Below are 57671 nucleotides of genomic sequence, written 5' to 3' on the forward strand. Positions count from 1 at the left end.
TCGCCGGCAAGCCGGCTCCTACGGGGGTATTTGCAATTTTTGTAGGAGCTGGCTTGCCAGCGATGGCGTCAGCCGATTCAGCGCAGAGACAACCCTTGCCTATACTTGTTTTTCCATAACAAAAAACATGACCAGAGGGCTGCGCCATGGACCACCTCGTACTCACAGTTTTCGCTCCGGACAAGCCCGGGCAAGTCGAGCGCATTGCCCAATGCATTGCCGAGCACGGCGGCAACTGGCTGGAAAGCCGCATGTCGCGCATGGCGGGACAATTCGCCGGCATTCTGCGGGTGGGTGTGCCGGCCGAGGCCTACGACGAATTGGTCGATGCCCTGCAGGGCTTGTCCGCCCAGGGCATTCGCGTGTTGGTCGCCGAAAGCAGCATCGAACAATCCTGCACCTGGAAGCCGATCGCCATGGAACTGGTGGGTAATGATCGTCCGGGGATCGTGCGTGACATCACACGCTTGTTGAGCGAGCAGGGGGTGAGTCTGGAACGGCTGGTCACCGAAGTGCGCCCGGCACCGATGAGCAGCGAGCCGTTGTTCCATGCCGAAGCGATTCTTGCCGTCCCGCTGACGTTGTCGCTGGACGTGCTGCAATCGCGCCTGGAAACCCTGGCCGACGATCTGATGGTCGAGTTGGTGCTGCGCAGTGATCCCTGATCAGGTTATCCAAGTTAAACGTGCACCGGCCTGTGGATAACCTGTAGAGACACCCCGCCAGGCCACGCCGACCGGGGTTCTTCAGGACTTGATCAAAAAACCAGCAGTTTCAGCCACTTGCGCACAATCGACGGGGATCACGCTGTGGATAACCTTGGGAAGGAATGATGCAGGCCACGGGAGACGTGGCCTGTAGAGGTTTGTGTGTTTTTTGATCAGCTGCGGCGGCGCAAACTTATCCACGCATCGACGCTATAAACCGCCAGACCGGCCCAGATAAACATGAACGCTACCAGGGTGCTGGACGACAGGTGCTCGCCAAACAGCAGCACCGCTTGCAGCAGCACCAATGTCGGCGCCAGGTACTGGAGAAACCCCAGCGTCGTGTAAGGCAAATGCCGTGCGGCGGCGTTGAAGCACACCAGCGGCACCAGGGTTACAGGCCCGGCCGCGACCAGCCACCAGGCTTCGGACGTGGTCCAGAATTCGGCCTGGGCGCTGCTGGCGGTCGGGTTGAGCAGCAACCAGCCAAGGGCAATCGGCACCAGCATCCAGGTTTCCACCACGAGCCCCGGCAGTGCCTTGACCGGTGCCTGCTTGCGAATCAGGCCATAGAAGCCGAAGGTCAGGGCCAGCACCAACGACACCCATGGCAGGCTGCCGACTTGCCAGACCTGTTGCGCCACCCCTACAGCCGCCAGACCGACGGCAATCCATTGCATGCGCCGCAGCCGTTCGCCGAGGATCAGCATGCCCAGCAACACGTTCACCAATGGGTTGATGTAGTAGCCGAGACTGGCCTCCAGCATGCGACCGTTGTTCACCGACCAGACGTAGGTCAGCCAGTTGGCCGCGATCAGCGCACCGCTCAGGGCCAGGATCGCCAGCCGTCGTGGGTTTTCCCGCAGCTCGCGCCACCAGCCGGGATGCTTCCAGACCAGCAGCAACAAGGCGCCGAACAGCGCCGACCACAGCACCCTGTGGATGATGATTTCCACGGCGGGCACGCTGGCGATGGCTTTGAAATAGAGGGGAAAAAGCCCCCAGATGATATAGGCACTCAGGCCTAGAATGTACCCGCGACGCGGGTTGGCAGCTTGCATGCAGAATCCTTGCTTAGGCAGCTAACAAAGAGGGGGATTGTAAGGAGATTTGTCTCAATGTGCTGATCCGCTTTTCTGTAGGCGCCGGCTCGCTGGCGAAGAACGATGACGCGGTCTGTCTGCCGCACTGCGTCATCGTTCTTCGCTGGCAAGCCAGCTCCTACAGGTACGTGGGGGATCAGAAGAGCTTCAATGGCTCTTCATTGAGCGCCGCCAGTTGTTCGCGCAAGGCCAGCACCTGATCACCCCAATAACGCTCGGTGCCGAACCACGGAAAACTGCGGGGAAATGCAGGATCGTCCCAGCGACGGGCGAGCCAGGCGCTGTAATGCATCAGGCGCAAGGCGCGCAAGGGTTCGATCAAGGCCAGTTCACGCGGGTCGAAGTCGTGGAATTCGTTGTAGCCATCCATCAGTTCCGACAACTGGCTCAGGCAATCCTGGCGATCGCCAGCGAGCATCATCCAGATGTCCTGCACCGCCGGACCCATGCGGCAGTCGTCGAGGTCGACGATATGGAACATCTCGTCGCGGCACATCATGTTGCCGGGGTGGCAGTCACCGTGCATGCGGATGTTCTGGTGCGGCGTGTTGCTGTAGGCATCTTCCACACGTTTGAGCAGATCGCGGGCCACCGACTCGTAGGCCGGCAGCAGGCTGCGGGGGATGAAGTTGCCCTCGAGCAAGGTATTGAGTGAGTCATGGCCGAAATTTTTCACCGCCAGCGCTTCACGGTGCTCGAATGGCCTGGTCGAGCCGACCGCATGCAGGCGGCCGAGCAACTGGCCAAGGCGATACAGCTGATCGAGGTTGCCCGGCTCCGGCGCACGACCGCCACGGCGGGGGAACAGGGTGAAACGGAATCCGTTGTGTTCGTGCAGGGTTTCACCGTTGTGGATCAACGGCGCCACGACCGGCACCTCGCAGTCGGCGAGTTCGGCGGTGAACTGGTGCTCTTCCAGAATCGCTTCGTTGCTCCAGCGTTGCGGCCGGTAGAACTTGGCGATCAGTGGCTCGGCGTCTTCGATACCGACCTGATAGACGCGGTTCTCGTAGCTGTTGAGCGCCAGGATACGTGCGTCGCTGAGAAAGCCGATGCTTTCGACGGCATCGAGCACGAGGTCTGGCGTAAGGGTTTCAAACGGGTGGGCCATGCTGACTCCTGCGCGCAGCAGGCTGCTGCGTCCGGCCAGGCATGGTAGCGCAGACGGCGCGGCTTTAGGGGGTGGGCTTGAGATGTGTGGTGTTCGGGCTGACGCCATCGCGGGCAAGCCCGCTCCCACAGTATTTGCGCAGACTTGAACCTTGCGCACGATCCTGTGGGAGCGAGCTTGCTCGCGATGGCAATTTATCAGGCGCCGACGATCCCGCCGTCTTCCCGGGTAATCGCCATCACCGATGAGCGCGGCTTGCCGTTGGGCAGATGCTCGGGGAAGGTCGAGCCGCCATTTTCGCCCGGGTGCTGGATCCCGACGAACAGGGTTTTCTGGTCCGGCGAGAAGCTGATCCCGGTCACCTCGCAGCCCACCGGTCCGACCATGAAACGGCGAATCTCGCCGGTCGCCGGATCAGCACAGAGCATCTGGTTATTGCCCATTCCGGCAAAGTCACCGGCGTTGCTCACATCACCGTCAGTCAGGATCCACAAGCGTCCGGCCTTGTCGAAGCCCAGGCCGTCCGGGCTGTTAAACATGTTCTGCGGCGTGATGTTCGACGAGCCGGCCTTTGGTGTACCGGTATGCGCGCCCGGGTTGCCGGCCACCACAAACAGGTCCCAGGCAAAGGTGTGCGAGGCGTGATCGTCGCGCTCGGTGCGCCAGCGGAGGATCTGGCCGTAGACGTTCTTCTCGCGCGGGTTTGGCCCGCCCACCGGTTGCCCGTCTTCGCCACGCTTGGCGTTGTTGGTCAGCGTGCAATAAACCTGGCCATCCTTGGGGCTGACCACGATCCATTCCGGGCGGTCCATGCGCGTGGCTTTCACCACGCTGGCGGCGAGACGGGCGTGGATCAACACTTCGGCCTGATCGGCAAAACCGCTGCTGGCGTCGATACCGTTTTTGCCGTGGGTCAGTTCGATCCATTCACCTTGGCCTTTCGGGTGATCGGCGTTGCCGTCCCCCGCATCGAAACGCGCCACGTACAGGGTGCCGTGATCGAGAATGTCGCGGTTGGCCTTGGGGTTCTTGTGGTCGATTTTGTCGCGGCTGACGAATTTGTAGATGAACTCACCACGCTCATCGTCGCCCATGTACACAACAGCATGACCGTCGCCGGTTTCGGCGAGGGCGGCGTTTTCGTGTTTGAAGCGGCCCAGGGCCGTGCGCTTGACGGGCGTCGACTTTGGATCGAACGGATCGATCTCCACCACCCAGCCGTGACGGTTGAGTTCGTTGGGGTTCTTGGCCAGGTCGAAGCGCTCGTCGTGCTGGTGCCAATTAATCTCTTTGCTGGTCGCCACCGCGCCGTAGCGTTTTTGCGCCGGGTCGAATTTCTGCTCGGTGTTGCTGCTGCCGAAACAGTCGGTGAAGTTCTCTTCACAGGTCAGATAGGTGCCCCACGGCGTCTTGCCATTGGCGCAATTCTGGAAGGTGCCGAGCACGTTCTTGCCGTGGGGATCGGCACTGGTTTTCAACAGGGCATGGCCGGCGGCCGGGCCGCTCATGCTGATCGGGGCGTTGCCGTGAATGCGGCGGTTGTAGCGCGAGCCCTGGACGAATTGCCATTGGCCGTTCTTGCGCTGCACTTCAATCACCGACACACCTTCACAGGCCAGCGCCTTGCGCACTTCTTCCGCCGATTGCGGCATGCCGCCGTGGGCGTAGAGGTAGCGGTAGTTGGTGTATTCGTTGTTGATCGCCATCAGCGCCCGGTCTTTTTCGCCCGGGAATTCGAACAGGCTCATGCCGTCGTTGTTGTCGCCGAACTGGGCTTCCTGATGTTCGGCGCTGCCGTTGCCGCTCGGGTCGAACGCCGGGCCATCCTTGTGCAGAGGCTGGCCCCAGCTGATCAGCACCGAGGACTTGTAGCCCGGTGGCAGGGTGATTGCGTCGCTGGTGGCGGCGGGAATGCTGTCGAAGCCCAGCAACTGGCTATTACCGGCGCTGACGCTGGCAGCCATCACACTGCGGCTCAGCAGGTTGCCGCCGAGGAACATCGCGGCGCCGCACAGGGCACCTGCGCTGATGAAGCCGCGACGACTGAGGCCGACCATGGTTTCGAGGTCGGTGGACTGGTTTTCTTCTAATAGGCTCATTTCAGGCTCCCTGCGGTTTTGCAGACACCTTAATGATGAGTAATGAACCTTTTGTTGCAGTTCTGTTTAAAGCGGTGTGCCCAGCAGCACCCTGGACGGCGAAAACTCCACGCGCACCGGCTTGCCGCACGTCAGCCCCAATGCCTGCAAATGACTCGGTTCGTCCAGGGCGCACAATGTCAGGCCGTTGGGCAGGGTAATGCGTACTTCGCTGGGGCCATCGTCGGCCTCGAGAATCTTCTCGATGGTGCCTTTCAGGCAATTGTTTCCAAGGGTTTCAGCGGAATCGATTTCTAGTACATCGAGCCAGCCGGCCTTGATCAACGCCACGACTTCAGTGCCGATTTGCAGTTCCAGACGCTCGGTACTGTCGTGGGTGATTTGCGCGTCGACGATCACGCCTTCGGCGACTTCGAGGCGAATCAGGTCGTTGCGTCCCTGAGGTTCGATCGCCACCACCTTGCCGTGCAACTGATTACGCGCGCTGGTGCGCAGCATTAATCGCCCGAGCAGGTCGAGGTCGCTCGCGTCTTCGGCGGCTTCCAGCACTTGAGCCTGCAAGGCTTGCAGCTTCTGGTACAGCCGCAGCACTCGCTCGCCTTCGTTGGACAGGCGGGCACCGCCGCCGCCCTTGCCTCCGACAATCCGCTCCACCAGCGGCTTCTGCGCCAGGTTGTTCAGCTCATCGATCGCATCCCAGGCGGCCTTGTAGCTCAGGCCCGCGCTTTTGGCCGCACGGGTGATCGAGCCTTGTTCGGCGATGTGCTGCAGCAGGGCGATGCGCTGCGGACGGCGGACAATGTGCTGGGACAACAAGGTGGGCAAAGACATGGCGAATCGCTTTGGGTGGTGACGATGATGAGGACGTTGGCCGCTTGGGCTGCGCGAGTCAAGTCAGGGTGTCTCGCCGGGTTTGGGCGTGCGGGCCAGGCAATAGACATCGACCCTCTCCGCACCGGCGTCCATCAGCAGGCGAGCCAGGGCCTGGGCCGTGGCACCGGTGGTCAGTACGTCGTCGATCAGGGCCAGGTGCTGGCCTTTGACGACGGCGCCGGGTGCCAGGGCGAAAGCGTTGCGCAGGTTCTTTCGGCGGGCTTCGGCCTTCAAGGCTTGTTGCGCGTCGGTGTCCTGGGTTCGTAGCAGCAACCGTTCGTCGCAAGGGATATCAAGACTGGCACTCAACCACTGGGCCAACATCGCCGCCTGATTGAACCCGCGCTGACGCAGGCGTCGGCTGGCGAGTGGCACCGGGATCAGCGCATGGGGCCGCTGCAGATCATCTTCGAAACGATGTTGCAGGCATTGAACGAGAAGTTCGGCGAGCAGGCGACCAAACGGCCACTTGGCGTTGTGTTTGAAGCGGGTGATCAGGCTGTCTACCGGAAAGCTGTAGGTCCAGGGCGCAATCACTTGTTCGAAGGCCGGCGGCTGCTTCAAGCAATGGCCACAGGTCAGGCCCGCAGCCGGGAGCGGCAGGGCGCAGGTCTGGCAGTGATCGCCGAGCCAGGGCAGCTCGGTTTCACAGGCCATGCAGACAGGGAGGGTGCCGTCGGCGATTTCATCGCAGAGCAAACAGTGTTGTTTGTTTTTTAACCAGATGTAAACCGGTCCTTTGTATCGTGGTTGACAGCGCATCGCTCTTCCTTAAATATGCCGAACATCCGTGTCGCGCCTGTGGGTATTCCATTCCCCCGGTCGCCAGCCAAGCATAAATCAAGGAATCGCCCATGAGCGCCAGCACCACTGCAACCCTGCGTCATGACTGGTCTTTGGCCGAAGTCAAAGCACTCTTCGTTCAGCCATTCAACGACCTGTTGTTCCAGGCGCAGACCGTGCACCGCGCGCATTTCGACGCCAACCGCGTCCAGGTGTCGACCCTGTTGTCGATCAAGACCGGCGCCTGCCCGGAAGATTGCAAATATTGTCCGCAGTCCGGTCACTACAACACCGGCCTGGAAAAAGAAAAACTGATGGAAGTGCAGAAGGTCCTCGAAGAGGCCGCTCGCGCCAAGGCCATCGGTTCGACCCGTTTCTGCATGGGCGCGGCATGGAAGCACCCGTCGGCCAAGGACATGCCTTATGTGCTGAAGATGGTCGAAGGCGTGAAAGCCCTGGGCCTGGAAACCTGCATGACCCTCGGTCGCCTGGATCAGGAGCAGACCGAAGCGCTGGCCAAGGCCGGCCTGGATTACTACAACCACAACCTCGATACCTCGCCGGAGTTCTACGGCAGCATCATCACCACCCGCACCTACAGCGAGCGCCTGCAAACCCTGGCGTATGTGCGTGACTCGGGGATGAAGATCTGCTCCGGCGGCATTCTGGGCATGGGTGAGTCGCTGGACGACCGCGCCAACCTATTGATCCAGCTGGCCAACCTGCCGGAGCACCCGGAGTCGGTGCCGATCAACATGCTGGTGAAGGTTGCCGGTACGCCGCTGGAAAATGCCGACGACGTCGACCCGTTCGACTTCATCCGCATGCTCGCGGTTGCCCGGATCCTGATGCCAAAATCCCACGTGCGCCTGTCCGCCGGCCGCGAAGCCATGAACGAACAGATGCAGGCCCTGGCGTTCTTTGCCGGTGCCAACTCGATTTTCTACGGTGAAAAACTGCTGACCACCGCCAATCCGCAGGCCGACAAGGACATGCAACTGTTCTCGCGTCTGGGCATCCTGCCGGAAGCCCGCGAAGAGCACGCCGATGAAGTGCATCAGGCGGCTATCGAGCAGGCGCTGGTGGAGCAGAAGAGCAGCGCGCAGTTCTATAACGCGGCTGTTTGAAGTCTGCATCGACTTTTTTGATGCAACGCAAATCCCTGTGGGAGCGGGCTTGCTCCGGGCGGCGATCCGACGATGACGTCCTCACATTCAACACAGATGTTGACTGACCGACTGCTATCGCGGGCAAGCCCGCTCCCACAGGGATCGTGTTTACTTCGTTTTTTATGATCTGACCCGAGGCCTGCATGTCTTTCGATCTCGCCGCACGCCTTGCTGCCCGTCGTGCCGAAAATCTCTACCGCCAGCGCCCGCTGCTCGAAAGCCCGCAGGGACCGCAAGTGGTGGTCGATGGTCAGCCGTTGCTGGCGTTCTGCAACAACGACTACCTGGGCCTGGCCAATCATCCGCAAGTGATCGAAGCCTGGCGCGCAGGCGCTTCGAAGTGGGGGGTGGGCGGAGGGGCGTCACATTTGGTCATCGGCCATAGCGCCCCACATCATGCCTTGGAAGAAGCGCTGGCCGACCTGACCGGTCGCCCGCGCGCGTTGCTGTTCACCACCGGCTACATGGCCAACCTCGGCGCGGTCACGGCGCTGGTGGGGCAGGGTGATACGGTGCTCGAAGACCGGCTCAATCATGCATCGCTGCTCGATGCCGGGCTATTGTCCGGCGCGCGATTCAATCGTTATCTGCACAACGACTCGGTGAGCCTGGCCAAACGCCTGGAAAAAGCCACCGGCAATACCCTGGTGGTCACCGACGGCGTGTTCAGCATGGACGGTGATATCGCCGACTTGCCAGCGCTGGCCCGAGAGGCCAAGGCCAAAGGCGCCTGGTTGATGGTCGACGATGCCCATGGTTTTGGACCGCTGGGTGCCAACGGTGGCGGTATCGTCGAACATTTCGGTTTGAGCCAGGATGACGTTCCGGTGCTGGTCGGTACCCTCGGCAAAGCGTTCGGTACGGCGGGTGCCTTTGTGGCTGGCAGTGAAGAACTGATCGAGAGTCTTATCCAGTTCGCCCGTCCCTACATCTACACCACCAGCCAGCCACCTGCGCTGGCCTGCGCCACGTTGAAAAGCCTGGAACTGCTGCGCAGCGAACACTGGCGTCGCGAGCATTTGCAGACGCTGATCCGCCAGTTCCGCGCCGGTGCCGAACAGATTGGCCTGGAACTCATGGACAGCTTCACGCCGATCCAGCCGATCATGATCGGTGACGCGGGACGCGCGGTGCGCCTGTCGCAAATGCTGCGCGAGCGCGGGTTGATGGTGACCGCGATTCGCCCGCCGACCGTACCCGCCGGCAGCGCCCGACTGCGGGTCACGCTGACGGCTGCCCACAGTGAGGCCCAGGTACAGCTATTGTTAAATGGATTGGCCGATTGTTTTCAGCAACTGAAGCCGGAGCCAAGCCATGCGTGATCGTCTGATTCTGCTGCCCGGCTGGGGCCTTGGCGTTTCACCGCTGGAGCCTTTGGCGGCGGCCTTGCGCGGCCTGGATGAGCACCTGCATGTCGAAATCGAGCCGTTGCCGGAGCTGGAGTCGAGCGATCTTCAAGAGTGGCTCGATGAGCTTGATTCGACATTGCCGCAAGACGCCTGGCTTGGCGGTTGGTCATTGGGTGGCATGCTCGCGTCTGAGTTGGCGGCTCGGCGCGGGGATCGTTGCTGCGGGTTGCTGACGCTGGCAAGCAATCCCAGTTTCGTGGCATGGGCAGGTTGGACCAATGCCATGCACGAAGAAACGTTCAATGCCTTCCTCAACGGCTGCCGTCTTGATTCAGGCGCGACCTTGAAACGCTTCAGCCTGCTTTGCTCACAAGGCTCTGCCGACCCACGGTCCCTGGCGCGGCTCTTGTTGGCAGGTGCCCCTAAAACTTCGGACTCAGTGCTGCTCAGTGGCCTGGAGCTGTTGGGCGGGTTGAGCACGCGCGAGGCCTTGCTGGGTTTTCAGGGGCCACAGTTGCATCTGTTTGCCGGCCATGACGGCCTGGTTCCGGCCGAAGCTGCCGGCGAACTTCTGGCATTGTTGCCTGACATTGAAATCGGTCTGATTGAACAGGCCAGCCACGCATTTCTTCTGGAAGACCCTCACGGTGTGGCGGGGGCAATCAATGCCTTTTTGCATGAGTCCGGTGATGACTGATTTATCTCTTCCCAAGGCGCCTGGCGGTTTGCCCGACAAGCGCCAGGTAGCGGCTTCTTTTTCTCGTGCGGCGGCGAGCTACGATAGCGTGGCCGAGTTGCAGCGTGATGTCGGCAGCCAATTGTTGAGCCGCTTGCCGGGCGACTGGGTGCCAGCGCGTTGGCTCGACCTTGGCTGCGGCACGGGACACTTCAGCCGTGCGCTGGGTGAGCGATTCCCCGCCGGTCACGGAGTGGCGCTGGACATCGCCGAAGGCATGCTCAATCACGCCCGGCCACTGGGCGGCGCGACGCATTTCATCGCCGGCGATGCCGAGCGTCTGCCAATGCAGGATTCGACCTGCGACCTGATTTTTTCCAGCCTCGCGGTGCAGTGGTGCGCGGACTTCGAATCGGTACTGAGTGAAGCCCATCGAGTGCTGAAACCGGGTGGCATTTTCGCGTTTGCTAGTCTGTGTGCAGGGACGTTGTTTGAATTGCGTGACAGCTGGCGGCAGGTCGATGGCATGGTGCACGTCAACCGTTTCCGGGAGTTTGGTGTTTATCAGCAGTTGTGTGCGGTCAGCGGCTTGAGGATGGTCAGTCTGCAAAACCTTGCGCACGTGCTGCATTACCCGGATGTGCGCAGCCTGACCCATGAACTCAAGGCGCTGGGCGCGCATAACCTCAATCCCGGCCGGCCGGGTGGCTTGACCGGTCGGGCGCGGATTTTGGGTCTGATTGAGGCTTACGAGCAGTTTCGTCAGGCCCAGGGCCTGCCGGCGACTTATCAAGTGGTGTACGCCGTTTTGGAGAAACCCTTATGAGCGCAGCCTATTTCATCACCGGCACGGATACGGATGTCGGTAAAACCACGGTCGCTGCGGGGTTGCTGCATGCGGCGCGTTCGGCAGGCTTGAGCACGGCGGCGGGCAAGCCGGTCGCTTCCGGTTGCGATGTGACACCCAAAGGCTTGCGCAATGCCGATGCGTTGGCCTTGCTGGCGGAGTGTTCGCTGCCGCTGACCTATGCACAGGTCAATCCGGTGGCCTTCGAACCGGCCATTGCCCCGCACCTGGCGGCGCGAGAGGCGGGCGTAGCGCTGACGGTGCAGTCGTTGCTGGCGCCGATGCGACAGATTCTGGCCATGCAGGCCGATTTCACTTTGATCGAAGGCGCTGGAGGCTGGCGCGTGCCGCTGGCCGATCAGGACAATCTGTCGGACTTGGCGATGGCGCTGGATCTGCCAGTGATTCTGGTGGTCGGCGTTCGCTTGGGATGTATCAGCCATGCATTGCTGACGGCCGAAGCGATTGCCCGGGACGGTCTGCAATTGGCCGGGTGGGTGGCCAACATCATCGACCCGAAGACCTCGCGACTTGAAGAAAACCTTGCCACCCTCGCCGAGCGCCTGCCAGCGCCGTGCCTGGGGCGTGTGCCCAAACTCAAGGCCGTCACGGCCGAAGCGGTGGCCGAGCACTTGCAACTGGACCTGTTGGACTGATGTTTTTGCAATGCGGGCTTTGCCTATGACAAGGCACTGTGCCATTAGTGTTTTTGTCGGGCGTTTTGCCGACCACTCTGCTTCAATGTCCGCTGTTGATCCTTTGCAAGGACGGGTTCTCCCATGGAAATCTCGGGAAGCAGCGCTTTTTATGCCGGTCTGAGCACTATTCAGACAGGGCAGAACCGTGTCGATCAAGCCGCCGGGCAGATCGCCAACACCACCATTGAACGCTCAGTCACCAGCCAGTCCTCCGAGGCGCAGGTTGATCGCTTGCGTTCAGTCGATCGTAGTCAGCAATCGGACTTGGCCAGCAACGTGGTCGAAATGTCCCAGGGCAAATTTCAGGTGGAATTGGGCGTGAAAGTCGCCAAGGCGGCCGATGAAGTGCTTGGAACCTTGATCGATACCTTCGCTTGATTTTTTACAGAATCCGCACCTCCCAGCGCCGCGCCTGTTCGCGGCGTTTTTCTGCGTAAGTCTTTCTTGCTCAACTAATCTTTCCTGTGGGGCGAGCTGCTTCGAGCACGCGGCGGCGTTGCCGTGTGCCTGTGTGTCCAAACCGGCGATGACGAACGGCAAAAGATCGACGCTTGACAAGATTTCGGCGTAAACGTATGTTTCAAACAACTGTTTGACCGCCACAGCAAATCAATGCGGTCGTTCATTCCCGGTTACATCAGCAGAGGTTTATCGCTATGCCTGACTACAAGGCCCCCTTGCGTGATATTCGCTTCGTACGTGACGAACTGCTCGGCTACGAAGCGCACTATCAGAGCCTGCCGGCTTGTGCGGACGCAACTCCGGACATGGTTGACGCCATTCTCGAAGAGGGCGCCAAGTTTTGTGAGCAGGTACTGGCTCCGCTGAACCGCGTGGGCGACCTCGAAGGCTGCACCTGGAGCGAGTCCGGCGTTAAGACCCCGACTGGCTTCAAGGAAGCCTACAAGCAGTTCGTCGAAGGCGGCTGGCCAAGCCTGGCCCACGACGTAGAGCACGGCGGCCAAGGCCTGCCGGAATCCTTAGGGCTGGCCATCAGTGAAATGGTCGGCGAGTCCAACTGGTCGTGGGGCATGTACCCAGGCCTGTCGCACGGTGCGATGAACACCATCTCCGAGCACGGCACTCCTGAGCAGCAAGAGGCTTACCTGACCAAGCTGGTTTCCGGCGAGTGGACCGGCACCATGTGCCTGACCGAGCCGCACTGCGGCACCGACCTGGGCATGCTGCGCACCAAGGCCGAGCCTCAGGCCGACGGTTCCTACAAGGTTTCCGGCACCAAGATCTTCATCTCGGCCGGTGAACACGACATGGCCGACAACATCGTCCACATCGTACTGGCCCGCCTGCCGGATGCACCGGCTGGCACCAAAGGCATCTCCCTGTTCATCGTGCCGAAGTTCCTGCCGAACGCCGATGGCTCGGTTGGCACACGTAACGCCGTGTCTTGCGGTTCCCTGGAACACAAGATGGGCATCCACGGCAACGCCACCTGCGTGATGAACTTCGATGGCGCTACCGGTTACCTGATCGGCCCGGCGAACAAAGGCCTGAACTGCATGTTCACCTTCATGAACACCGCACGTCTGGGTACCGCTCTGCAAGGTCTGGCCCACGCCGAAGTCGGTTTCCAGGGCGGCCTGAAATACGCTCGCGACCGTTTGCAAATGCGCTCGCTGACTGGCCCGAAAGCGCCGGACAAAGCCGCTGACCCGATCATCGTGCACCCTGACGTACGCCGCATGCTGTTGACCATGAAGGCCTTCGCCGAAGGCAACCGTGCGATGGTTTACTTCACCGCCAAACAAGTCGACATCGTCAAGTACGGTGTGGACGAAGAAGAGAAGAAGAAAGCCGATGCATTGCTGGCTTTCATGACGCCAATCGCCAAGGCATTCATGACCGAAGTCGGTTTCGAATCGGCCAACCACGGTGTGCAGATTTATGGCGGCCACGGTTTCATCGCCGAGTGGGGCATGGAGCAGAACGTTCGCGACAGCCGCATTTCGATGCTGTACGAAGGCACCACCGGTATCCAGGCGCTCGACCTGCTGGGCCGTAAAGTGCTGATGACCCAGGGCGAGGCTCTGAAAGGCTTCACCAAGATCGTCCACAAGTTCTGCCAGACCAACGAAGGCAACGAAGCGGTTCAAGAGTTCGTCGCTCCGCTGGCTGCACTGAACAAGGAATGGGGTGAGCTGACCATGAAGGTCGGTATGGCCGCCATGAAAGATCGCGAAGAAGTCGGCGCGGCCTCCGTGGACTACCTGATGTACTCCGGTTACGCCTGCCTGGCCTACTTCTGGGCTGACATGGCGCGCCTGGCTGCCGAGAAACTGGCTGCCGGCACTACCGAAGAGGCGTTCTACACCGCCAAGCTGCAGACTGCGCGCTTCTACTTCCAGCGTATCCTGCCGCGTACCCGCACTCACGTTGCAACCATGCTGTCGGGCGCCAACAACCTGATGGACATGAAAGAAGAGAACTTCGACCTGGGCTACTAAGCCTTAACGTCAAAAGAACCGCCGCTTCCTCCGGGAGCGGCGGTTTTTTTTGCGCTGTGCTCAGGCCTTGATCACCATGGTGTCGGGTCCAGGGGGCCAACACCTGTCGGAGTGCCTACGCCTTCTCCGTTGCGAATGAACGGCAGGTGCCAGAAGTCGTTCGGCACCACCGGATCGCCAGGCTTGACGCCTTCCGGAAAGATGAACTCGAACACCGGCGCCACATACTGTCCGGCAATCAGTCCATTGGCGACGGTCAGCGTGCCCGCATTCTGGATGCAACCGTCCACACCGGCCTGGGACAAGCTTTGCTGTGGAACGCAAAGTGACCGGGCAACGACGCGCAAGGTACGTGTCGGCTGGCTAAGTAGTCCAGTGGGCGCTTTGGTTGCGCGTAGTCTGGCACGTTGTGGCTGAGGTCCCGTGTTCTGTGTGGTAATACCACCCGAGGCCCCCAGGCAACTGGTCGGCAGGGTCTGGGCAGGATTGCATTCACCTGTCATCTCGTACGGTGTGACCCAGCGATTGGTTTGCACGCCCGTCGATGGATTGACATCTATCAGATAAATGTCGACCGGGGTCTTGATGTCGGTGGTCGACGCCTCAAGGAAAATCCGGTCCTGCGTCTCCTGGGCTACTCCGTTGATGGCCGTTGCGGCCGGGTCGGCCGTACCGATGCCAAATTCCCCGATAGCCAGGTAGCTGGGCTGCGAACCAGGCTGAGTGTAGATCCCGACGTTAGCCTCGATCGTGTGCGCAGAGATGAAGTCCGGGGCCCCCGTTGTCGCGGACTTGAACAGGGTGCCGGACCAGCTGATGAAGTCGCCGACTTCAAAGGGTGCCTGTTGTGTCGGGTCGGGGTCCGTCGCCGTGCGTGTAGCATCGCTGAATCTCTTCATGACGTACTGGCTGCAATAGACCTGCCCCACCGCTGGACCCGAGAGCTCTCCACTGGCTGGAGGCGTGACGCCGGCCTGGCTGAAATTGCGGCAGTTGTTGGTCGTGGTCGGGGTGACCACTTTTGGCCGGTTTTTCTGTGGGCAGAGCGCATCGTCACCGGAGAGCGTACGTGGCACGCACATCGGGTAGCCGGTGGCGGCATGGATGGTCGGATTGGCATCATCGACGGAGAAGCGTGGGTCGGGGCTTTGGGCGCGACCAAAACGGCCATTCGGATCGTTGATCTGAATGATCGTGGGTTGCGTCGGGTTTCCGCTGTCAACTTCGAGGTTGCCGTTGGTGTAGTCGATCCGGGTGATGACACCGCTGCCCGCGTTGACGGATTGCTGGGAGACAAAGATCAGCCCGGCAATCTGCTTGTTGGAGACGGTATTGCCTACCACATGGATCTCGAACGAGGGATAGGCCGCCGGTGATTTTCCGAGCGCCAGGGTTCCACCCCTGACGAAGTCGGCCCAGGTCAAAGTGTTGGCCGGCATCTGCATAACGGTGTTGCAAGGAACGATAATCGTGACGCCGTTCAACTGGACGGTACCCCCAAAGCGGCCCGGGTCACTGGTATTGGGGCAATTCGCATTGGTGGTGTCCAGGGTCATGTTCTGGATAAAGCCGGTAACGTCGAAGCCATGTATCGCATTCGGGTTGGTGAATACCGGGTCGGGTAATGTGGGAGTCGTGAACGGCGAGGGTGCACCCTTGGGAGGTTTGGCCGTTCCACCTTGGGCAAATGCATAACCGCCGGCAACGGCCAGCGCAACGGCGACGACACTGGCAAGCAGTGTATGGCGACCGAATTTGCCGGGGAGCGGTGGTATGCCGAGCGATCTTTCGTGTACTGCAGATGAAGTCATGGTTCTCTCCAATCGTTTCAGGACCAGTTACCGGTCAATCGACTTGCAGACCCGTTAGTGCGCTGAATCCCGCGCAAGAGAAGCGCAGAGGTGAGCGCGTCGAATGGGAGGCTCGATCCAGAGAGAGGTGAGGTGGTAGATCATCGACACCCACCCTCGGATGCTTTCAACCATGCGTTGCATGGGCCGGTTCCGGATGCAATCGCGAGAGACATTTCCTTGAGCCCGAGGGGTACATAGCAGTAGTCGTGCCTGATTGGCACAAACGCTTGTCAGCCAGCAAACATGCGGGCTGCACTGATGTTGGTGATATACACGAAGTTATAGTTGTGTGATTGGCGCCAAAGTAGGTGGGGATATATGCCCAAGTTTGGAGTGCTGTAAAAAGTTTTAGCAGGTGTGTCTCCGGTAGTGGTGGTTGAGAAGTGTTGTCTTTTAAATACTACTAAAGTCTGAGGGGCAAGAGGGAATATTGAAGAGGGTGGTGAGGAAATAACCTTGAATGGGAGGTATAAATAAAAAGGCAATAGCTAGCGCAGTGCAGCTTGCGCACGAATGGATTTTATATGTCTGATGGATGTTTCTAATGACTGGTGATGTGGATTTGCGGTTGTTTTTTTAAGTGCAACTTACAGCGCGGTGTTTGAATTAGCAAATACTCTGCCAGCCTCAAGAAAACGTAGTCTGGTGACGTGATGTCCTTTAAATGCTGGCTTCGAGAGGCCGTTGGTGATCGCCTGGTGCGGACTGTCTGGGGAATGGCACCCAATAATGGGGTGAAGTTTAACCAGAACTGAGGAATAGTGCGCAGTTTCTGTTATTAGTAGGGTTTCTTGATTTTGCTTAAATGAAAAATATTGAAAATTTCATGTTGAAATATTTTGTTGCAGCTAGAGTTGCATCAAGCGCTACTCAGTGGCGCGAAATATCATTTTTAAAAAATGCCTGAGCCACGAGAGTGCTTTGCCAGTTAGGTCTCGCATTGCCCATGCAACTTCAAGTTGATGCGGTTACTCGAGCGAGCAGCAAGATTCATGGCGATGAGCTCATCTCGCAACAGGGCAACCGCGGAGCCTGACTACTCCGTACTGAATCGGGAACGTCGTCATGTTTAAGTATTTGAGCATCTTTCGAATCACCTGCTTGCCCCGTGTGATGGTGATGACACTGTTCGCCATTGGCCTGCCCGTCATGAACGTTTGGGCCGCAGACCCCGTCGGGGTCGTTCCGGCCGTACCGGATGTGCCCAGCCTGCAGTCTCTGCGCGGCCTGACACCACCCGACCCTTCCGGAACCGAAGGCGGGCGCAAAGTCGACCTGATGACCGACTACGTGCTCAATCGCTCGGCGGCAGTACTCCTGGGCAAGGCACTGTTCTGGGACATGGAGATCGGCAGTGATGGTTCCACCGCTTGCGCTTCCTGCCACTTCCACGCGGGTGCCGATCACCGCACCACCAACCAGATCAACCCTGGACAGGCGAACACCAACGCAAACGTCTCGTCGATCTTCAATAAACCGTTCACCGCCACCGACATCCCGGGCGACGTGCCGGCCTACACCACCAGATCCGGTGGCAAGGGCGGTCCGAACTATCTGTTGAAGAAAGGCGATTTCCCGACCCATGTGCTGGCTGATCCGCTGGATCGCAACTCGGCGATTCTCTACTCGACTGACGATGTGATCGGCTCGCAAGGCGTGTTCGACGCCAACTTCGTCAAGCCTCATCAGTCGCGGTTCGACAAGTGCATTCAGCAACCGGACGGCATCTTCCAGGTGGGCGGCATCAATGTCCGCCGCAGCACCGGACGCAACGCACCCACGGTGATCAACGCCGCGTTCAACGTGCGCAACTTCTGGGATGGCCGGGCCAATAACGTCTTCAATGGCTTCTCGCCGTTCGGCAATCGCGACCCTGACGCCGGGATTTTCGTGACCAGCGATCGCAGTGGTGTGGCGACCAAAGTCAGGCTGGCGCTCAACGATGCTTCCGCCGCCTCGCAAGCGGTAGGGCCTCCCGGCAGCCCGGTGGAAATGTCCTGCGGCGGGCGTACCTTCGCCGACATCGGCCGGCGCATGCTCGACACCTTGATGCTCAAGCAGCAACGGATCTCGTCCACCGATTCGGTACTTGGGCCGGTATCCAGTGGTCATCGGCCGACCTACCGTGAACTGATCAAGAACGCGTTCCAGCCGCGCCTGTGGAACGCCACGCAGCAGGTCTCGCTGGGCGGCGCGCCATATACCCAGATGGAGGCGAACTTCCCGCTGTTCTTCGGGCTGGCGATTCAGATGTATGAGTCCACGCTGATCTCGGACCAGGCGCCGCTGGATGCCTATCTGCAGGGTGATCACACAGCCATGAACAACCAGCAGGTCCAGGGCATGAACCTGTTCCTGGGCAAGGGCAAGTGCGTCAATTGCCATGGTGGTGCGGAGCTGACCAACGCCGGCAGCCGGTTGCTGTTCCATCCTCGGGAACGTATCGAGCGCATGGTCATGGCCGACAACCTGACCACACTGTATGACAGCGGTTTCTACAACACCGGGGTGCGTCCAACGTCGGAAGACCTTGCGCTCGGTGGCTCGGATGCCTGGGGCAATCCGTTGTCCTTCACTCGCCAGTACAACACCCTGCTCCAGGGCGGCCAGATCCCTGACCCGCTGGAAGTTGATGTGTGCACCTTCGAAGCGCCTTTGAGCCCGGCCATCCCTTGTGATGCGACGCTCAAGCCCAATGTCGGTTTCCGCGACGCGGTCGATGGCGCCTTCAAGACGCCGACCTTGCGCAATATCGCGTTGACCGGGCCGTATTTCCACAACGGCAGTCGCGCAACGCTGCAACAGGTCATGGAGTTCTACAACCGCGGCGGCGACCGGCGTGGCGAGGATGCCAGCAACACCAGCGGCTTCGAGCACCCGGCGGTCAACCAGCACAACGGCTCGAACCTCGATCCGGACATGACCCGGCTGAACCTGACCCCGGATGAAGTGGACGCCTTGGTCAAATTCATGGAAGTCGGCCTGACCGATCCTCGGGTTGCGTGGGAACGGGCGCCGTTTGACCATCCGTCGCTGGTACTGCCCCAGGGCGAAAAGGGGGATGAAAACTCGGTCGGACAAAAACCGGCCAGTCCGAAGATCACTACCCGGCAGGCGCAGGACGCCGACATGGAGCTCAAAGCGGTCGGTGCCGAAGGTCGCACTGTTCTGGAAGGGCCACTGAAGCCATTCAACAGCGACCTGTAACAGGTTTTGCCCTTGCGTCACTGGTGACCGATGGACGCCAGTGACGCCTTTTTACGAATACCACAGTATTTCACTCAGCAAATCGGGGTTTCTGCCGTTACAGTGGTTGGCACATTGCCATCAATTGATTTGGCCGGTCGGAGCTTTACCCTTGCCGCGTTCTTCCGCTGTGCGATTCAGTCACTTCCTGCCGTCATTACTGCTGTTACTGGCGGGGCTTGCGGCTGCATACATCAAGGATCTGAGCGTCTTCTTCACTTCGCTGTTCAACGTGCTGCCCACCCTGGTGTTGTTGCTCGGTGGCGCCTATTGCGCGGTATACCGACGTCAGCGCGAGCTGTTTCTGATGGTCACGGTGTACATCGCCTACTATCTGCTCGACACCCAGACTGACTATTACCGCGACAACGGCAAGGTGCGCGACGATGCCGCCGTGGTCTTTCATTTGTGTTGTCTGCTGCTGCCGTTGCTGTTTGGCATCTTCGCGGCGTGGCAGGAGCGCACCCATCTGTTCCAGGACATGGTGGCGCGTTTCGCCGTATTGCTGGCGGTCGGCAGCGTGGCGCTGGGGCTTGAGCAAAGCTATCCGCACGCGCTGCTGATCTGGTTGTCGGAGATTCGCTGGCCCGCCTTGCATGGCGCCTGGATGAGCCTGATCCAGTTGTCCTATCCGGTGTTCCTTGCCGCGTTTGTGCTGCTGGCCTGGCAATACTGGCGTACCCCGCGACCGCTGCATGCCGCGCAATGGGTGGGGCTGCTCGGGTTGTTCTGGATGTTGCCGAAAACCTTCATCCTGCCGTTCACGCTGAACATCATGTGCAGCCAGGTGATGCTGATGATCGCCGCCGCCGTTGCCCATGAAGCCTATCAAATGGCCTTCCGCGACGAACTGACCGGGCTGCCGGGCCGTCGAGCGCTGAATGAACGCATGCAACGGTTGGGGCGCAACTACGTGTTGGCGATGAGTGACGTCGACCACTTCAAGAAATTCAACGACACCCACGGCCACGATGTCGGCGACCAGGTGCTGCGGCTGGTGGCCAGCAAGCTGGCGAAAATCGGCGGTGGCGGTAAGGCGTATCGCTATGGCGGCGAGGAGTTTGCCCTGGTGTTTGCAGGCAAGACCCTCGAAGAGTGCATGCCGCACCTGGAAGCCATCCGCGAGTCCATCGCCACTTACAACATTCAGCTACGTAATCAGGAAAACCGCCCGCAGGACGATAATCAGGGGCGCCAGCGGCGTGCCGGTTCCGGTGCGTCGAGTGTATCGGTGACGGTCAGTATCGGTGTTGCCGAACGGATCGATCAACGCACCCCGGAAGAGGTGCTCAAGTCCGCTGACCAGGCGCTCTACAGCGCCAAGGGCGCCGGGCGCAACTGCGTGATGGCGTTCGGGCAGAACCGCCGTGGCGCCGTGCGCATGGACGCGGCTACGGTTGAGTGATGATGACGCATTCAGCGTCTGGACTGTGATTGTGAGGCGTGGTCGGCGGCAGTAGGTTGGAGAAATCTGCCGACGGAGAATGACCATGCCCGAGTACAAAGCTCCCTTGCGCGACATGCGCTTTCTGATCGACCACGTCTTCGACTTCCACAGTAACTACGCTGCGCTGGGGGCCACCGATGTGAGCCCGGACATGGTCAATGCGATCCTCGAAGAAGGCGCGAAATTCTGCGAAAACGTGCTGTCGCCGCTCAACCGCAGTGGCGATGAAGAAGGCTGCCATTTCGACAATGGCGTGGTGACAACGCCTGCAGGCTTCAAGCAGGCTTTCGCACAGTATGTGGAAGGTGGCTGGCATGGCCTGGCGGCTGATCCAGCGTACGGCGGCCAGGGTTTGCCCAGCTCTCTGGGGCTGGTCATCAGCGAAATGGTGGCTTCCAGCAACACTTCGTGGGGTATGTACCCCGGCCTGACCCACGGTGCGATGTCGGCGATCCACGCCCATGGTACCGAAGAGCAGAAGCAGATCTATTTGAAGAAGCTCACCGCTGGCCAATGGACGGGCACCATGTGCCTGACCGAAGCCCATTGCGGCACCGACCTTGGCATCATCAAGACCCGCGCCGTACCTCAGGCCGATGGCAGTTACGCGATCTCCGGCAGCAAGATCTTCATCTCTGCCGGTGAGCACGACATGAGCGACAACATCATTCACCTGGTATTGGCCAAGTTGCCGGACGCACCGGCTGGGACCAAGGGCATTTCGTTGTTCATCGTGCCCAAGTTCCTGCCTGATGCGATGGGTGAAGCGGGCGAGCGCAACGGTGTGTCCTGCGGCTCCATCGAACACAAGATGGGCATCAAGGCCTCGGCCACCTGCGTATTGAATTTTGACGGGGCCAAGGGTTTCCTGATCGGTGAAGCGAACAAGGGCCTGAACTGCATGTTCACCATGATGAACCACGCGCGGCTGGGCACCGGCATGCAAGGGCTGTGTCTGGGCGAGGCAAGTTTCCAGGGCGCGATCAAATACGCCAACGAGCGTTTGCAGATGCGCGCGCTGACCGGCCCGAAAGCGCCGGAAAAAGTCGCCGACCCGATCATCGTGCACCCTGATGTGCGGCGGATGTTGCTGACGATGAAAGCCTTCAACGAAGGCAATCGCGCGCTGACCTACTTCACGGCGCAGTTGCTCGACATTGCGCACCTGAGCCCGGATGAAACGGCGCGTCAGGATGCCGAAGACCTGCTGGCGTTCCTCACGCCAATCTGCAAAGCCTTCATGACTGACACCGGGCTGGAGGTGACCAACCACGGCATGCAGGTGTTTGGCGGCCACGGGTTCATTCGCGAATGGGGTATGGAGCAGTTGGTGCGCGACTGCCGGATCGCGCCGATCTATGAGGGTACCAACGGTATTCAGGCACTGGACTTGCTGGGGCGCAAGGTACTCGGCAGCCAGGGCAAGCTACTGCGCGGGTTCACCAAAATCGTCCATAAATTCTGTGTGGCGAATGCCGGGCATCCACAACTGGCCGGGTATGTGGCGCAACTCAATCAACTGAACCAGCAGTGGGGCGAGTTGACGACCAGGGTCGGCATGGCGGCGATGAAAAATCCTGACGAAGTCGGTGCGGCGTCGGTGGATTACCTGATGTACAGCGGCTATATCATCCTCGGCTACCTGTGGTTGCGCATGGCGCTGGTGGCTCAGGCGCAACTCGATGCTGGTAGCGGCGATGGCGATTTCTGCCGGGGAAAACTGGCGACCAGCGAGTTTTACTTCAAGCGCCTGTTGCCACGCACAGCCGCTCATCGGGCGGCCATCGAAGCGGGTAGCGATTGCCTGATGCAACTGCCGGCGGAGCTATTTGCGCTCTGACGCCTCTCTCTGTAGGAGCGAGCTTGCTCGCGATGGTCGTGAACGATAACGCGTAAAACCAGATGCCGATGGCGTCTTCAGGTTTTTCGCGAGCAAGCTCGCTCCTACACATGCAAAATGCGATGACTAAAAATAACAAAATGGTCATGAGCTGACCCTATGTGTCACAAAAGTTGTTGAGGTACACTCCGACCCAACGAAAACACTCTTCCTGTGAATCACCTGTATAGATCTTGCGAGGTTTGCCATGGCTGACTACAAAGCGCCCCTGCGCGATATGCGCTTCGTCCTCAATGAAGTTTTCGAGGTCGCCAAACTCTGGGCCGAGTTGCCTGCACTGGCCGAGACCGTCGATGCGGAAACGGTCGAAGCCATCCTGGAAGAAGCCGGCAAAGTCACCAGCAAAAGCATCGCACCGTTGAGCCGTGCCGCTGACGAAGAAGGTTGCCATTGGGCGGACGGTGCCGTCACCACGCCGGCAGGTTTCCCGCAGGCCTATCAGACCTACGCAGAAGGTGGCTGGGTCGGTGTCGGTGGCGATCCGTCCTACGGTGGCATGGGCATGCCCAAAGCCGTTTCGGCCCAGGTCGAAGAAATGGTCAACTCCGCCAGCCTGTCCTTCGGTCTGTACCCGATGCTGACCGCCGGCGCGTGCCTGTCGATCAACGCCCACGCCAGCGAAGAGCTGAAAGCCGCGTACCTGCCGAACATGTATGCCGGCATCTGGGCCGGTTCCATGTGCCTGACCGAGCCGCACGCCGGTACCGACCTGGGGATCATTCGCACCAAGGCCGAGCCTCAGGCCGACGGTTCCTACAAGGTCAGCGGCACCAAGATCTTCATCACCGGTGGCGAACACGACCTGACCGAGAACATCATCCACCTGGTACTGGCCAAGTTGCCGGATGCACCGGCGGGTCCGAAAGGCATTTCGCTGTTCCTGGTGCCGAAGTTCATGGTCAATGCCGATGGCAGCCTGGGCGCGCGCAACCCGGCGAATTGCGGTTCGATCGAACACAAGATGGGCATCCAGGCGTCCGCGACCTGCGTGATGAACTTCGACGAGGCCGTGGGTTACCTGGTAGGTGAGCCGAACAAAGGCCTGGCGGCGATGTTCACCATGATGAACTACGAGCGACTGGGCGTGGGTATCCAGGGCCTGGCCACTGGCGAGCGCTCGTACCAGAACGCCGTGGAATACGCCCGTGACCGTCTGCAAAGTCGTGCGCCAACCGGCGCACAGAACAAGGACAAAGTGGCTGACCCGATCATCGTCCACCCGGACGTGCGGCGCATGTTGCTGACCATGAAAGCCTCGAACGAAGGTGGCCGCGCGTTCTCCACTTACGTGGCGATGCAACTGGACACCGCCAAGTTCAGCGAAGATGCCGCCACCCGCAAGCGTGCGGAAGACCTGGTGGCGTTGCTGACCCCGGTGGCCAAGGCGTTCCTGACCGACCTCGGTCTGGAAACCACCGTACACGGCCAACAGGTCTTCGGCGGCCACGGTTACATCCGTGAGTGGGGCCAGGAGCAACTGGTGCGTGACGTGCGCATCACCCAGATCTACGAAGGCACCAACGGCATCCAGGCACTGGACCTGGTCGGGCGCAAGATCGTCGGCAGCGGCGGGGCGTTCTACAAGCTGTTCGCCGACGAGATTCGTCACTTCACGGCGACCGCCAGCGCGGACCTCGCCGAGTTCACCAAGCCGCTGAACGACGCCGTGACCACCCTCGATGAACTGACCGCGTGGTTGCTGGACCGGGTAAAAACCAACCCGAACGAAATCGGCGCGGCGTCGGTCGAGTATCTGCAGGTGTTCGGCTACGTGGCCTACGCCTACATGTGGGCCCTGATGGCCAAGGCGGCTTTCGGCAAGGAAGCGCAAGACGATTTCTACGCCAGCAAACTGGGCACGGCGCGGTTCTATTTTGCCCGCCTGTTGCCGCGCATTCACTCGTTGAGCGCGTCGGTGAAGGCCGGCAGTGAGTCGCTGTTCCTGCTGGATGCAGGACAATTCTGATGAAGTAGCGTTATGTAAGCATTCTCTTACATAACGTGCTGCTGTTCTCCCATAGATGCAAATTGGATCCACAGCTAATCTACTTTACATGGACGTAGCGCAGGAAGCGCAAAGCAACAACAGGGACACGTAGGATTCTGCCAGGACGGCGGAGTGAAATGGATGTCAGGGAAACAGTCTGCAAAGCCCCGCTTCGGCGGGGTTTTCTTTTGCCCAAAGAAAAGTTTCTAGCTCAGCCCATCCAGGGCCTGCGCGCTGTTCATGCGCACATCCGGGCCATTTATCACCTCTTCCAGCAATGTCCGCAGCAATGCCAGCGAGGTCTGCTGCCGTTGCACATCCCGACACACCAAACCGACTTTCAGCGGCACTCGCGGTTCACTCAGGGGTTTCCACAGCAGCTCGTGGTTGCCATGGGTCTTTTGCGAACGCCCGGGCAGTACCGTCGCCAGGCGCGTGTGCGGCAGGCTGTCGAGGATGCCGGCCATGTTGTTCAGTTCGGCTTGCACCTGTGGGCGGCGTCCGAGGCTGGCCAGTTGTGCCTGCCAGATCTGCCTTATTTGAAATTCCTCGCCCAGCAGCAACATCGGCAGCTCGGCGGCCTGACTCATGGACACTTTCTTGAATTCACGCAGCGGATGCTCTGCCGGGATGACCAGGGTCAGTTCGTCTTCGTACAGCATCACGCCATGCAAACCAGGCTGGCGGGGTGGCAGGTAGCTGATGCCGATGTCCAGAGAACCGTTGAGCAGTCGCCGCTCGATTTCCAGGCCGGTCAGTTCATAGATCTGCACCACCAGATGCGGCTGCGCCTTGCGCACCCGCTCGAGCATCTGTGGAACGAGGCTGGTGTGCACGGTCTGCAATACACCGATGGCCAGGGTGCGCAGCGCCTGACCCTTGAAGTTACCGAGCGCTTCCCGTGCCCGTTGCAGGCCATCGAGCAAAGGCAGGGCGTGGTTGTACAGCGTGTGGGCTGCGAGCGTCGGCAACAGGCGTTTGCTACTGCGCTCGAACAGGCTCACATCGAGGTTTTGTTCCAAGTGGCGGATTTGTTGGGACAGCGCCGGCTGGGAGATGGACAGGCGCTCGGCGGCCCGGCCCACGTGGCCTTCTTCATAGACCGCGACGAAATAACGCAGTTGCTTGAAATCCATAAGTATTACTTATTGAAAATGCTGAAAAATCGAAATGGCTGAACACCTCGTCTGCGCCTAGTCTAACCGCATTCACAGGGCTTACAGGGCCACAGAGCGCGATGAATACCGTTTGTTTCGATGGTGTTTACATAGGTAAGGCAAAAAACCTCAAAAGAGGTTTTTTCAGATGAATCTGTTCAGTCTGCGTCGCAGTCCTCCCAGTCTTGATGATCTGGTCATGGACGCCTCCCTGCCATCCCAAGGCGATAACCTTTCCAGCGAGTACTTGATGCCCAGTGTCGAGCGGCCGAAACAGGTGTTTGTGCGTGGCCAGGGCTCATGGTTGTGGGACAGCGATGACCGTGCGTATCTGGATTTTTCCCAGGGTGGCGGGGCCAATAGCCTTGGTCACAGCCCATCGGTACTGGTCAATGCAATCACTGCCCAGGCTCAGTCGCTGATCAATCCGGGGTTCGGCCTGCATAACCGCGGCATGCTCAGCCTCGCTGAACATCTGTGTGCCAGCACCGGCAGTGATCAGGCCTACCTGCTCAATACCGGCAGCGAAGCCTGTGAGGCAGCGATCAAACTGGCGCGCAAATGGGGCCAGCAGCATCGCGGCGGTGCGTCGCGAATCATTGTGGCCAACAACGGTTGCCATGGCCGGAGCCTGGCAACGATTTCGGCGTCGGACAGTTCGACATTGATCAACCGGTTCGAGCCGCAACTGCCGGGTTTCAGCCATGTCCCGTTCAATGACCTTCCGGCCTTGCATGCGGCTGTGGATGAGCGGACCGTAGCGATCATGCTCGAGCCGATCCAGAGCGAAGCCGGCGTGATTCCGGCCACCGCACACTACCTCAAGGGTGTCGAACGCCTATGCCGTGAGCTCGGCATTTTGCTGATCTTCGACGAAGTGCAAACCGGCATTGGTCGTTGTGGCACCTTGCTCGCGGAACAGTCCTATGGCGTAACGGCGGATATCGTCGTGCTCGGCAAAGGGTTGGGTGGCGGCGTGCCAATGGCCGCGTTGCTGGCGCGGGGCAAGGCTTGCTGTTTCGACATTGGCGAAGTGACCGGTACCCATCACGGCAATGCGTTGATGACCGCCGCAGGACTTTCGGTACTCGCTACGGTGCAGGACAAGGCTTTCCTCACGCACGTCGCAGAAACCGGTCAACACCTGCGTGAGGGGTTGGGGCGTCTGGCCCATCGTTACGGTCACGGCGAGTTGCGCGGACAAGGACTGCTATGGGGGCTGACGCTGTCGGACGACTCCGCTGACGCGGTGGTCAAGGCCGCGCTGTACGAAGGCTTGCTGCTCAATGCCCCGCAACCCGATTGCCTGCGCTTTACCCCGGCGCTGAATGTCAGCAACGCCAACATCGATGAAATGCTCCTGCGCCTGGCACGCGCCTTCTCCCGAGTACGCACCGCGCAATTGCAGTGCCGCAAGGGGATTGCCGTCTGATCCGACGCGCCTTGCACAATTTCCAGAACCGTCTCGCGGTAAAACGCACGCCTCACGCCTGATTCTTTTGGCGTGGGGCGTTTTTTTGTCTGCGAAATTCAATGAAGGGGCGTAGTTCGGGAGTAGAGGGACTGAACCCTGACAAACGGCACAGGTCGATTAGCTGTAGGGTTCGAACAAGCCCACCCCAATCAGGAGCTGCCCCCATGGACTTTATTCGCATCATCATCGCCATCCTGTTGCCGCCACTCGGTGTGTTTCTGCAAGTAGGATTCGGCGGAGCGTTCTGGCTGAATATTCTGCTGACGTTGTGCGGGTACATTCCGGGGATCGTGCATGCGGTTTACATCATCGCCAAGCGCTGAGTTTTTGTGGCAATAGATAGATCGCTTTCGCTGGCAAGCCAGCTCCTACAGGAGATCACCATTGTGTAGGAGCTGGCTTGCCAGCGATTGGAGCACCGCCGATTTCAGCTGGCGTGCTCCATCACCCTTCGATAAAAAAGCCATTCCTGCTCCAGCGCATGGGCCTGATTACCGGCCTTGCGAAAGCCGTGGCGTTCGTCGGCGTAGTAATGCGCTTCGACCAGGATGCCGTTGTCCTGCAGTGCCGAGACCATGTCGCGGGTCTGTTGCGGGACGACCACGGCATCCAGTTCTCCTTGAAAGAAGATCATCGGCACGCGGATGTTGCTGGCATGCAGCAGCGGCGTGCGGGCCGCGTAGCGTTCGGCATCCAGCTGCGGATCGCCGATCAGCCAATCCAGATAGTCGCTTTCGAATTTGTGGGTCGCGCGCCCCAGCGCCACCGGGTCGCTGACCCCATACAGACTGGCGCCGGCGCGGAACACGTTGTGAAAGGCCAAGGCACAAAGGGTGGTGTAGCCACCGGCGCTGCCGCCGCGGATGAAGGTCTTGTCGGCGTCGATCAAGCCGCGTTCGTTGAGATAACCGACCACGGCGCAGGCGTCTTGCACATCCACATCGCCCCAACTCAGGTGCAGTGCCTGGCGATAGGTCCGGCCATAACCGCTGCTGCCGCGATAGTTGAGGTCGGCTACGGCGAAGCCCCGCTGGGCCCAAAACTGGATACGCGGATCGAGCATCGGGTAGCACGCCGACGTCGGTCCGCCATGGATGAACACCACCAATGGTGGTTTCGCCTCGCCGGTCATCGCCGGGTAGAAGAAACCGTGCGCTTCGCCTGAGCCACTTGGGTAGCGCAAGGTTTGCGGGCGGCTGATCTGTTCGGGAGGAAGTGGTGCGATGCCGCCGGCCAATACCTTCACTTGCCGGCTCTGACGGTCGATGGCGATGACAGCGGTTGAACTGACGGGTGACGCGGCGATGCAATAGATGAGCTGCTCATCCACGGCGAGATGGCGGAAGCGGCTGTAGCCGCCGGTGAAATCGACGCTGTAGTCGCCGCCTATGCCCAATCGACCAAACCCGCATTCGGTCCAGCTGGCCAGATAGCTTTCTTCGCTCAGCGGCAACCAGGTGCAGCCGCCGAGTTGCCACGGTGCGGGGCCATGATCGGCGGTGACACATGGTAATGGGCTAAGGCCGTTTCCGGACTCCCTCCAAGGCTGCCAGTAACCCGCGCGATCCGTCAGGCAATACAAGCGACCGCCGGCATCAAACCGTGGTTGTTGCACAGACTCTTGAGCGCCGTCGCCCGCCACACAACGCGCCTCGGCAAATCCGCCATTGGCATGGCGCTCGGCAACCATCAAGCGGGTTGCAGTCCACGGCTGATCCGGGTGATTCCATTCGATCCAGGCCAGGCGCCGGTCATCCGGGCTCAGCGTCGGCGCGGCGTAGAAGTCAGCACCTTCGGCCAGCAGATGACGTGCGCCATCCTTCAGATCGATCGCCACCAGTCGGTGTTGATCGCGAAGCTCCTCGACCGCCAGCACCTGCCCTTCGGCACATTGCAGATCGCCGTAACGGCACACCCCGGACGTCAGCCTTTCGGGCGCTTCGCCTTGCAGTGTTTGCCGATATAATTGCTGGTCGGCCTCGTTGACGAAAACGATACCGTCGTCCGTCAGACAAAACGCTCCACCGCCATATTCGTACACACGACTACGCACGCTGAAGCCCGGTGGCGTCAGGCATTTCGCTGCGCCGTCATGCCAATGCCAGATCCGGCACGCCGCGTCTTCGGGGCGGTACTCGTTCCAGAACAGGCCCTGTCGACCGACCTGCAGTTCGGCAAAGTCGATACCGGCCGCGACGGCTTTGGCAGCGCTGAGAGGTTCAGCTTTTGGCGATGAGGCGTGAGTTTCGTTCATTGCGAAAGGCCAGTTGGTCAATGGTCTGGGTCGCGTGTTCGGCTTCTTCGCGAGCCTTGAGGATCACGCCGTGTTGTGGCGACTTGCTGCACACCGGGTCGGCGTTGCTGGCATCGCCGGTGAGCATGAACGCCTGGCAGCGGCAGCCGCCGAAGTCTTTTTCTTTCTCGTCACAGGAGCGGCACGGTTCGGGCATCCAGTCATAACCACGAAAGCGGTTGAAGCCGAACGAGTCGTACCAGATGTGTTGCATGCTGTGGTCGCGCACGTTGGGAAACTGTACCGGCAGCTGTCGGGCGCCGTGACAGGGCAGGGCGGTTCCGTCTGGCGTGACCGTCAGAAAAATACTGCCCCAGCCATTCATGCAGGCTTTCGGGCGCTCTTCGTAATAGTCCGGGGTGACGAAAATCAGCTTGCACGGGTGCCCTTCGGCTTCCAGTCTGGCGCGGTATTCATTGGTGATGCGCTCTGCACGGACAAGCTGTTCCTTGGTCGGCAACAGCCCGACGCGATTGAGCTGCGCCCAGCCGTAGAACTGGCAAGTGGCGAGCTCGACAAAGTCCGCTTCCAGCGCGATGCACAGCTCGATGATGCGGTCGATCTGGTCGATGTTGTGCCGATGGGTGACGAAGTTCAGCACCATCGGATAACCGTGGGCCTTCACCGCCCGGGCCATTTCCAGTTTCTGCGCAAAGGCCTTTTTCGAACCGGCCAGCAGATTGTTCACCTGCTCGTCGCTGGCCTGGAAACTGATCTGGATGTGATCGAGGCCGGCCTGCTTGAAGTCGCTGATTTTCTGCTCGGTCAGGCCGATTCCGGAGGTGATCAGGTTGGTGTAGAAACCCAGTTTGCGGGCTTCGGCAATCAGCTCGGCGAGGTCCTGGCGCACCAGCGGTTCGCCACCGGAAAAGCCCAGTTGCGCCGCGCCCATTTCCCGCGCTTCGCGGAACACCTTGATCCACTGTGCGGTGCTCAGCTCCTGGCCTTGCTCGGCGAAATCCAGCGGATTGGAGCAGTAGGGGCATTGCAGCGGACAGCGATAGGTCAGCTCGGCCAGCAGCCACAGCGGCAGGCCGACTTCAGGAGTGGGCGGTACTTGCACCGATGCATCAGGCAAGTTCGATCCAGTGCTGCGCACGGGCCACCTCCATGAATTGCTCGATGTCGTCACCGAGTTCGGGCACGCCGGGGAACTGTTGGTCGAGCTCATTGATGATCGCCGCGACATCCCGTTGTCCGTCAATCAGACCACCGATCAGCGCGGCACTTTCGTTGAGCTTGATCATGCCTTCCGGGTACAGCAGCACGTGGCCTTTTTGCGCCGGCTCGTACTGGAAGCGGTAGCCGGGGCGCCAGGTCGGGGTCTTGCTGCGATCGAAACTCATAAGGTGATTCCTTTGTGCCAGACCCGTTCCGCGGTCACGCTGTGATACGGCGGGCGTTTCAGTTCGTAGGCCATGCTCATGGCATCGAGCATGCTCCAAAGAATGTCCAGTTTGAACTGGAGAATTTCCAGCATGCGCTCCTGGCCTTCGCGGGTGGTGTAGTGCTGCAGGGTGATCGCCAGACCGTGCTCGACATCACGCCGTGCCTGGCCCAGGCGCGTGCGGAAATATTCGTAGCCGGCCGGATCGATCCACGGATAGTGCTGTGGCCAGCTGTCCAGGCGCGATTGGTGGATTTGCGGGGCGAACAGTTCGGTCAGCGAGCTGCTGGCGGCTTCCTGCCAGCGGGCGCGGCGCGCGAAGTTGACGTAGGCGTCCACGGCGAAGCGCACGCCGGGCAGCACCAGCTCCTGGGAACGCAGTTGGTCCGGGTCGAGACCCACGGCCTGGCCCAGGCGCAGCCAGGCTTCGATGCCGCCGTCTTCACCGGGCGCACCGTCGTGGTCGAGCAGGCGCTGAATCCACTCACGGCGAATTTCGCGGTCCGGGCAATTAGCCAGAATGGCCGCGTCCTTCAGGGGGATGTTCACCTGATAGTAGAAACGGTTGGCGACCCAGCCCTGGATCTGCTCACGGCTCGCCCGGCCTTCGTACATCGCCACGTGAAAGGGGTGATGGATGTGGTAATAGGCGCCCTTGGCGCGCAGGGCCGCTTCGAATTCGGCGGGGGACATTGGGGTGTCGGTCATTGCTTTTCTCCGGGTACGGCCGGTGGAATCCTGGGTGTCTGGGCGGACGTCATCGCGGGCAAGCCCGCTCCCACAAGGATCTGTGGCGTACACAACACCTGTGGGAGCTGGCTTGCCAGCGATGGGGCCCTCTGCTACAGCACAATACTCATGCCGTCATACGCCACTTCAACCTGGCGCCGATCCAGCTCCGCCCGCTGCGGTGAATCCTCATCGAGAATCGGGTTGGTGTTGTTGATGTGGATAAGCACCTTGCGCTGTTCGGGCAGTTGCTCAAGCACTTCGAGCATGCCACCGGGGCCGTTTTGCGCCAGATGGCCCATCTCCCGGCCGGTGCGGGTGCCGACGCCGCGCCGCTGCATTTCATCGTCATCCCACAAGGTGCCGTCGACCAACAGGCAATCGCTGCCGGCCATGATCTCCAGCAGCGGCGCATCCACCTTGCCTAATCCCGGTGCATAGAACAGCTTGCCGCCGGTATTGAGATCTTCGACTATCAGGCCGATGTTGTCGCCCGGATGGGGGTCGAAGCGGTGCGGCGAGTACGGCGGCGCGGCGCTGCGCAAAGGCAGCGGGGTGAAGCGCAGGCTCGGGCAGGCCGGGATGCTGAAGCTTTGATCGAGTTCGATGCGGTTCCAGTTCAGCCCGCCGTTCCAGTGAGTCAGCATGGTGAACAGCGGAAAACCGCTGCTCAGGTCTTCGTAGACCATGTCGGTGCACCAGACCTGATGCGGGCACCCTTCACGCAGCATGAGCAGGCCGGTGGTGTGGTCGATCTGGCTGTCCATCAGGATGATCGCGCCGATCCCGGTATCGCGCAGGGCACGGCCCGGCTGCATCGGGGCGAAGCTCTGGAGTTGGGCGCGGATGTCCGGGGAGGTGTTGCACAGCACCCAGTTCACGCCGTCATCGGAAATCGCGATGGACGATTGCGTCCGCGCCTTGGCCCGCAGGCTACCGTCGCGAAAGCCTGCGCAGTTCACGCAGTTGCAGTTCCACTGGGGAAAACCGCCGCCGGCAGCGGAACCTAGAATCTGGACAAACATGGGCGCTCCATCATTTCAACGCTGAAAATAAAACGCCTCGGATAACCGAGGCGTTGTGCTGCATCTCTGCCAAAGCTGAGATTAGCGGCTTGCGAAGTACATGGTGACTTCAAAGCCGATACGCAGGTCGGTGTAAGCAGGTTTGGTCCAGGCCATAAATCGAACTCCTTCAGTTAGGGTGGGATAGCGCTATCTACAGGTATAGTCCACCTCAAGTCAGAGATGTTCCAGATAGTTAGGTTGCTATGTTACTCAAAATTTCAAAGAGATTGCCCGTGAAACTTTGAGAAAGCTCCTTGCAGCCCCGGTAAGGATCATTTTGCCGCTTGCCACGGCTCACCCGGGCTGGCGGCACTGGCCAGGCCACGCCAGCCGCCCTCGGCCTGATTCAGGCGTCGGGCCGCAGCCAGTAGAGCGGCCCGGTCAACTTGCACAATGGCTTGGGGCAATTGCGTCAGATATTCCGACGAACGGCCGGCCAGCTTGCCCTGCCAGAGCAATTCGGCCGCTTGAGCGGTGGTGAGTGCGGCGCTGGAAAATTGATCCGCCAGAGCCTGGCGATGAGCGTTGAAAGTGCTGTCGTCGAGCGCTTGGATCAGGTCCGGTAATCGATTCAGGAATTGCTCGATGTGTTGCAGCAGCTGCATCGGCGCAACGCTTGGCGATTGCACACCGAACAGCAGCCCGGTTTGCCCGTGAATCTGCCGCAGGGCGCTGAACACCGCATAACCCAATTGCAACTCCACCCGCAGGCGCTGGTAGAACGGCGTCTGGGAGAGGTGAGCGAGCAAACGCCACGCGGCTTCGTCGGCTATCGCCTGGGTGGCTGTCGGACAGAACAGCAGCAGTGCGTGCTCGCTGGAGGCGGTATCGACATGGCTCCACAGACGTTGTGAATGGATCGAAGCGGGTGGCGTCAGTTGATTGTCCGGCGTGCCGGGTACGCGGCTCAGGGCCAGCCCCATGGCCGCTTGAGTCTGAGCCGATAAGCCGATGGCCAGCCCATCCCATCGCGCACTCGACCAGAGTTGCTGCAAGTCATCCGAGTTCGCGGTGTGCTCAAGGCAATGATCGGGCAATGCCTTGAGCAGTTGCCGAATCGGTATTGGCGCCACGCTCGTCGGTTCGGCTTGTGAGACAGCGGTATCAGGTTGTGTAAGTTCTTTCAGCGCGTGCTCCAGGACGCTGGGCATCGGCTCCTGTAGCCCGTTCAGTTGCAGCAGCCATTCGTTGCCCGACGCACTGAAGGCAAAATCCACACCGGCCTGACGCGCGTCTTCGCGCAACGGTTGCAGGTGGTTTTCCAGCCGTGATTGAAGGAGGCTGCCGGGAGCCGAGCCCAGACGCCAGCGCAGATAGATCGCACCCTCAACAGCGTTGTCCGGGAATGCCTGGCTGAATTGCATCGGCGAACGTTCACGACGGCTGCGCGAACGGTCCTGGGCAAACGTGCGCAGGCCACGGTGGGCACTGGTCTGGCCGCGAATCAATCCGGCGTTGGGTGCCGGTGCTTCGGAGCGCAAGAACGGGTTAGGTGTCGGAAACTGCCATGGGCCGCTGAAGTTATCCACAGCGCCGATTTGTTTGAGGATCTGTTTGAGGGCTGTAACGCCCGGCTCGGATAGCCCGACTTCACGTTGTTCGCTGTCCAGTCGGGCCAGTTGCAAGGCGCTGCTGACTTGCTGCTGGCATTGGAGCAGGGTTGTGTATTCTTTGCGCAAAGGGCGCCAGTCTTGTTCGGCAAAGAAGCCAAGCCAGTCCATCAGGCGTTCGCGGATCCCTGTTGCCGGGGACGCGGCGGGCAGGGTGAATTCAATATGCAGCAAGGCTTGAGCGGCGAACTGGTACAGCGGCTGGGCCTTCAGCTGATCGGCCAGCCCGCGTTCGCGCAGGTCCGCCAACAAGCCGCCGGGTTTTGCCCTGTTCAGCCAGTGGCACAGGAACGCCAGCGCTTCGGCAGAGAATTCGGGCAGGGCTTCAAGGGCAAACAACAGATCCAGACGCCGCTTGCCAGCCTGTTGATAACTGTTGGCCGAGACGTCCATCAGCGGCACTGGGGACTGTTGAGTGACTGTTTCGCCTTTGGCAATGACACTGCCAAAGGTTTCGGCCATCGTTCTCAGTTCATCGAGGCTCTGCGGCCCGACCAGGCTCAAGGTCATTTGCCCGGTCTGGTAAAACCGCTGATAAAAGTCCTGCAGGGCCTGCTGAAACTCGGGTTGCTGCAACGGCAGACTGTCACGATTGCCGGCATGAAAACCCCGCAATGGATGAGCCTCGCCAAGCCCGCTGAACAAAGAAGACTGTTGCTGCGCTGCGACGTCCTGCGACCAGGCGACAAATTCCGCCTGCAACACTTCCCGTTCCCGCTGCTGGTCGTCCGGATTCATACGCGGATGGGCGAGCATGTCTGACAGACGCTCCAGCCCACCGGCAAACGCTTGGGGCGGCAGTTCGAAAAAGTAGTCCGTGGTGCGTTCGCTGGTCCGCGCATTCACTTGCCCGCCATGACGCTGGACGTAGGCCATCAACCCTTGCCCTGCGGGAAAACGCTCAGTCCCCAGAAATAAAAGATGCTCAAGAAAGTGCGCAAGGCCGGGCCACGCCAGGGGCACATCATGGCTGCCCACAGCGACCCGCAACGCAGCTGCGCAGCGTTTCAGGTTCGGGGCATGACGCAGGGTCACCCGCAGACCATTGGCCAGGGTTTCAGTGTGGGGGCGAAGGGAAATCAGCGCGGGCATGGGCACTTCCAGAACAGTGAAGTGCCAATGCTAGCGGATTACAGTGGACTAGCGCTTGTTCAGGTCGCCGTAAAGCTCTGGGCGGCGATCAAGGAAGTAACGATTGGCGGCACGGGAGTCGAGCATCAACTGACGATCCAACTCACCGACAATCAAGGCTTCATCAAGGCCTGCCTGAGCGATGCGGCTGCCATCCGGTGCGGCGATGCTGCTTTGACCGCAATAGTGGATGTCGCCTTCATGGCCGCAGTAGTTGGCGTAAGCCACATAGCATTGGTTTTCGAAGGCGCGGGAGCGCACGGTGACATCGGCGACGAAATCGAACGGGATCATGTTCGCGGTCGGCACCAGGATCAGCTCGGCACCGGCCAGGGCCAGGCGTCGGGCGTTTTCCGGAAATTCCAGGTCGTAGCAGATCAGGAAACCGAGCTTCCAGCCGTTGAGCTCAACGATGGGAAACTCGTCGGAACCTGCGCTGAACATCGAGTGATCCAGTTCGCCGAACAGATGGGTCTTGCGGTAATTGCAGATGCGCTCGCCGTTAGAGTCGATCAACTGCACGGCGTTGTAGATCTGCCCGTCGGCGGTGCGCTCCGGGTAGCCATACAAGATGGCGATCCCGGTCGCCTTGGCAATGCGCGCGATCTGCTGCGCCGACTCACCGTTGTACACCTCAGCCAGCACACTGACGGCATCGAGGCCGATGTTGTAGCCGGTCAGGAACATCTCCGGCAGCACCAGCAGGTCCGCACCTTTGGCTTCCAGAGCAAGCTGCTGCAAGCGTTGCAGGTTGCCGGCGACATCCAGAGGCAGCGGCGGACATTGGTAAAGGGCTACGCGCATTTCGGATTCCTCTTACTCGGGCAGGGCGATCGGACCGATCTCTTTGAACACATCTCCTGGACCCGGATTCTCGGCGTGAGTTGCACCGCCGAAGTGCTTCATGATGCCCCACACCGCATTGAGCGACGTCTGCACCGCGCCCTCAACCCAGGCCGGCGTCCACGAAACGTCGTCGCCGGCAATGAAGATCCCGCGCTGCTCGGGCGGCATGTCGTCCTGCATGAAGTGCGCGTACATGCGCTGGTTGTAGCGGTAGTGGCCGGGCAGGGCGCCTTTGAACGCACCGAGGAAATGTGGGTCGGCTTCCCAGGACACGGTAATCGGATCGCCGATGATCCGCGCGGCGATGTCGACTTTCGGGTAGATCTTTTTCAATGCATCCAGCGCCAGTTTCACGCGTTTTTCCACTGGGTGCGGGAGCATTTTCAGCGCGTCGCTCATCCACGAGTACGACAGGCAAATCACCCCCGGCTTGTCGTCGCCGTTGTCGAACAGGTAGGTGCCGCGAGTCAGGCGATCGGTGAGGGTCATGCTCATCAGGTCGCGGCCGGTTTCCGGGTCCTTGTCCTTCCAGAACGGGCGGTCGACCATCACGAAGGTTTTCGACGACTGCATGTAGCGGGTGCGGTCCAGGGCCATCCACATCTTTTGCGAAAACAGGGTTTCGTCGCATTCGATCTGGGTGGTCAGCAGCCAGCTTTGGCAGGTGGTCAGCACCGCGGCGTATTCGCGGGTGTCACCGTTGTTGTCGGTGACTGCAAAACGGCCATCCGGCGCGTGGGCGATTTTCTTCACCCCGGAGCGTGGAGCGCCATTGTGCAGCGACTTGAGACTGGTGCCTTGCGGCCAATGCACGCAGCGTTCCGGTACATGGCGCCAGATGCCTTGCGGGACTTGTTCCACGCCACCGACCACCAAATGCTGGTGATCGTCACAGTTGGTCATCACCACGCGGAAGATTTCCAGCATCGAGTTCGGGAAATCGGAGTCCCAGCCGCCTGTGCCGAAGCCGACCTGACCGAACACTTCGCGGTGATGGAACGACAACTTCGCGAAGGCTTTGGAGGTGGCGACGAAATCGTAGAAGGTGCGGTCGTCCCACAGCGGAACGAGGGTATTCCACAGCTCCTTGAGGCGCGGCACGTCGCGGTCGCGGATGGCTTGCTGGATATCGGAGAATTGTGAACCGGCCTCCAGGGCGTCGGCCCAGGCGTCAGCCACTTCCTGAAAGAGTGCAGGAAGATCCGCCAATTTCTGTGCGTAATGGGTTTTGCCTTCCAGATCGATGACGGTGCTGCCGGAAGCAGGTGTCAGCGGGTTGGGGAAGGGTTTGGTCTCAAGACCCAGCTTGTCGACGTAGTGATAGAACGCGGTGGACGACACCGGAAAACGCATGCCACCCAACTCCGCGACAATGCCATCGGTGCCGTTGAACGCCTGGGAGCGCAGGCGGCCGCCCAGCTTCGAGGCCTCATAGACCACTGGTTTGAGGCCAAGCTTCATCAGTTCGTATGCGGCCACCAGCCCTGCGATACCGGCGCCGACAATCGCCACCTCGGCGCCGTGATTGTGCTCGGGAATGCTGCCCAGGCCAGCCGGGTGTTCGATCCAGTCGTCGAAGGCGAAGGGAAAGTCCGGGCCGAAAATGGTGACTGGTTTTTTACCGTCTGCAGGATGGCGATTGTTCTTGTTCATGACTGACCTTGCTGGCGACCCGACGCGGAATGCGCATCTGAGTATAGGAAAAGATGCCGGCCATTCTAGAGAGCACGGAACACGTTAATAAGACGCAAAGTGTCGTCGTTTTGCAATTTTACTGGTCAATATGACAATAAAATTGCGCACACTGCCCACTGTAGGAGCTGGCTTGCCAGCGAAGAGGCCGTTGAATTTTGTGTTGATGGTTCTGACGCCTTCGCTGGCAAGCCAGCTCGTACAGGTTTTTGCAGGCCTGTCAGACACCCAAGACCACCGGAAAAACCTCAAACCGGCTGCCCCCGATCAATCTTGCTGCTCAAGATGATCGAAGTCGTAGTCTTCTCCACCCCATCCACACTGCCAATCTGATCCAGCAACTGATCCAGCTGCTCCGGCGAGTCAGTGCGCAACCACGCCACATAATCAAATTCGCCACTTACCGCACACAGTTGTTGCACCTGCGCCATCGCGCTCAGGCGCCGCAACACCTCCTTGCCGGAACGCGGTTGCACAGTGATCCCGACATACGCCTGCAACCCGCCATCCACCACTCGCTGCCCGAGGCGCACGCCGTAACCGGTGATCACTTTGGCCTTTTCCAGCCGAGCCAGGCGCGAGGTGACCGTGGTGCGAGCGATGCCCAGATGCCGGGCAAGCATGGCCACGCTCTCGCGAGCGTTGATCTGCAGGGCGGCAATCAACTGGCGGTCGATTTCATCGAGAACGGGCGGGCGAATGTCAGGCAAAGGGGCTGTCTCCAACGGTACGGATCAATGGCCAAGCATGTTACAGGCACATCCGGCGCAGCGCTCGCGGCGGATATTTGATCTAGCCTCAGTACCGTTCATGCCATTTTTGCCTGCGACAAATTGCCATAAGTAACTGGTTAGTACATTATTCGCGCCTTGTCACAAATGGGGAAAATTTCCGACATGAACAATTCTGGGGCTGCCGCCGGCAGCAAATGGTTGCTGGCGGGGCTGGGTGTGCTGATTGCACTGATCGGGCTCGGCCTGGCCGGTGGCGGTGGCTATCTGATCGCGCTCGGCGGCAGCTGGTATTTCCTGCTGATGGGCCTGGCGATGCTGGTGTCCGGGCTGATGATTGCCCGGCACAAGCCGCTCGGCGCATGGCTGTATGCTTTGGCGCTGATCTTCACGGCGATCTGGGCGGTATGGGATGCCGGTTTCGAATACTGGCCGCTGGTCTCGCGGGTACTGACGTTCGCCGTGATCGGTCTGGTGGTGGCGCTGATCTATCCGACCCTGGTCCGCGCTTCGGGCGCGACCGGCGGACGTGGTGCATACGGTTTGGCCGGCATTCTGGGCGTGGGCGTCGTTGCGACGATGACCTACATGTTCGTCCCGACCCACGTGGTCAAGGCCACCGTTGAGCCTGCGGTAACGCCAGTCGCACCGGGCACCGAGCAGAAAGACTGGGCCCACTGGGGCAACACCACCGCCGGCAATCGCTTTGCCGCGCTGGACCAGATCAACAAAGCCAATATCGACAAGTTGCAGGTCGCCTGGACCTTCCGCACCGGCGACATCCCGCAAAGCACCGGCGCCGGTGCTGAAGACCAGAACACCCCGCTGCAAATCGGCGACACGGTCTACACCTGCACCGCCTACGGCAAAGTCTTCGCCCTGGATGCCGACACCGGCGCCCAGCGCTGGAAGTTCGACCCGCAAGGAACCGCGCCCAACTGGCAGCGTTGCCGTGGCCTGGGCTACGCCGAAACCCCGGCTTCTTCGGACAGTCAGCCAGCTGCCTGTACGAAACGTCTGTTTCTGCCAACCGGCGATGCACGCCTGATCGCCATCAATGCCGAAACCGGCAAGCCCTGCGAAGAGTTCGGCAACCACGGTACTGTCGACCTGACCACCGACATGGGCGAAGTGAAGCCCGGTTACTACCAGCAAACCTCGACCCCGTTGGTCGCAGGGGATGTGGTGATCGTCGGTGGCCGCGTGGCCGACAACTACTCCACTGGCGAGCCGCCGGGTGTGGTTCGTGCCTACGACGTTCGCAGCGGTGAGCTGGTGTGGGCATGGGATCCGGGCAACCCGAACACCACCAAGCGTCCGCCGGCCGGTGAGACCTACACCCGTGGCACACCAAACGTCTGGTCGGCCATGTCCTACGACGCCAAGCTCGGTCTGGTCTACCTGCCGACCGGCAACGCGACCCCAGACTTCTTCGGCGGTCAACGTACCGAGTTCGACGACAAGTGGAGTTCGTCCATCGTCGCCATCGACGTAAAAACCGGCCAGGTGCGCTGGCACTTCCAGACCACCCACCACGACCTGTGGGACTTCGACCTGCCGGCGCAACCGCTGCTGTACGACGTGCCGGACGACAAGGGCGGCACCCAGCCAGCCTTGGCGCAAGTCACCAAGCAGGGCGAGATCTTCCTGCTCAACCGCGAAACCGGCGTGCCTATAGCCCGCGTCGAAGAGCGCGCGGTGCCGCAAGGCAAGGTTCCCGGCGAACGCTACTCGCCAACCCAACCGTTCTCGGTCGACATGCCGTCAATCGGTAACAAGACCCTGACCGAATCCGACATGTGGGGCGCCACACCGTTCGACCAGTTGATGTGCCGTATCCAGTTCAAAGGCATGCGCCACGAAGGCGTCTACACCCCGCCGGGCATGGACCGCGCCCTGCAATTCCCGGGCTCGCTGGGCGGCATGAACTGGGGCAGCGTCTCGGTTGATCCGAACACCCACTACATGTTCGTCAACGACATGCGCCTTGGCCTGGCCAACTACATGATCCCGCGCGACAAGATCGGCGCCGGGGCCAGCGGCATCGAAATGGGTGTAGTGCCGCAGGAAGGCACGCCATTCGGCGCCATGCGCGAGCGTTTCCTCTCGGCGGTCGGCATTCCGTGCCAGAAACCACCGTTCGGCACGATGTCGGCCATCGACCTCAAGACCCACAAACTGATGTGGCAAGTCCCGGTCGGTACCGTGCAGGACACCGGCCCGCTGGGCATCCGCATGCACTTGCCGATCCCGATCGGCATGCCGACCCTCGGCGCGTCACTCGCCACCCAGTCGGGCCTGCTGTTCTTCGCCGGCACCCAGGACTTCTACCTGCGCGCCTTCGACACCAGCAACGGCAACGAAATCTGGAAGTCGCGCTTGCCGGTGGGCAGCCAGTCCGGGCCGATGACCTACGTTTCGCCGAAAACCGGCAAGCAGTACATCCTGCTGACGGTAGGCGGTGCGCGTCAGTCGACCGATCGTGGGGATTATGTGATTGCCTATGCTTTGCCCAAATAAGGTCTGATGTTCAGTTAAGAAAAGCCGCGCCATTGCGCGGCTTTTTCTTGGGCGAAAGAGGGGGTGTGGAAATCGGCTAGGATTGAGGCAGTCGAGGGCGCGAGGTGAAGAGCATGACAACAAGGCTACCTACCGCAGTACGCGACCGTGCATTGCAGATCGCCCATCACGAAATGGGCCACTACGTCGTGGCCCGCGCCTTGGGCTTTGCCACGGGCGGCGTGACCCTGACGGTGACCATGGATCTGCGGCACCAGGGAGGGGCTTGCATTACGTTGGTGCGCCCGATTTCGTCGCTAGAAACCATGAAGGAGCATCTGGAAGCCCGGATGATGGTGCTCCTGGCTGGCGCAATGGCGCAGACACTCCCTTCAAAAACTTCAGCCCCCAAACGCGTCGATAAGCCGAAAGCCACCGCCATCCTCAAAGGCGAGCAGGGGGCGGAGCAGGATTACGCAAAAATCAGGGAGCTTCAGCATCTGCTGCGCAACATCGCCTACCCGGATACGGATCCCGCGTCGGGTGAGCGCATAGCGGCGCAGCTTAAAGCGATGACTGATCGGCTGTGGGCCCGGACTCAAAAAATCATCGAGGATCAGGCCGATACGATTGCCGAATTGGCTGTGGTGCTGGTCAATGGCATGACCATCGTGGAGCAATGGGGGCGGCCGGCGGATACGTATGAGGTCGTGTACACCGGGCCGATGCTGGAACGGTTGCGGGCGGTGCAGAGTATTCCTTCGTTAGGTGTGTGGACTGACAGTTGCGGTGATGTCGTTCAGCACTGGAAATAACGAAGGGACGAAGTGTTATTTGCTCGTGAGCATAGCGTCTTGCACCAGTGGCAACAGTGCATCAGTAGCCGCTAACAGCTCAGCCAGAAGGGTTTCGTCCACATCCATATAACCTTCGTACTCAGCCAGGTTGCGGCGCTCGTGACAAAGCGCGAATAGGCGTACCTGGATTTTGTTCAGACCAAGAGTATGTATGAGGCACTGAAACACCAGATAGCGGCGGTCGGAGCGAAAACCCTGCAAACGCATGGCCGTCAGTGCCAGGGCATGTGCGGCATTGTAGGCGAGGTCGAAACGACTGGCGAAGGACAGGGCCGAACTATGAGCATCCTTCAAACGGTCCGTGGCCGATCTCAGCAGCCCTTCACATTCCTTGCGATCTGGCGGTTCGGCTTTGAGGCCGCCGCTACGCACCAGGTTTTCCAGATTTTCGTTACTGCCCATCGGCTACCTCTGCTGGATTGCGGCCAATCAAATCAATTTTGTCCTGTTGCTCCACCCGCACTACAAAGCTGTTGCCGGCCGCCTTCTTGGTTTGCCAGTCGGCCAAGGTATAGAGCGTTGGGTTAATGGTGCGGCCAAGCTGTTCCTCTACGGGCAGTACCCGTTCCATCAAATCGCTGTAACTGAGATTTTCGCCAATCAGCATCAGGTCAATGTCACTGCCTGCATGCTCGTTACCCTTGGCAATGGAGCCATAGATGAACGCCCATACCAACTGATCATTCAGCGGAGTCAAGGCCGCACGCAGCTGCTCTGCAATACCAAAAGTCTTACGCACAATCCCCAGCAGTTCTGCATAGATGGGGCACTCGGCGTTAGCCTGGTAGTGCGTCTGATTACCCCGTCGGCTCATGGTGAGTATCCCTGCACTATGCAGACGCTCCAGTTCACGCATCAGGCTGCCCTTACCGACCTGCGCCCATCGGGATATTTCATTGGCATAGAAGCTCTGATCCGGTTTGCCATATAGCATCCCCAGCACTTTTTGCTGAGTGGCGGTAAACAGAGCATCGCTGAGCGGGATGACAGGCATGGTTGATTCTATAAGTCCCAAAAAGGGAACGATAGGTCCCTTTTTGGGAATTTTCAACTCTGCCGTGATTATGTGTTTTTCGATGGGGCTGCTTCCTTTCTCGTTTGAACAGGCCGACGCGTCAGCACTTTCACCACATCATCAATCACTGCTTTGCTCATCGTCGTCAGGTAGTGCGCGGCCCAGGCGTGGCGGTCGGAGTCTTGGGCGTAGGCGGCGTCCACGGTCAGGGACTTGGCGAGGAATAGCAGGTCGGAGGCTTGGGTCAAGGCGTCGGCGATGGGGACGTCGCGGCAGACGTGGAACAGGGGTTGATTCGAGAGATACAGGAAGGGTGTGAAGCCGACGGTTTTTAGTTCTGAAGTTGTGGAGGTGCTCATGTTCAAACTCCTAATTTTTTAAGGAGCTGTCACATTCGTTTCCAAGCGAATGGGTGGCAGCTGCGCGCAGGTTGGAAAACCGGGAAACTAGGAAACCGGCACGCCCGAGGGCGTCCCACGCACAGCCGCCATATCTCGAGATTGAGGTGGGCAAACTGCTGCGTCTAATTTCGTCGGGTTTCCAAGCCCGATCGCTGAATGGTCAGCGACGTCCGGAGACTATCCCGTCAAAGAAAAGCGCAACAAGGCGGCAAAGTGCCCAAACAGAAGATTCGGAGTTTGCCTACAAGGTCCTTAGGCGTCATCCGATAAAGCGAAACCTTAAGTAAACAAAACTAAACGTCAGACACGAAAAAGCCGCGTAAAAACGCGGCTTTCTTGTTTGGTGGGCCCACACGGACTTGAACCGTGGACCAAAGGATTATGAGTCCTCTGCTCTAACCAACTGAGCTATAGGCCCTCAGTAGGCCGCGGATTATAACGACGGTTTCGCGACTGTGCCATCCGAAAAAGCCATTACGGTTGTACGAAGAAACGTCGCGGCATATTCGTCCGGGGGTAGGGGCGGGCTGACGATGTAGCCTTGGATTTGCTCGCAACCCTCGGCGGCGAGGAATTGCTGTTGCGCCTGGGTCTCGACGCCTTCGGCAATCACGGTGAATTGCATGCTGCGTCCGAGCGCGATGATGGCGCTTACGATCGCCGCATCGTGGGGATCGTCCGGCAGGCCGCGGACGAAGGATTGGTCGATCTTGAGGATGTCCAGCGGCAGTCGCTTGAGGTAACTCAGGGACGAGTAACCGGTGCCGAAGTCATCGATGGCCAGTTGCACGCCCAGTTGTTTGAGTTGATGCAGCACCGCCAGCGCTTCTTCGGCCTGGCTCATGATGAAGTTTTCGGTGATTTCCAGTTGCAGGAAACCCGGGTTGAGGCGGTTGTCCTTGAGCAACTGTTCGATACGGCCCAGCAGGTTGGGTTGGCGCAATTGGGCGCCGGCAAGGTTGACCGAGAGCGGGCCGGGACTTTCGTACAACCGGTGCCATTCGGCCATCTGCCGGCAGGCGGTTTCCAGGACCCAGTCGCCGATTTGCAGGATCATGCCGTTCTCTTCAGCCAGCGGGATGAAGTGTTCCGGCGGCACGTCGCCAAAGGTCGGATGGCGCCAGCGGATCAGGGCTTCGGCGCCGACCAGGCTGTAGTCTTCGAGGCTGATTTTCGGTTGGTAGCACAGGTGCAACTCGTTGCGTTCGATGGCGCGACGCAGTTCGTGTTCCAGTGCCACGCGTTCGCTGGCCTGGGCGGTGAGGTCGCGGGTGTAGCTTTCGACACGGTTGCGGCCCTTGGCCTTGGAACTGTACATCGCGGCGTCGGCGTTCTTGATCAGTGTGGCAACGTCGCAGCCATCCTTTGGATAGAGGCTGGTGCCGATGCTGGCGCTGATGAAAAACTCGTGTTCACCGGCCTGGAACGGCGCGGCGAAACAATTGAGCAACTTGGTGGCGATGTGGTCGGCATCACTGGGTTGTTGCAGGCCCGGCAGCAGGATAATGAACTCGTCACCGCCCAGGCGCGCGACGGTGTCTATATCACGCAACTGCTCCTTGAGACGCACGGCAATGCCCTTGAGCAACAGGTCGCCGACCGGGTGGCCCAGGCTGTCATTGATGTGCTTGAAGCGGTCGAGGTCAAGGAACAACACGGCACCCTGGCCACCATTTTCCTTTTGGCTATTGAGCGCGGTGAGCAAGCGGCTTTCAAACAAAGTGCGGTTGGGCAGGCCAGTCAGCGGATCGTGATGGGCTTGATAGTCGAGTTTGGCCTGGGCGTGTTTGAGGCTGGAAATATCGGCGAACACCGCAACAAAGTGGGTGATGAATTTTTCGCGGTTGCGTACGGCGCTGATGGTCAGCCAACTCGGGTAGAGCTCGCCGTTCTTGCGTCGGTTGGAAATCTCGCCTTGCCAGTGCCCCTCGGCAGTCAATTGATGCCACATGGCCGCGTAAAACGCGCTGTCGTGCAGGCCCGAGGCGAGCAGGCGTGGCGTATGGCCCAGGGCTTCGCTCTCGCTGTAGCCGGTGATTTCAGTGAACGCACGATTGACCGCGCTGATGTGTTGCTGGGTATCGGTGATCAATACGCCTTCGGCGGTGCTCTCGAACACGGTGGCAGCCTGTTGCAGTTTTTCCTGCATCAGGTGTCGCTCGGTGATGTCCCGAGCGATGGTCAGCATGCAGTCGTCATCGCCAATCGGCAGTGGGCGACTGGACACTTCGCAGAGTCGGATCTGTCCGTCACTGCGGCGGATATGGCAGCTGAAGTCGCGGACGAAACCGTCCCGGTGCAACAGATCAAGCATCTGTTTGCGTTCGTTAAGGTTGACCCATATGCCGAGCTCCAGCGCTGAACGATCCACCGACATCGCGCTGTTGAACCCGGTAATGCGGCTGAAGCCGTCGTTAACCTCCAGCAGCAAGCCATCGCTTTGCCGCGACAGCAGCAAGCCATCGGGGGAGGCGTGGAAGGCTTTGGCGAATTTTTCTTCGGAGGTTTGCAGTTGTTGCTGGGTTTCCTTGAGCTGGGTGATGTCCCGCACCACGACCACTAGCGCCGATGTCATGTCGAGGTTAAACGGTTCGGCTGAGATCAGGCCGGTAAACACGTGGCCATTGCTGCGACGAAAGGGCATTTCCAGGTTGCGGATGCTGCCGGCCTGCAAGCGTTGCAACAGGCCCGGCCCAACGCCGGGTATTCCCCAGATGTTCAGGTCTGTGGCGGTGCGGCCGATGACGTCCTCGGCCTTGAGGCCGATCTGTTCTTCGAACGCTTCGTTGACTTCCAGCAGGCAACCGTCGCTCAGGCGTGCGATCACCAGAATGTCCGGGCATTGCTGGAACACCGAAGCGAATTTCTGTTCTGACAGGCGCAGCGCTTCTTCGGTGCGCTTGGCGTCGGTGATGTCGATCATCAACCCGCGCAACACCGGCTCGTGTCCGTGTTCGATCAGGCTGACGATATCGCGCACCCAAAGACAGCGGCCGTCGGCGGTGATCACCCGGTAATCGAGGCGGTGATCGCGCCCGGCCAGTATTTCGTGATCGCAGAAGTTCTGGGCGCGGGTCAGGTCGGCGGGGTGAATGATGTTGCGCCAGAAGCCCGGAATCAGCCAATGGGACAGGGGATAGCCGAGAAGGTCTTCGGCGTGGGGCGATACATAGCTGTAGGTGTAGTCGGTGACCTTTGCTTCCCAGGCGATGGCCGACAGGCTCTCCACCAGGCCTCTGTAGTGGTACTCGCTGCTGCGCAGTTCCTGTTCAAGATCGACCCGGCGGGCGATTTCCGAACTCAGGCGGCGGTTGATGCGGATAACCGCCGCCAGCACGGTGGTCAGCAGCAGCAATCCGGGCAGGCCATAGATCAACAGGTCATTCCAGAACGTTCGATGATCGAGGACGTTGCCGACCCAATGCTCCTGAATGGCACTGATTTCGGCGGGGCTCATGTCCGCCAGGACTTTGTCGAGAATACCTACAAGCATTGTGTTGTTGCGAGGTACCGCCATGGCCAGTTGATAGCGATAGGGGGTTTCCCCGCTGACATACAACCCATCGAGCCTGAGTTGGCGCAGGCTCCAGACACTGGACGCCAGATCGCCCACCACGGCGTCTACTGCGTCGGTGGCCAGTGCCTGCAACGCCGAGCTGACGTTGGGCATCGCCACCAGGTTCAGGTCGGGGTGGTGGGTGCGCAGCAGCTCGTGGGGGGCGTAGTTTTCCACCACGGCGATTTTCAAGCCGTACAGTTCTTGCAGGTTGTGTGGCTGGGGCCCCCCGACATGGGCCAGGATAACAATCGGAAAGTCCAGATAGGGACGGGTGAACGACAGGTATTTCTGGCGTTCCGGGGTCGACATGATGCCCGGCAGCAGGTCCAGTTTGCCCTTTTTGGCTTGTTCCAGGACGGCGGTCCAGCTCACCGGCTCGATGGGCGTGAGTCGGGTTGCCAGCCTTTTGCGGATGACCTCGATGTAATCCGCGGCAAGGCCCTGGTAGCGGCCCTCATCGTCGCGAAACTCGAAGGGTGGCCACGACGCATCGACACCCAGACGCAAGTCCGGGTGAGCCGCCAGCCAGCTACGTTCATCGTCGGTTAGAGTCAGCGCGCCAGCCGTTGCGGTCCAGGTCATCAGCGACAGCAAAAAAAGCACGGTCGGCAGTCTGGGCATAACGGTCTCGTTATGGCTCTGGGGAATGTTTCGAGTGTAGACGGGCTACGGGGTGGAGGGGGAGGAGCTGAGATATTAATCTGCCATAAAGCAAAACCCCCGGCCTGGGCCGGGGGTTCTGGTATCACTCGTCGAGGAAGGAGCGCAGATGCTCGCTTCTCGTCGGGTGGCGCAGCTTGCGCAGCGCCTTGGCTTCAATCTGACGAATCCGCTCACGGGTCACGTCGAACTGCTTGCCAACCTCTTCGAGAGTGTGATCGGTATTCATGTCGATACCGAAACGCATGCGCAGTACCTTGGCTTCACGGGCAGTGAGGCCGGACAGCACTTCGCGAGTCGCTTCCTTGAGGCTCTCAACGGTTGCAACATCGATTGGCGACTGCATGGTCGAGTCTTCGATGAAGTCACCCAGATGGGAGTCTTCGTCATCACCGATCGGGGTTTCCATGGAGATCGGCTCTTTAGCGATCTTCAATACCTTGCGGATCTTGTCCTCAGGCATTTCCATGCGTTCGCCCAGCTCTTCCGGGGTCGGTTCGCGACCCATTTCCTGCAGCATCTGGCGGGAAATGCGGTTGAGCTTGTTGATCGTCTCGATCATGTGCACCGGAATACGGATGGTGCGGGCCTGGTCGGCGATCGAGCGAGTGATCGCCTGACGGATCCACCAGGTGGCATAAGTCGAGAATTTGTAGCCGCGACGGTATTCGAACTTGTCTACCGCTTTCATCAAGCCAATGTTGCCTTCCTGGATCAGATCGAGGAATTGCAGGCCACGGTTGGTGTACTTCTTGGCGATCGAGATCACCAGACGCAAGTTGGCTTCAACCATCTCTTTCTTCGCGCGGCGGGCCTTGGCCTCACCGATCGACATGCGACGGTTGATGTCCTTGATTTCAGCAATGGTCAAACCGGTTTCGGTTTCCAGCGCGGTCAGCTTCTGCTGGCAACGGATGATGTCCGGCTGCAGGCGGCCAATGGCATCGGCGTATTTGCCTTTGCCTTTGGCCAGGGCATCACTCCAGCTTTCGTCGACTTCGTTGCCCGGGAACTGGCGCAGGAAGTCTGCACGCGGCATGCGCGCATCACGAACGCAGAGCTGCATGATTGCACGCTCTTGCTGACGCAGGCGATCCAGGGCGCTGCGAACACGCTCGACCAGGGCTTCGAATTGCTTCGGCACCAGTTTGATCGGCATGAACAGATCGGCCAGGGCCAGCAACTCGGCAACCGCTGCCTTGTTGTGACGACCGTGCTTTTTCAGCGCCTTGCGGGTGATTTCCATCTGATCGGCCACGGCGCCAAAACGCTGGGCGGCGATGATCGGATCCGGACCGCTTTCGGCTTCTTCCTCGTCATCCGAGGCTTCACCGTCTTCGTCGTCGGAATCGTCATCCGCCTTGACGGTTTTCGCGTCAATCGGCGGCGGCACTTCTGCCGCAGGCGGCGCAATGCCGTCGTCCGGGTCGATATAACCGCTCAGGACGTCAGACAGGCGACCACCTTCGGTGGTGACGCGGGTGTACTCGGAGAGAATATGATCAACCGTGCCAGGGAAGTGCGCGATTGCGCTCATCACTTCACGGATGCCCTCTTCAATACGCTTGGCGATTTCGATTTCGCCTTCACGCGTGAGGAGCTCCACCGTACCCATTTCGCGCATGTACATGCGCACCGGGTCGGTAGTGCGACCAATGTCGGTCTCGACCGCAGCCAACGCTGCAGCGGCCTCTTCGGCTGCGGCTTCGTCGGTATCGGCGTCGGCCAGCATAAGGGAATCCTTATCTGGCGCAACCTCGAATACGTTGATCCCCATGTCATTGATCATGCGGATGATGTCTTCCACCTGTTCCGGATCTGAAATATCCTCCGGCAGGTGGTCGTTGACCTCCGCGTAAGTCAGGTAGCCCTGCTCACGACCAAGTGTGATCAACTCTTTGATACGAGACTGCTGTTGCGCTTTTCCGGACATAACACCCTATCCACTGAAGGTCTTGGCGGGCAAAAAACAAGCCGAGGATTATACCTGAGCTATGACCTCACGCGCCAGTTGAGGTCGGGTTTGATGCGGAAACATTGCGACTCAATAGGTCGCGCAGTTGATTTTTCTCTTCGCTGGTCAATTCGCTTTGACGCGCTTTTCTAAGAAGTTGTTCCAGGTTTCGCTCACGTTGGCGGGCTGACAAGCTAGTAATGGTGTCGAAAAACTGTTGTTCAAGGTTGTCTCCATCAATCAGCCATTCCTTTTCCGCCAGGGCTTTGAGCAGGCGGCCTTGTTCTGTGCCGTGCCAGCGCGCAATCAGCTGAATTGAGTTTAGCTTGGGATTCTTCTGCACGGCTTCGAGTAGCGCCACCAGCAATTGTGTGTTGGTGTGATCCTCGGCGGCGAAGTGCCCGGCATCCTCGACTTTTTCGGCCAGTTGCGGGTGATGCAACAGCGTGCGCAAGGCGGCGAGGGTCGGCGGTTCTACGGCGGCGGGCACCCGTGGCGCGCGGGGTTGATCGCGATCACCGCCCCGTTTGCCATTTTTGTCCCACGGTTTCTTGTCCCATTTCTTGCCTCCTGCACCGGGTTTCTTCGGCGTCCATTCCTGCTGCGGCACATACATTTCCTGTGCCTGCGGCTGATGATAGTCGCTGTAATCGGGCATTGCGTCGTAATCGATGCCCGGGTCGTAGGCCGGCGGTGCTTCTTGCGGGGCGCTTTGTGCCAGTTGGCTCACTGCTTCGCCGCTCAGGCCGGTGATTTCACTCAGGCGCTGACGCATCAAGGTACGCAGGTTGGCGCCCGGGACTTTGTCGATCAACGGCGCGGCGAGGGTAGCCATGTGGGCCTTGCCCTCAAGCGAGCGCGGGTCGGCTTCTTCTGTCAGTTGCTGGAAGAAGTAATCGGCCAAAGGCTGTGCGTGCTGGTTGATGCGTGCGCGGAAGGCATCGGTGCCTTCGGAGCGGACCAGGGTGTCCGGGTCTTCGCCCTCGGGCAGGAACAGAAAGCGTGCACGACGACCGTCCTGCAAGCTCGAAAGTGTCGCCTCCAGTGCCCGCCATGCAGCATTGCGACCGGCCTGATCGCCGTCGAAGCAGAACAGCACGCTGGGTACAACGCGAAACAGTCGCTTGAGGTGTTCCTCGCTGGTGGCGGTGCCCAGGGTCGCGACGGCGTTGCGCAGGCCTTGCTGGGCCAGGGCAATGACGTCCATGTAGCCCTCGACGACGATGATTTCGTCGAGATTGCGGTTGGTCTTGCGCGCTTCGTACAGGCCGTAGAGTTCCTGGCCTTTATGGAAGACCGGGGTTTCCGGGGAGTTCAGGTACTTCGGCTTGTCGTCGCCCAATACCCGGCCGCCAAAGGCGATGACGCGCCCGCGACTGTCGCGGATCGGGAACATTACGCGGTCACGGAAGCGGTCGTAACGTTTACCGCTTTCGGCGTTTTCGATCAGCAGGCCGGCATCGATCATGGCTTTTTGTTGCAGGGTATCGCTGCTCAAGTGCTTGAACAGGTTGTCCCAGCCAGGCGGAGCAAAGCCGAGGCCGAAGTCCCGGGCGATTTCGCCGGTCAGCCCGCGACCTTTCAGGTAATCCACGGCGGCCTTGCGCGATGGGTGGCTTTTCAGAGCCTGGCGATAAAAGTCGGCAGCGGCACTGAGTAGCGGATACAGCGGCGAATCGGTCGGCTGTCGCGGTTTGTGCGGCCGGCCGCTTTCTTCGCGGGGGATTTCCATGCCGGCGGCTTTGGCCAGTTCTTCGACGGCCTGGACGAAATCCAGGTTGTCGTGGTCCATGATGAAGCCGAGGGCGTTGCCGCCAGCGCCGCAGCCGAAGCAGTAATAGAACTGCTTGTCGGGGCTGACGCTGAACGACGGAGTCTTTTCTTTGTGGAACGGGCAGCAGGCGGTGTGATTCTTGCCAGCTTTTTTCAGTTGCAGGCGCGAGCTGACCACATCGACGATGTCGGTGCGGTTCAGAAGGTCGTCAATGAAGCTCTGGGGAATTAGCCCGGCCATGGCGTTCTCGTCATCTGCGCTGAGTGGAGCCCGAAACGAAGGGCAATCGAACGCGGGTCGTTGTGTGAGGCGCGCAAAATGTGCGGCTCGACCAGTGTTGTCTGCTTAATCATTGTCGGGAAGTGTATCTGCCGAAAATCCACTGACGTTAATCTTGTCAGAATCCGACCGTTTGAAAGTGTTGCGCTGAATCCGGCTGCGGCCTGTCAGGGGCCTCGGATAGCTCATCATTTGGCACGCATGCAGGTGCCTTGGGCTGATCGTCGTGAGAGGAATCAGTGGGTGTGCTCGTCAGTAGCCTTGAAAGGCTCGTCAGAAAAGACGTGCACCGCTGGCAAAAGAGCCAGGTCTGACGCGGTGAAGCAGATTTGTCTCGGTCGCGTCTGCGGCTTTGACAGTGAAGCATCAAGCGTTTTCCGCAAATGCCATAAGCCCGGCTGAGGGCCGGGCTTGGCAGAAGCTTGCTACGATCGTCTGTGTATTAGTACAGACGAACGGCGCGGCGCTGCTCGCGCTGAACTTTCTTGGCGTGACGCTTAACAGCGGCTGCTGCTTTGCGCTTACGCTCAGAAGTTGGCTTCTCGTAAAATTCGCGGCTACGAACTTCAGCCAGTACACCGGCTTTTTCGCAGGAGCGCTTGAAACGACGCAGAGCTACGTCGAAGGGTTCGTTCTCTTTTACTTTGACGGCTGGCATCCAGAGCTACCTTCATTCATTACCGGGGTCAACATCCTCGCGGCAAAAGAGCACTTGAAGACGTCGGTTTTTAAGGGTTGCGGATGTTAACCCCTCAACGCTCGGAATGCAAAGCCTCTGATCGAAAACCGCTGGTCGGGGCATCACGCGACGACTATTATGCGCGCCTTCGAATTCAGCCTAAACAAGGCGCAAACCCATGCTAGTACTGGGATTAGAAACCTCTTGCGACGAAACCGGTGTCGCACTTTACGACAGTGAGCGCGGCCTGCTGGCCGATGCGCTGTTCAGTCAGATCGACCTGCACCGCGCTTATGGCGGTGTGGTGCCGGAGCTGGCTTCGCGCGATCACGTCAAACGCATGCTGCCCTTGATTCGTCAGGTGTTGGCCGAGGCCGACTGCGTGCCGACCGAGATTGATGCGATCGCCTACACCGCGGGTCCCGGCCTGGTGGGCGCGTTGCTGGTAGGGGCTTCCTGTGCCCAGGCGCTGGCCTTTGCCTGGGGCATTCCGGCTCTCGGCGTGCATCACATGGAAGGCCACTTGCTGGCGCCGATGCTGGAGTCGCAACCGCCGGAATTTCCGTTCGTCGCTTTGTTGGTGTCGGGTGGCCATACGCAACTGGTTCAGGTCGACGGAATCGGTCAGTACACACTCCTGGGCGAGACCCTGGATGACGCTGCCGGCGAAGCCTTCGACAAGACGGCCAAGATGATGGGTCTCAATTATCCGGGTGGGCCGGAGATCGCTCGCCTTGCGGAGCAGGGTGTTGCAGGACGTTTCGTTTTCCCGCGTCCGATGTGCGACCGCCCGGGCGTTGATTTCAGCTTCAGTGGCCTGAAAACCTTTGCGTTGAATACCTGGCAGCAGTGCGTCAGCGCCGGGGACGACGGCGAACAAGCCCGTTGCGACATCGCGCTGGCGTTCCAGCAGGCCGTGGTGGAGACTTTGACCATCAAGTGCAAGCGTGCCCTGAAAGCCGCCGGCATGAAGCGCCTGGTGATCGCAGGGGGCGTCAGTGCCAATAAGGCGTTGCGCACTTCCCTGGAAAAAATGCTCGGCGACATGAAGGGCGATGTGTTCTATGCCCGTCCGCAATTCTGCACCGACAACGGCGCGATGATCGCCTTTGCCGGCTGTCAGCGCTTGCAGGCCGGTCAGCAGGAAAGTCTGGCGATCAGCGTGCAGGCGCGTTGGCCGATGGAGCAATTGTCGGCGTTGTGATGAGCGGCGCTCATGTCCGGCAACTAGAAATGCCGTTCGCGCCCGGCAAACAGGTCGCGTAGATTGCCGCGATGACGCCAGACGATCAGCCCGGTGAGCGTGCTCATCGGCAGCAGGGCCGCCGGTTCTTGCCAGGCCAGCAAAGGCAGGGTCAGCGGCGTGGCGATCAGGGCGGCCAGGGAGCTGGTGCGGGTCAGGTAGAACGTCAAGAGCCAGGCGCAGACCGCCAGAAGGGCTGCGGGCGGGTACAGCCCCAGCAACATGCCGGCAGCGGTGGCGACACCCTTGCCGCCGCGAAAGCGGAAGTACAACGGAAACAGGTGGCCGATGACGGCATAGACGCCGATCCAGGCCTGCTCCTGCTGCGAAAGGCCTGCAAGGCGCGCAATCAGTACCGGCAGCAGGCCTTTGCAAAGGTCGCCGAGCAGGGTCAGGATGGCGAGTTTCTTGCCGGCCAGGCGCAACATGTTGGTGGCACCGGCATTGCCCGAGCCACTCATTCGCGGATCGGGGTTACCGGTCAGGCGGCTGAGCAAAATGGCGAAGGACAGAGAGCCGAGCAGGTAGGCGAGGATCGCCAATAACCAAAACATGCTAACTATTCCGGGCGAGGAAGCCCTGATTCTAACGGCGCATTGCGCCCTTGTCGTGTAGCGGAGAGAAGTGCTTGGACAGAGTGTTTATCGAGGGCCTGGAAGTCGACACGGTGATTGGTGCCTACGACTGGGAGCGAGGCATCCGACAGTGCTTGCGTCTTGATCTGAGTTTCGCTTGGGATAATCGCCCGGCCGCGGCCGGTGATGACCTGACCCTGGCGCTCGACTACGCCAGTGTTTCCTCGCGCATCCAGGCATTTGCCGAGCAAGCGCAATTCCAACTGGTCGAGACCTTTGCCGAGCGTCTGGTTGAAGTGTTGATGAGCGAATTCAAGATCACCTGGATGCGCCTGAAACTGACCAAACCCGGCGCCATCCCGGCTGCCACTGGCGGTGTGGGCGTGGAGATCGAGCGCGGATGTCGCTGACTCAGGTATACCTCGGGCTCGGTAGCAATATCGAGCGTGAAACCCATTTGCGGGCGGGGCTCGATGCGTTAGCGGCGTTCCTTGTCGATATCCGTTGTTCGGCGGTGTTCGAAAGCCAGCCGGTGGGTATCAAGAGCGGGCCGTTCTTCAATTTCGTGGTGTCGGCGTATACCGATCTGCCTCTCATGGAGCTGGATCGCCGGTTGAAATTCATTGAGGCCGATAACGGCCGATATGCACCGGATCGCCGAGGTTTGCCGCTGGATATCGACGTATTGTTGTTCGGTGATCTGACGGGCAACTTCGATGGCTTGATCTTGCCGCGGGCAGAAATCCTGAAAAATGCTTTTGTTCTGTGGCCGTTGTCGTTGATAGCGCCGGATCGCGTGCACCCGGGCGTAGGCAAAAGTTTCGCCACGTTGTGGGCCGAATCGCAGATCGATCAGGTGCTGGCGCCGGTGGCTTTCGAATGGCGCGGTGAGCAACTGACGCCTACTAATTTGTTGTGACAGTGATGACGCCTTCGCGGGCAAGCCGGCTCCTACAGGGATTGCATCGCACCTGTAGGAGCGGGCTTGCCCGCGAAGCTTTTCAGGACAACGCCGCTTTGTAAGCCTTCAGCGCCTTTAGCCGCTCGCGCTTGATCGCCTCCCCCAGCTCCGGTCCCTTGAAGCCTTTCTCCAGCAGCGGCTGAACTGCCACGCTGCGAGCAGCGGTTGCCGCGCCGCGCAAATAATCCGCTTGTGGATAACTTTTTTCTTCCAGCCCTTTGCGCCCACGCGCATCCATCTCGCATGCCGCGATGAACTCCTCGAACCGCTGTGGCCGGCGGTAAACGTCGAAGCTTTGCAGCAATTCCAGCAATGTCGATGGCTTCAGCTCAAGGGCGCGATGCCCGTGGGTGTGATACTCGCCCACCAGCAGGGCCAGTTCCTGGCAGTCTCTGGGCACCTTGAAGCGTTCATTGACCGCCTTGATCAACTTCAGCCCCTTGAACTCGTGGGCAATGTGTTGCGGCCATTGCTCCTCTGGCGTCAGGCCCTTGCCCAAGTCGTGCAGCAGACAGGCCCAGCGCACGGTCAGTGGCTGTTTGTGTATGGCGGCTTGCTGCAAAACGCTCAGGGTATGTGCGCCTGTATCGATTTCCGGGTGGTGGGTTGCTGGTTGCGGGACGCCAAACAGCGCGTCGACCTCTGGCATCAGTACCTTGAGGGCGTCGCATGCGCGCAAAACTTCAACAAACACCTGTGGCTGATCTTCCATCAGGGCGCGGGATATTTCCTTCCAGCTGCGCTCCGGGGTCAGCGCCTCAAGCTCGCCTGACACGCTGAGTTGGCGCATCAGTTCCAGGGTTTCCGGGGCGACGGTAAAGCCCAGCGCTGCATAACGCGCCGCAAAGCGGGCAACACGCAGGACCCGGAGCGGGTCTTCGGCAAATGCCGGGGAAACATGGCGAAGCAGGCGCGCGTCGAGATCGCGCTGGCCGTGGTAGGGGTCGGTCAGGTTCTGCTGATCGTCTTCGGCCATGGCGTTAATGGTCAGGTCGCGACGGATCAAGTCTTCTTCGAGGGTGACTTCAGGGCTGGCGTGAAAAGTGAACCCGCCGTAGCCGCGTCCGCTTTTGCGCTCGGTGCGGGCGAGGGCGTATTCCTCGCCGCTTTTGGGATGAAGAAACACCGGGAAATCCGCACCTACCGGACGGAAACCCTTGGCGAGCATTTCTTCGGTAGTGGCGCCGACCACGACCCAGTCGATATCGGTGACGGGTTTGCCCAGCAAGCGATCGCGTACCGCGCCACCGACTTTATAGATCCGCATAAAAAACCTCCGTTAGCTCGACAGGATAACCGTTACGTCGGGCTTTCGGAGGCCGAAACAGTATCAAAGATGAATGACAGCCAGGTCCAGGCGGCCGTAATCGCCTTCGCTGTGCTCGCCTCTGGGTGGAACATGATGGGTTTTCATCACCTGGTCTCCTTGCAGGGTCTCCAGGTGAATGTCGAAGCCCCACAGGCGGTGCAGATGCTTGAGCACTTCCTCGGTGGACTCTCCCAGCGGTTTGCGGTCGTGTTGCTGGTGACGCAGGGTCAGGGAGCGATCACCGCGCCGGTCGATGCTGTAGATCTGCACGTTGGGTTCGCGATTGCCCAGGTTGTACTGTGCCGCGAGGGTTTCACGGATGATGCGGTAGCCGCCTTCGTCGTGAATGGCGGGCACCAGCAGGTCGTCCTTCTGGTCGTCATCGAGAATGCTGAACAGCTTCAGATCGCGGATCACCTTGGGTGACAGGTACTGCAGGATGAAGCTCTCATCCTTGAAGCTGCTCATGGCGAACTTGATGGTCGACAGCCAGTCGGAGCCGGCTATTTCCGGGAACCAGCGGCGATCCTCTTCCGTAGGGTGTTCGCACATGCGACGGATGTCGCGGTACATGGCAAAGCCCAGGGCGTAGGGATTGATACCGCTGTAGTAGGGGCTATCGAAGCCTGGCTGGAACACCACGCTGGTGTGGGACGTCAGGAACTCCATCATGAAGCCGTCGGTGACCAGGCCCTCGTCGTACAGGTCGTTCATCAGGGTGTAGTGCCAGAACGTGGCCCAACCTTCGTTCATCACCTGGGTTTGACGCTGTGGATAAAAATACTGGGCGATCTTGCGCACGATGCGCACGATTTCCCGCTGCCATGGCTCCAGCAGCGGCGCATGTTTTTCGATGAAGTACAGGATGTTTTCCTGAGGTTCGGCGGGGAAGCGTGCGTTGTCCTTTTCGCTGAACTTGTCCGCGCCCTTGGGAATGGTTCGCCACAGATCGTTGATCTGTTTCTGTAAATGCTCTTCCCGGTCCTTTTGCCGGCGACGCTCTTCTTCCGCGGAGATCGGATACGGGCGTTTGTAGCGGTCGACACCATAGTTCATCAGCGCATGGCAGGAGTCGAGCAAGTCCTCGACCGCGTCGATACCGTGGCGCTCTTCGCATTGCATGATGTACTGCTTGGCAAACACCAGGTAATCGATGATCGAACTGGCGTCGGTCCAGGTGCGGAACAAGTAATTGCCTTTGAAAAAGCTGTTGTGCCCGTAGCAGGCATGGGCCACCACCAGCGCCTGCATGCAGATGGTGTTTTCTTCCATCAGGTAGGCGATGCATGGGTCGGAGTTGATCACGATCTCGTACGCCAGCCCCATCTGGCCGCGAGTGTAGGACTTTTCAGTGCTGAGGAAATGTTTGCCGTAGGACCAGTGGTGATAACCCAGCGGCATACCGACGGAGGCATAGGCGTCCATCATCTGCTCGGCGGTGATTACTTCGATCTGGTTAGGGTACGTATCGAGGGCGTA

At 59.9% G+C, this 57671-nt stretch carries 46 protein-coding genes and 1 tRNA gene (1 of these 47 running past the window's edge); 19 read left to right on the forward strand and 28 right to left on the reverse strand.

Annotated features, from left to right (window positions below):
* Positions 1–146 precede the first annotated feature (146 nt).
* Positions 147–665, forward strand: a complete 519-nt coding sequence (locus PMI31_RS07900; RefSeq protein ID WP_008017358.1) for a glycine cleavage system protein R — start codon at positions 147–149, stop codon at positions 663–665.
* Between the two features lie 215 nt (positions 666–880).
* On the opposite strand, the gene rarD is transcribed toward PMI31_RS07900, so the two are convergent.
* The 5 genes from rarD to PMI31_RS07925 form a co-directional block, all read right to left on the reverse strand.
* On the reverse strand, positions 881–1768 hold the full coding sequence (gene rarD, locus PMI31_RS07905) for an EamA family transporter RarD (RefSeq protein WP_008017360.1): 888 nt from the start codon (positions 1766–1768) through the stop codon (positions 881–883).
* 178 nt (positions 1769–1946) lie between these two features.
* A complete protein-coding gene (locus PMI31_RS07910) occupies positions 1947–2921 on the reverse strand; it encodes a serine/threonine protein kinase (protein WP_008017361.1) in 975 nt (324 codons plus the stop codon).
* Between the two features lie 197 nt (positions 2922–3118).
* The gene (locus PMI31_RS07915) at positions 3119–5020 is read right to left on the reverse strand and encodes a PhoX family protein (protein WP_008017362.1); all 1902 of its coding nucleotides are present in this window, start codon (positions 5018–5020) and stop codon (positions 3119–3121) included.
* 66 nt (positions 5021–5086) lie between these two features.
* On the reverse strand, positions 5087–5851 hold the full coding sequence (locus PMI31_RS07920) for a TOBE domain-containing protein (protein WP_008017363.1): 765 nt from the start codon (positions 5849–5851) through the stop codon (positions 5087–5089).
* A 63-nt stretch (positions 5852–5914) separates the two neighbouring features.
* On the reverse strand, positions 5915–6655 hold the full coding sequence (locus PMI31_RS07925) for a ComF family protein (protein ID WP_008017364.1): 741 nt from the start codon (positions 6653–6655) through the stop codon (positions 5915–5917).
* A 92-nt stretch (positions 6656–6747) separates the two neighbouring features.
* On the opposite strand from PMI31_RS07925, the gene bioB reads away from it, so the two are divergent.
* The 7 genes from bioB to PMI31_RS07960 all read left to right on the forward strand — a co-directional run bounded on the left by bioB (position 6748) and on the right by PMI31_RS07960 (position 13877).
* Positions 6748–7803, forward strand: coding sequence for a biotin synthase BioB (bioB, locus tag PMI31_RS07930; protein WP_008017366.1), 1056 nt, complete (start codon positions 6748–6750; stop codon positions 7801–7803).
* A gap of 185 nt (positions 7804–7988) precedes the next feature.
* Complete coding sequence (gene bioF, locus PMI31_RS07935; protein WP_008017367.1) at positions 7989–9167, forward strand: 8-amino-7-oxononanoate synthase; 1179 nt, start codon at positions 7989–7991, stop codon at positions 9165–9167.
* Complete coding sequence (locus PMI31_RS07940) at positions 9160–9891, forward strand: alpha/beta fold hydrolase (protein ID WP_008017368.1); 732 nt, start codon at positions 9160–9162, stop codon at positions 9889–9891. Before bioF ends, PMI31_RS07940 begins: the two co-directional genes overlap by 8 nt.
* Entirely contained in the window at positions 9884–10696 is an 813-nt protein-coding gene (bioC, locus tag PMI31_RS07945) for a malonyl-ACP O-methyltransferase BioC (protein WP_008017369.1), read from the forward strand. The genes PMI31_RS07940 and bioC overlap by 8 nt, the downstream gene beginning before the upstream one ends.
* Positions 10693–11373, forward strand: coding sequence for a dethiobiotin synthase (gene bioD / locus PMI31_RS07950; RefSeq protein WP_008017370.1), 681 nt, complete (start codon positions 10693–10695; stop codon positions 11371–11373). Before bioC ends, bioD begins: the two co-directional genes overlap by 4 nt.
* 123 nt (positions 11374–11496) lie before the next feature.
* Positions 11497–11793, forward strand: a complete 297-nt coding sequence (locus PMI31_RS07955) for a hypothetical protein (RefSeq protein ID WP_008017371.1) — start codon at positions 11497–11499, stop codon at positions 11791–11793.
* A 278-nt stretch (positions 11794–12071) separates the two neighbouring features.
* Positions 12072–13877 carry a phenylacyl-CoA dehydrogenase gene (locus PMI31_RS07960; protein WP_008017373.1) on the forward strand — a complete coding sequence of 602 codons (1806 nt, stop codon included), beginning with the start codon at positions 12072–12074 and terminating at the stop codon, positions 13875–13877.
* A gap of 71 nt (positions 13878–13948) precedes the next feature.
* On the opposite strand, the gene PMI31_RS07965 is transcribed toward PMI31_RS07960, so the two are convergent.
* Positions 13949–15688, reverse strand: coding sequence for a hypothetical protein (locus PMI31_RS07965; RefSeq protein ID WP_008017374.1), 1740 nt, complete (start codon positions 15686–15688; stop codon positions 13949–13951).
* Positions 15689–16795: 1107 nt separating this feature from the next.
* On the opposite strand from PMI31_RS07965, the gene PMI31_RS07970 reads away from it, so the two are divergent.
* From PMI31_RS07970 to PMI31_RS07985, 4 genes are all read left to right on the forward strand, one after another.
* On the forward strand, positions 16796–18937 hold the full coding sequence (locus PMI31_RS07970) for a cytochrome-c peroxidase (RefSeq protein WP_008017376.1): 2142 nt from the start codon (positions 16796–16798) through the stop codon (positions 18935–18937).
* A gap of 151 nt (positions 18938–19088) precedes the next feature.
* Complete coding sequence (locus PMI31_RS07975) at positions 19089–20381, forward strand: GGDEF domain-containing protein (protein WP_008017379.1); 1293 nt, start codon at positions 19089–19091, stop codon at positions 20379–20381.
* 85 nt (positions 20382–20466) lie between these two features.
* The gene (locus tag PMI31_RS07980) at positions 20467–22263 is read left to right on the forward strand and encodes an acyl-CoA dehydrogenase C-terminal domain-containing protein (RefSeq protein ID WP_008017380.1); all 1797 of its coding nucleotides are present in this window, start codon (positions 20467–20469) and stop codon (positions 22261–22263) included.
* Between the two features lie 247 nt (positions 22264–22510).
* A complete protein-coding gene (locus PMI31_RS07985; protein ID WP_008017381.1) occupies positions 22511–24289 on the forward strand; it encodes an acyl-CoA dehydrogenase C-terminal domain-containing protein in 1779 nt (592 codons plus the stop codon).
* 227 nt (positions 24290–24516) lie between these two features.
* Here the strand turns inward: PMI31_RS07985 and PMI31_RS07990 are convergent, their stop codons facing one another.
* A complete protein-coding gene (locus PMI31_RS07990) occupies positions 24517–25446 on the reverse strand; it encodes a LysR family transcriptional regulator (RefSeq protein ID WP_008017383.1) in 930 nt (309 codons plus the stop codon).
* Between the two features lie 169 nt (positions 25447–25615).
* Between PMI31_RS07990 and PMI31_RS07995 the strand changes: the two genes are divergently transcribed.
* Positions 25616–26899: an aspartate aminotransferase family protein gene (locus PMI31_RS07995; protein ID WP_008017384.1), complete on the forward strand. Its 1284-nt coding sequence runs from the start codon at positions 25616–25618 to the stop codon at positions 26897–26899.
* A gap of 206 nt (positions 26900–27105) precedes the next feature.
* Positions 27106–27264: a YqaE/Pmp3 family membrane protein gene (locus tag PMI31_RS29820; protein ID WP_003228885.1), complete on the forward strand. Its 159-nt coding sequence runs from the start codon at positions 27106–27108 to the stop codon at positions 27262–27264.
* 104 nt (positions 27265–27368) lie between these two features.
* On the opposite strand, the gene PMI31_RS08005 is transcribed toward PMI31_RS29820, so the two are convergent.
* The 10 genes from PMI31_RS08005 to PMI31_RS08045 all read right to left on the reverse strand — a co-directional run bounded on the left by PMI31_RS08005 (position 27369) and on the right by PMI31_RS08045 (position 38406).
* Positions 27369–29195 (reverse strand): S9 family peptidase, encoded by a 1827-nt coding sequence (locus tag PMI31_RS08005; RefSeq protein ID WP_008017385.1) that lies wholly within the window; start codon positions 29193–29195, stop codon positions 27369–27371.
* Positions 29161–30333, reverse strand: coding sequence for a pyrroloquinoline quinone biosynthesis protein PqqE (gene pqqE / locus PMI31_RS08010; RefSeq protein WP_008017386.1), 1173 nt, complete (start codon positions 30331–30333; stop codon positions 29161–29163). The genes PMI31_RS08005 and pqqE overlap by 35 nt, the downstream gene beginning before the upstream one ends.
* Positions 30305–30580, reverse strand: a complete 276-nt coding sequence (pqqD, locus tag PMI31_RS08015) for a pyrroloquinoline quinone biosynthesis peptide chaperone PqqD (protein ID WP_008017387.1) — start codon at positions 30578–30580, stop codon at positions 30305–30307. The genes pqqE and pqqD overlap by 29 nt, the downstream gene beginning before the upstream one ends.
* Positions 30577–31329, reverse strand: a complete 753-nt coding sequence (gene pqqC, locus PMI31_RS08020; RefSeq protein WP_008017388.1) for a pyrroloquinoline-quinone synthase PqqC — start codon at positions 31327–31329, stop codon at positions 30577–30579. The genes pqqD and pqqC overlap by 4 nt, the downstream gene beginning before the upstream one ends.
* Before the next feature lie 134 nt (positions 31330–31463).
* On the reverse strand, positions 31464–32375 hold the full coding sequence (pqqB, locus tag PMI31_RS08025) for a pyrroloquinoline quinone biosynthesis protein PqqB (protein WP_008017389.1): 912 nt from the start codon (positions 32373–32375) through the stop codon (positions 31464–31466).
* Between the two features lie 81 nt (positions 32376–32456).
* The gene (gene pqqA, locus PMI31_RS29825; protein WP_003444522.1) at positions 32457–32531 is read right to left on the reverse strand and encodes a pyrroloquinoline quinone precursor peptide PqqA; all 75 of its coding nucleotides are present in this window, start codon (positions 32529–32531) and stop codon (positions 32457–32459) included.
* Between the two features lie 158 nt (positions 32532–32689).
* Complete coding sequence (gene pqqF, locus PMI31_RS08030; protein ID WP_008017391.1) at positions 32690–35119, reverse strand: pyrroloquinoline quinone biosynthesis protein PqqF; 2430 nt, start codon at positions 35117–35119, stop codon at positions 32690–32692.
* Between the two features lie 48 nt (positions 35120–35167).
* On the reverse strand, positions 35168–35962 hold the full coding sequence (locus tag PMI31_RS08035; protein ID WP_008017392.1) for a carbon-nitrogen hydrolase family protein: 795 nt from the start codon (positions 35960–35962) through the stop codon (positions 35168–35170).
* Between the two features lie 12 nt (positions 35963–35974).
* A complete protein-coding gene (locus tag PMI31_RS08040) occupies positions 35975–37657 on the reverse strand; it encodes a flavin monoamine oxidase family protein (protein WP_008017393.1) in 1683 nt (560 codons plus the stop codon).
* A 287-nt stretch (positions 37658–37944) separates the two neighbouring features.
* Positions 37945–38406 carry an Lrp/AsnC family transcriptional regulator gene (locus PMI31_RS08045; protein ID WP_008017394.1) on the reverse strand — a complete coding sequence of 154 codons (462 nt, stop codon included), beginning with the start codon at positions 38404–38406 and terminating at the stop codon, positions 37945–37947.
* 186 nt (positions 38407–38592) lie between these two features.
* Between PMI31_RS08045 and PMI31_RS08050 the strand changes: the two genes are divergently transcribed.
* Positions 38593–40947: a glucose/quinate/shikimate family membrane-bound PQQ-dependent dehydrogenase gene (locus PMI31_RS08050; RefSeq protein ID WP_043302275.1), complete on the forward strand. Its 2355-nt coding sequence runs from the start codon at positions 38593–38595 to the stop codon at positions 40945–40947.
* 113 nt (positions 40948–41060) lie between these two features.
* On the forward strand, positions 41061–41741 hold the full coding sequence (locus PMI31_RS08055; RefSeq protein WP_008017396.1) for a hypothetical protein: 681 nt from the start codon (positions 41061–41063) through the stop codon (positions 41739–41741).
* A 15-nt stretch (positions 41742–41756) separates the two neighbouring features.
* On the opposite strand, the gene PMI31_RS08060 is transcribed toward PMI31_RS08055, so the two are convergent.
* The 8 genes from PMI31_RS08060 to rpsU form a co-directional block, all read right to left on the reverse strand.
* A complete protein-coding gene (locus PMI31_RS08060) occupies positions 41757–42185 on the reverse strand; it encodes a hypothetical protein (protein ID WP_008017397.1) in 429 nt (142 codons plus the stop codon).
* Positions 42175–42777, reverse strand: coding sequence for a nucleotidyltransferase domain-containing protein (locus PMI31_RS08065; RefSeq protein ID WP_008017398.1), 603 nt, complete (start codon positions 42775–42777; stop codon positions 42175–42177). The genes PMI31_RS08060 and PMI31_RS08065 overlap by 11 nt, the downstream gene beginning before the upstream one ends.
* A gap of 68 nt (positions 42778–42845) precedes the next feature.
* Positions 42846–43157, reverse strand: a complete 312-nt coding sequence (locus PMI31_RS08070) for a DUF3077 domain-containing protein (protein WP_008017399.1) — start codon at positions 43155–43157, stop codon at positions 42846–42848.
* Between the two features lie 383 nt (positions 43158–43540).
* A tRNA-Ile gene (locus tag PMI31_RS08075) sits at positions 43541–43617 on the reverse strand.
* Between the two features lie 15 nt (positions 43618–43632).
* A complete protein-coding gene (locus PMI31_RS08080) occupies positions 43633–47379 on the reverse strand; it encodes a bifunctional diguanylate cyclase/phosphodiesterase (protein WP_008017400.1) in 3747 nt (1248 codons plus the stop codon).
* A 124-nt stretch (positions 47380–47503) separates the two neighbouring features.
* Positions 47504–49351 carry an RNA polymerase sigma factor RpoD gene (rpoD, locus tag PMI31_RS08085; RefSeq protein WP_008017401.1) on the reverse strand — a complete coding sequence of 616 codons (1848 nt, stop codon included), beginning with the start codon at positions 49349–49351 and terminating at the stop codon, positions 47504–47506.
* A 67-nt stretch (positions 49352–49418) separates the two neighbouring features.
* Positions 49419–51386, reverse strand: coding sequence for a DNA primase (gene dnaG / locus PMI31_RS08090; RefSeq protein ID WP_008017402.1), 1968 nt, complete (start codon positions 51384–51386; stop codon positions 49419–49421).
* A 481-nt stretch (positions 51387–51867) separates the two neighbouring features.
* On the reverse strand, positions 51868–52083 hold the full coding sequence (gene rpsU / locus PMI31_RS29835) for a 30S ribosomal protein S21 (protein ID WP_002551877.1): 216 nt from the start codon (positions 52081–52083) through the stop codon (positions 51868–51870).
* 199 nt (positions 52084–52282) lie between these two features.
* Here rpsU and tsaD point away from each other — a divergent pair, with 199 nt between their 5' ends.
* On the forward strand, positions 52283–53308 hold the full coding sequence (gene tsaD / locus PMI31_RS08100; protein ID WP_008017404.1) for a tRNA (adenosine(37)-N6)-threonylcarbamoyltransferase complex transferase subunit TsaD: 1026 nt from the start codon (positions 52283–52285) through the stop codon (positions 53306–53308).
* 23 nt (positions 53309–53331) lie between these two features.
* Here the strand turns inward: tsaD and plsY are convergent, their stop codons facing one another.
* Entirely contained in the window at positions 53332–53901 is a 570-nt protein-coding gene (gene plsY, locus PMI31_RS08105) for a glycerol-3-phosphate 1-O-acyltransferase PlsY (protein ID WP_007993197.1), read from the reverse strand.
* A gap of 74 nt (positions 53902–53975) precedes the next feature.
* On the opposite strand from plsY, the gene folB reads away from it, so the two are divergent.
* The gene (gene folB, locus PMI31_RS08110; RefSeq protein WP_008017405.1) at positions 53976–54332 is read left to right on the forward strand and encodes a dihydroneopterin aldolase; all 357 of its coding nucleotides are present in this window, start codon (positions 53976–53978) and stop codon (positions 54330–54332) included.
* A complete protein-coding gene (gene folK, locus PMI31_RS08115) occupies positions 54323–54841 on the forward strand; it encodes a 2-amino-4-hydroxy-6-hydroxymethyldihydropteridine diphosphokinase (RefSeq protein WP_008017407.1) in 519 nt (172 codons plus the stop codon). The genes folB and folK overlap by 10 nt, the downstream gene beginning before the upstream one ends.
* A gap of 82 nt (positions 54842–54923) precedes the next feature.
* Here folK and PMI31_RS08120 read toward each other — a convergent pair whose 3' ends face one another.
* Together PMI31_RS08120 and PMI31_RS08125 are read right to left on the reverse strand one after the other, a co-directional pair.
* The gene (locus PMI31_RS08120; RefSeq protein WP_008017409.1) at positions 54924–56150 is read right to left on the reverse strand and encodes a multifunctional CCA addition/repair protein; all 1227 of its coding nucleotides are present in this window, start codon (positions 56148–56150) and stop codon (positions 54924–54926) included.
* 63 nt (positions 56151–56213) lie between these two features.
* A protein-coding gene (locus PMI31_RS08125; RefSeq protein WP_008017411.1) for a SpoVR family protein crosses the window boundary here: on the reverse strand, positions 56214–57671 show its 3' portion. 105 nt of this gene lie beyond the right edge of the window; only the last 1458 of its 1563 coding nucleotides appear in the window; its start codon lies off the right edge, out of view — the gene reads right to left on this strand; the stop codon is at positions 56214–56216.

It is taken from the genome of Pseudomonas sp. GM55 (genome assembly GCF_000282395.1).
GTDB classification, from domain to species: Bacteria; Pseudomonadota; Gammaproteobacteria; order Pseudomonadales; family Pseudomonadaceae; genus Aquipseudomonas; species Aquipseudomonas fluorescens_CC.

Coding starts and splice junctions, on each gene's coding strand:
- pqqC (WP_008017388.1), bottom strand. CDS start 31,329: ATGACCGACACCCCAATGTCCCCCGCCGAATTCGAAGCGGCCCTGCGC.
- PMI31_RS07940 (WP_008017368.1), top strand. CDS start 9,160: ATGCGTGATCGTCTGATTCTGCTGCCCGGCTGGGGCCTTGGCGTTTCA.
- plsY (WP_007993197.1), bottom strand. CDS start 53,901: ATGTTTTGGTTATTGGCGATCCTCGCCTACCTGCTCGGCTCTCTGTCC.
- PMI31_RS08120 (WP_008017409.1), bottom strand. CDS start 56,150: ATGCGGATCTATAAAGTCGGTGGCGCGGTACGCGATCGCTTGCTGGGC.
- pqqF (WP_008017391.1), bottom strand. CDS start 35,119: ATGCCCGCGCTGATTTCCCTTCGCCCCCACACTGAAACCCTGGCCAAT.
- folK (WP_008017407.1), top strand. CDS start 54,323: ATGTCGCTGACTCAGGTATACCTCGGGCTCGGTAGCAATATCGAGCGT.
- tsaD (WP_008017404.1), top strand. CDS start 52,283: ATGCTAGTACTGGGATTAGAAACCTCTTGCGACGAAACCGGTGTCGCA.
- PMI31_RS07990 (WP_008017383.1), bottom strand. CDS start 25,446: ATGGATTTCAAGCAACTGCGTTATTTCGTCGCGGTCTATGAAGAAGGC.
- bioD (WP_008017370.1), top strand. CDS start 10,693: ATGAGCGCAGCCTATTTCATCACCGGCACGGATACGGATGTCGGTAAA.
- dnaG (WP_008017402.1), bottom strand. CDS start 51,386: ATGGCCGGGCTAATTCCCCAGAGCTTCATTGACGACCTTCTGAACCGC.
- PMI31_RS08080 (WP_008017400.1), bottom strand. CDS start 47,379: ATGCCCAGACTGCCGACCGTGCTTTTTTTGCTGTCGCTGATGACCTGG.
- PMI31_RS08050 (WP_043302275.1), top strand. CDS start 38,593: ATGAACAATTCTGGGGCTGCCGCCGGCAGCAAATGGTTGCTGGCGGGG.
- rpsU (WP_002551877.1), bottom strand. CDS start 52,083: ATGCCAGCCGTCAAAGTAAAAGAGAACGAACCCTTCGACGTAGCTCTG.
- PMI31_RS07985 (WP_008017381.1), top strand. CDS start 22,511: ATGGCTGACTACAAAGCGCCCCTGCGCGATATGCGCTTCGTCCTCAAT.
- rarD (WP_008017360.1), bottom strand. CDS start 1,768: ATGCAAGCTGCCAACCCGCGTCGCGGGTACATTCTAGGCCTGAGTGCC.
- PMI31_RS07925 (WP_008017364.1), bottom strand. CDS start 6,655: ATGCGCTGTCAACCACGATACAAAGGACCGGTTTACATCTGGTTAAAA.
- rpoD (WP_008017401.1), bottom strand. CDS start 49,351: ATGTCCGGAAAAGCGCAACAGCAGTCTCGTATCAAAGAGTTGATCACA.
- PMI31_RS08065 (WP_008017398.1), bottom strand. CDS start 42,777: ATGCCTGTCATCCCGCTCAGCGATGCTCTGTTTACCGCCACTCAGCAA.
- pqqB (WP_008017389.1), bottom strand. CDS start 32,375: ATGTTTGTCCAGATTCTAGGTTCCGCTGCCGGCGGCGGTTTTCCCCAG.
- PMI31_RS07900 (WP_008017358.1), top strand. CDS start 147: ATGGACCACCTCGTACTCACAGTTTTCGCTCCGGACAAGCCCGGGCAA.
- PMI31_RS08070 (WP_008017399.1), bottom strand. CDS start 43,157: ATGAGCACCTCCACAACTTCAGAACTAAAAACCGTCGGCTTCACACCC.
- pqqD (WP_008017387.1), bottom strand. CDS start 30,580: ATGAGTTTCGATCGCAGCAAGACCCCGACCTGGCGCCCCGGCTACCGC.
- PMI31_RS08005 (WP_008017385.1), bottom strand. CDS start 29,195: ATGAACGAAACTCACGCCTCATCGCCAAAAGCTGAACCTCTCAGCGCT.
- PMI31_RS07955 (WP_008017371.1), top strand. CDS start 11,497: ATGGAAATCTCGGGAAGCAGCGCTTTTTATGCCGGTCTGAGCACTATT.
- PMI31_RS07910 (WP_008017361.1), bottom strand. CDS start 2,921: ATGGCCCACCCGTTTGAAACCCTTACGCCAGACCTCGTGCTCGATGCC.
- PMI31_RS07970 (WP_008017376.1), top strand. CDS start 16,796: ATGTTTAAGTATTTGAGCATCTTTCGAATCACCTGCTTGCCCCGTGTG.
- bioC (WP_008017369.1), top strand. CDS start 9,884: ATGACTGATTTATCTCTTCCCAAGGCGCCTGGCGGTTTGCCCGACAAG.
- bioB (WP_008017366.1), top strand. CDS start 6,748: ATGAGCGCCAGCACCACTGCAACCCTGCGTCATGACTGGTCTTTGGCC.
- PMI31_RS07995 (WP_008017384.1), top strand. CDS start 25,616: ATGAATCTGTTCAGTCTGCGTCGCAGTCCTCCCAGTCTTGATGATCTG.
- PMI31_RS07920 (WP_008017363.1), bottom strand. CDS start 5,851: ATGTCTTTGCCCACCTTGTTGTCCCAGCACATTGTCCGCCGTCCGCAG.
- PMI31_RS07960 (WP_008017373.1), top strand. CDS start 12,072: ATGCCTGACTACAAGGCCCCCTTGCGTGATATTCGCTTCGTACGTGAC.
- PMI31_RS08055 (WP_008017396.1), top strand. CDS start 41,061: ATGACAACAAGGCTACCTACCGCAGTACGCGACCGTGCATTGCAGATC.
- PMI31_RS08035 (WP_008017392.1), bottom strand. CDS start 35,962: ATGCGCGTAGCCCTTTACCAATGTCCGCCGCTGCCTCTGGATGTCGCC.
- PMI31_RS07915 (WP_008017362.1), bottom strand. CDS start 5,020: ATGAGCCTATTAGAAGAAAACCAGTCCACCGACCTCGAAACCATGGTC.
- PMI31_RS08060 (WP_008017397.1), bottom strand. CDS start 42,185: ATGGGCAGTAACGAAAATCTGGAAAACCTGGTGCGTAGCGGCGGCCTC.
- PMI31_RS07980 (WP_008017380.1), top strand. CDS start 20,467: ATGCCCGAGTACAAAGCTCCCTTGCGCGACATGCGCTTTCTGATCGAC.
- PMI31_RS07965 (WP_008017374.1), bottom strand. CDS start 15,688: ATGACTTCATCTGCAGTACACGAAAGATCGCTCGGCATACCACCGCTC.
- bioF (WP_008017367.1), top strand. CDS start 7,989: ATGTCTTTCGATCTCGCCGCACGCCTTGCTGCCCGTCGTGCCGAAAAT.
- PMI31_RS08040 (WP_008017393.1), bottom strand. CDS start 37,657: ATGAACAAGAACAATCGCCATCCTGCAGACGGTAAAAAACCAGTCACC.
- PMI31_RS29820 (WP_003228885.1), top strand. CDS start 27,106: ATGGACTTTATTCGCATCATCATCGCCATCCTGTTGCCGCCACTCGGT.